A 56,630-nucleotide genomic window follows, 5' to 3' on the forward strand; every position below is an offset into this window, starting at 1 on the left:
CAGGCAAGCCAGCCGCCCAGAACAGCCAAGCTGCTCATCTCCGTGCTCCTGCTCTTGCTGTCCCCGTAGGGAGGGAGGCATCCATTACATCTCCTGATTGCGCAAGGGGCGCAGGCCGCGGCGTGCAGCCGACGATGCCTACCCTATCCGCGCGCGCGGGCCCTGTGTGCTTCTTGGCAGCCGGGCGCAGATCCAGCAGGAATTGACCTGAGTATGCGCTGTCTGCCGGCCGCGGCGAACTATTCGGAGCGTCATGGGCCCCTGGTCATCGCCGAACCGTCCGCCGAAATCCGCTACCTGCTGGATTGCACCAACGGCCTCGTCGGGATGCTGGCGCTGCCGCTGCGCACCGTGCTCGAGGTGCTGGCCCGCGGCGGACGTGGAACTGGCCTACGCCCGCCGGAACGATGGCCCGCTGCTAGAGGCGCGCAGAAAACTCGATGCGGAGGTCACGCCCCGGGCCGAAAGCCGAACTCGCGCACGCTCGCAATCAGCGAGGCAACGGCTGCTTCTAGCCGACTGCGGCCGGCTGCGGCCGGCTGGCCGGCATGCCATAGCCGAGCATCGGGAATCGCCGCGTGCACCGCGCGTCAGGAATTTTGACTAACGCGCGTACTTGCGCCAATACTGGAACTCTTCTTCGTGGACCTCGATGTCCAGCTCCGAGACTCTTGCCTGCAGCCGCTCCTGTGCCTCGGCCACCGCCCGGTTGTAGATCAAGGGTCCGACCTCCTCCACGAAGAAGGCAAGGAGCGCACCTGCGGCCAGGTTGCCGATGGGCTCTTCCATGTTCTCCCGGAAGTACCTTTCGATGGAGGCAATGGCTTCCTTCCGGGCTTCCTTGCTCAATTCAATAGTCATGCCATTCGTCCTCGACGTGTTCCTTCATGGAACTGCTCATTGCGGGCCGCATGGCGACCTCCGGTGCACAATGCAAGTCTATGGCCAATATCGCTACAGTCCTCAAGTCCGAGATTTCGCGCATTGCCCGCAAGGAAGTCCGCTCCGAAATCGAGTCTCTCAAGAAGGCAAACGCGCAGCACCGCAGCGCCATCGCCCATCTGAAGCGCCAGGTGTCGGAACTTCAGGGGCAACTGAAGAAGGCCGGGCGCAATGCAATGGCCGATGCACGCGCCAGCGCGAAGGCCGACGAAGGGACATCGCGTCGCTTCAGCGCAGACAGGCTTGCGGCGCATCGCACCAAGCTCGGACTCTCGGCCGCCTCCTATGGAAAACTGGTCGGCATGAGCGGCGCGACGATCTATCTGTGGGAGCAAGGCAAGTCGCGCCCCAACGCCGAGCAGCTTCAACGACTGGCCGCCCTGCGCTCCCTGAGCCGTCGAACGGTGCAGGAACAACTCTCCTCGACATAGGCGCCCCGGAGCCTCGCTGCGAGAAGCGACTACACTCGCGTCCCGCCCACGGCCTTGTGCCAGTGGGCGTTTCCATGTCCTTAGGAGAAATTTTGAACCGCATTGAATTCATCGAGAAGATCGTCGCCGCCCATGGCGTTTCCAAGGCCGAGGCAGGCCGCATCCTCGAAACCGTGACCGGCACCATCGTGAATGCCGTCAAGAAGGGCGACACCGTCTCGCTGGTGGGCTTCGGCAGCTTCAAGCAGGTGGCGCGCGCGGCACGCACCGGATTCAATCCGCAAGCCGGCGAGAAGATCAAGATCGCAGCGCAAAAGGTGCCCAAGTTCACGCCTGGCGCCGCATTCAAGGCAGCCGTCGACCCCAAGGCCGCCAAGCGCAAGGCTGACAAGGCCGCTGCCAAGCCGGCCAAGAAGGCTGCCGCCAAGGGCGCGAAGAAGAAGTAAGCACGGCCAACCGCCGTGACTTTCTGGATGGCCCTTCGGGGCCATCATCGTTTCTGCGGTCTCGTGGTCTTCCGCTTCAGGGCCTGAACAGGCGGTAGATCCGGTCGTTGAAATCCGAAGGAAAGCGCCAGTAGCGCGCACCACCCGAGGTGCGCTGCTCGTCGAGCCCGCGCCGCGTCGGCGGTGCGTTGAGCACGAACTGCGCGAGCATGTCGCCGCTGACCCAGGGGTCGTCGTACCAGAAGGCGTGCGAGTTCTCCGGCAGGTTCGGGATGTCCTTGGGGTCCACCCGGATCAGGTCGAAGCGCAGCTTGCTCGATCCGTCCACTAGGAACTGCGTCTGCTCTTCGTTGAGTTCGCCCACGTCGGGGCGCCCCGCGCGCGAGGCCCGCCCGACGATGGCTGCAATGCGCAGCGCGGAATCGTTGAGGTTGGCCGCGACGCTCACGCGCTCCACGACGCCGAGGTAGGCACCCAGCTCGTCGATGAAGCGGCGCGTGTCGATGTCCGGCGCGGCGAAATAGATCTGGCCCAGCCGCAGGCGCTTTTGCAGTTGCCCGGGCGACTCGCCGGCGCGCGGCTTGGCAAGGCGCACCAGCGCCGGGCTCAGCACCTGCGCGCCCGCGCTGTAGGCCAGCACGTCGATCTTCGACGCAGCCGTGTTCTGCGCCAGCAGCTCGACCATGCGCGCGAAGGGCTCCACCGAGGCCTGCGCGTTGTTCACATCCGTGAGGTATCGCAGGATCGAGCCGGCCGAGGGCCACATGAAGACGAGCACCACCATGCGCCGGCCGGTGAAGTGCCGGAACTGCGCCGCCTGCGCGGAGCCGCGCGGCACCGTGTTGTTGGAGCCGTGCAGGTAGATCAGCAACTCGCTGTTGGCGCTGGCGGTCAGGGCCTGGTTCACCCTGGAGAAGAAGGCCTGGGCCTCGGGAGAATCCTGCACCTGCTCGCCGGCGCGCAGCTTCGCCATCTGCTCGAGCGAATCGAGCTCCACGATCGGCCGCTCGTCCGGATCGGCGCTGGTGGACAGCCGGTGCAGCGTGTCCCAGTCCAGCGTCTCGTCGCCGATGCGAACATGCGCCACGCCCATGCGCAGGGTATCGGCCGGCACGATGGTGAGCACCGGCTCGGGGTGTTCGACCAGGGCCGCGCGATTGGTGGCGTAGAACACCGGCACTTCGGTGGTGCGCAGCTGCATGCCGACCTTCTCGAAGGGATCGACCTCGCCACTGCTGAAGCTCACGGGCGTGGGCATCAGCCGCACCGGCGACTGGCAGGCGCACAGCAGGCCCGCGAGCAGCAAGGCGCAAGCCACCCTTGCGCAGCCACCCATGCGATGGATGAATCGTTCGGATCCGACCGGATCAAAGATGAGCCTGCGGGGCATTCTCTGGCGGGAAGTGGAATCGAGCCGGCAATGTATCAGCCGACGGCATCCGCCGGTACCTTCGGCGCTGGCAGGGCTGGCCCTCTTGCGCTGCCTTCTGCCCGCCTTGCCGCCCGTCACCGGCGGAAATGGGGCACCATGCTCCCGTTCCAACTTTCCATCCGATTGCCATGCGTCCACAACTTCGCCTTCTCGGGATGGTTGCTGCACTGTCCTGCGCATCGACGCCTTCCATGGCGCAAACCAAGCCGGATCCCCTGACGGTGAAGGAATGCGAAACGCAACAGGTCCAGCTGCAGCGCGACATGCGCGATGCGCGGTCCAGGGGCCAGATGCTGCGCCGCCGCAACCTGGAAGAGACCCTGATCACGCTGCAGGCCCGATGCGAAGAGGTCACGGCCCAGGACACGCATGAAGCGCGCGTGCTGCGCCAGAAGTACGTGGTCATGCAGCGGCAGGTGGACCTGGACCGCGCGCAGGACGAACTTCGGCGCCTGCAGGCGGAAAAGCCCTAGGCACCGGGACGCAAGTCCCTCGGTCGCAAGCCCCCGGCGCGTCTTGCACAGCCTGCAGTGCCAATGGTTCAATGGGGGCCACGGCCTGCGCCGATCGTTCGAGAACCCAAACAGAGGGATGGATGGACAGCACCATCGTCCGGACAGCGCCCGTCTCCGATGCACCCCTCGATACGCCTGGATACCGGGTGTATGAAGCCCTGGGCCGGACCTCGACCCATGCCACCTGGCGCGCGCGGCGCGGGCACGACAGCCGGCCGGTGGTGCTGAAGCTGCCCCTCGCGCCCCAACCCACGCCGCTGGACATTGCCCGGCTGCACCACGAGGTGGAGATCTCGCAGGCGCTGCCTGCGGATGCGGTCGTGCGTGCCCTGGGCGTGGAGTGCTGGGACGACGAGCGCCATGCACTCGTGCTGGAGGACATCGGCGGCGAGTCGATGGCTTCGAAGATCGCCCCCCAGATGCCCTTGCGCTCGGTGCTGCGACTGGGATGCGGCCTGGCCGAGGCCCTGGCCGCCGTGCACGCCGCGGGCGTGATCCACAAGGACATCAAGCCCGCCAACGTGATCGTTGTCGACGGCCAGAAAGTGCGTCTGACCGATTTCGGCTTCGCGGTGCGCATCGCGCGCGAGTCTGCGCGCGAGCTCGCACCGCGTGAACTCGAAGGCACCCTCGCCTACATGGCGCCCGAGCAGACCGGCCGCATGAACCGGCCGATCGACCGGCGCTCGGACCTCTACGCGCTGGGCACCACCCTGTACGAGCTCGCCACCGGGCTGCTGCCCTTCCGCAGCCAGGACCCGCTGGACCTGGTGCACCAGCACATTGCCCGCATTCCACCCTCGCCACGCGAGCACCGCCCCGAGCTGCCCCGGGTGCTCGCGGACCTGATCCTGAAGCTGATGGCCAAGGACGCCGAGGCGCGCTACCAGAGCGCGGCCGGCGTGCTGGCCGATCTCAGGCGCTGCCTGGACGCGCTCGACGGCGACACGGTGCCGCCCTTCGCCATCGGCCAGCACGATGCCTACGACGAGTTCCGCATCCCCCAGAGCCTGATCGGCCGGGCCAGGGAAGTGGGCGAGCTGAACGATGCACTCTCGCGCAGTTGCGCCGGTGCGGTCCAGCTGGTGGTCGTCGAAGGCCCCTCGGGCATAGGCAAGAGCGTGCTGGTCGGCGAGATCGCGCGGCTTGCGTCGGCGGCGCGCGCCCTGCAGGTTGGCGGCAAGTTCGACCAGTTCAGGCGCGACCTGCCCTACTCGGCCATCATCCAGGCCTTCGGGCAGGTGGCGCGCCGCCTGCTCACCGAGCCGGACGAGCGCCTGGCCGCATGGCGGGTGAAACTGGTCGGTGCACTGGCGCCCAACGGCCAGGTGCTGCTGGACCTGGTGCCCGAACTGGCACCGGTGCTCGGCCCCCAGCCGCCGGTGCTGGCACTCGGCCTGTCGGAGGCGCGCACCCGGTTTACGCTCGTGCTGCGGGGCTTCGTGCGCGCGCTGGCCAGCGCAGAGCATCCGCTGGTGCTGTTCATCGATGACCTGCAGTGGGCCGACGGCGCATCGCTCGCCCTGCTCCAGACGCTGTTGACCGATCCGGAAACGGCGCACCTCCTTGTGGTCGTGGCCATGCGCGACTCCGAGGTGGGCTCCACGCACCCCTTCCGGCTCTTCCTCCAGGACCTGGCGCAAGGCCCCGGCACGCCGCCAGTCCATGTGGTGCTCGGACCGCTGGACCGCCCCGCGGTGGCCCGCCTGCTGGCCGAGGCGACCCGCGCCAGGGCGGACGCCGTCGCGCCGCTCGCGGAGCTGGTGACGGCCAAGACGGGCGGCAACCCCTTCTTCGTGGGCGAGTTCCTGCGCGAGATCAGCCGCGATGGCCTGCTGCAATTCGACGCGCAGCGCCGAGAGTTTCTCTGGGACCTCGAAGCCGTGCGGCAGCGCCACACCACGGACAACGTGGTGGACTTGGTCATCAAGCGCATCTCCAGGCTGCCTGCCCCGACGCGCGAGGTGCTGGAGTTTGCGGCAGTCGTCGGGCACAGCTTCAATCTCGCCACGCTGGCCCAGGTGGCCGGGCGCGGCACGCAGCAGACGCGCGCCGACCTGGCAGCGGCGCTGGAGAACGACATCCTGGTCCCGGTGGGGGACGACTACAAGTACACAGCGCTTGCCGACGACAGCCAGCGCGCTGGCCAGATCGGCTACGCCTTTCTGCACGACCGGGTGCAGCAGGCCGTCTACGGCATGCTCCCCATCGACAGACGGCCCGGCGCGCACCACCGGGTGGGGCGGCTGCTGCTGGCGTCGACACCCGGGCAGGTGGCCGAGCGCCTGTTCGACATTGCCGCCCACTTCGAGGCCGCCGGCGAAGAGGTGCGCGATGCGCAGGAGCGCACCGGGATCGCCGCCCTCTTCCTGCAGGCCGCGCAGAAGGCCAACGGCTCGATGGCCTGGGACGCGGGCCGGCGCTTTGCCGAAGCGGGCCGCGCCTTGCTGGGGCCCCAGGGCTGGCAGGCGGGCGACACGATGCAAGCGCTGTCCTTCGAGGCCTTGAAGGCAGCCTTCCTGCTATCCGACCGGGCGGGCCTGGAAGCGGTGCATGACGAGATCGTGCGGCACGCGCGCTCGGACCTGGAGCGGGCCAACGCAACGGCGGTAAAGATCCAGCTGCTGGTGAGCGCCATGGCCTACAGCGAGGCGCTGGACGTGGCCGTGCCCCTCCTGGGAACCCTAGGCGTGCGGCTCCCGCGCAAGGGGCGGCAGGCGCAGGTCGTGGCCGGCCTGGTGCGCACCAAGTGGGCCTTGCGCGGACGGCCCGTTGCCGGGCTCGCCGAACTGCCCGCAGTGCGCGACCCAACCACGCAGATGGCCATGCGCGTGCTCGTCACCGCCGGCTCGGCCGCCTACTTCAGCGAGCCCCAGCTCTTTCCGCAGATGGTGTTCGAGCTCGTGCGCCGATCGATCCGCGACGGCACGACGCCCCAATCCTCCTTCGGCTACGTCTGCTATGGCCTGGCCATGTGCGCGGTGCTGGGCGACTACGACGGCGGCCTCGCCTTCGGCCGCCTCGCCCTGACGGTGATGGACCGCACCGGCGCACGGGATTTCGAAGCCAAGGTACGCTTCCTCGGCGGGCTGTTCATCCTGCCATGGAGCCACCCGCTGCAGGACACGCTGGAGCCCTTCCGACTGGGCGCCGCCGCCGGCCTGGAGACGGGTGACCTCGAGTACTACAGCTACTGCTTCTACGGGCTGGATTCGCACGCGCTGTTCGCCGGGCAGGAGCTGGCTGCCCTCTCCCTGGCCTGCGCGGCGCACCACGAGGCCATCCTGCTCCACAACCAGCAGAAGGTCGGCGTCGTCATGCTGCTGGTGCGCGACACCGTGGCCTGGCTGCGCGACGACCCGCCGGTGATGGTCGGGGACATCGACGAAGACCAGGTGCTGCAACTGGCCACCGAGCGGGGCGATGCGACTTCGATCGCCTACGCGCATGCCTGGCGATGCTGCAGGGCCTACCTGGGCGATGCGCACGACGATGCCTTGAGGGCGGCCGCGGCCTGCCGTGCCAACGTCGCCGGCATCGACGGCCAGCTCTTCGTCCCCTTCTTCCAGTTCTACGAATCCCTGGCCTTGCTGGCCGTGGCCCGCAGCGGCAACGCGCGGCCTGGCGGCGCACGCACGATCGCGGCCAACCAGCGCCGCATGGCTGCATGGGCGAAGCGCGTGCCCTCGACCTTCCTGGCGCGCTGGGAGCTGGTCGAGGCCGAGCGAGCGCGTGGCGCCGGCACGCTGGCCAAGGCCCTGGCGGGCTACGAGCGAGCCGTTGCCGCGGCCACCTCGGCCGGCAACCCGCAGGACCAGGCGATGGCCCACCAGCTCGCCGCAGGCTGCGCGGCCGATGCCGGCATGGCCACGGCTGCCCGGGGCCACCGCCTGCAGGCCCGCCGGGCCTGGGACCGCTGGGGCGCGCGCCGGCTAGTGCGCCAGCTTGACGAGCAGGGCCGCGAGAGCCTTCCCCCGATGACGGCGGGACCGGATTCCACGTCCAGCGCGACGACCACGGGTTCCCACTCGAGTTCTCACTCGAGTACGGGCTCGGGCTCCGGCACCGGCGAGGCGCTGGACGCACGCGCCATCACCCGCGCCGCGCAGGCCGTGTCCGAGAAGCTGCGGCTGCCGGAGGTGGTGCGCGAGCTTTGCAGCCTGCTGCTGGCCAATGCCGGCGCGCGCCAGGTGGTGCTGATCGCGCGCGACGAGCAGGACTGGCGCGTGCTCGCCATGGCGCACGTCGACCGGCCCGAGGCCGACGCGCTGGTGGGCGGGGCGCTCGGGCAGGCCGAGGTCTTCCAGGCCGCGGTGCAACTGGTGCTGCGCACCCAGCGCCCGCTGCTGCTCGACGACGCGCTGCAGGACGCGACCTTCCACCTGGACCGCTACGTGGCGCGCGCACGGCCCCGCTCGGTGCTGTGCTCGCCCATGCTGCGCCACGGCGAGCTGGTGGGCGCCATCCTGCTGGAGAACGAACTGGTGGCCGGCGCCTTCACGCCCGACCGGGTGGAGTTCCTGCAGGTCATCGCCAGCCAGGCCGCCATCTCGATCGAGAACGCCGGGCTGGTGCAGGAGCTGGAGCGTTCGCTGGACGCGCAGGTAGAGCTGACCAATGCCCATGCCCGCTTCGTGCCGCACCAGTTCCTTGCCTCGCTGGGCCGCAGGAACATCCAGGACGTGCGGCTGGGCGACCACGCATCCAAGTCGCTGTCGGTGCTGTTCTCCGACATCCGCGGCTTCACTCCGCTGATCGGCAGCCTGACGCCGCGCGCCAGCATCGACTTCATCAACGCCTACATCGGGCGCATGGAGCCGGCCATCCTGGGCAACGGCGGCTTCGTCGACAGCTACATCGGCGACGCGATCATGGCCCTGTTCGACGGCCCGCCCGACGACGCGGTGGCCGCAGGCATCGGCATGCTGGGCGCCCTGCGCGAGTTCAATACCGAGCGCAGCGCTGCCGGGCAGGTCCCGCTGTCCATCGGCGTGGGCATCAACACCGGCGCGCTGATGCTGGGCACCATCGGCGGGCCCAACCGCATCAAGTGCGGCGTGATCGGCGACCCGGTCAACCTGGCGGCGCGCATCGAAGGCCTGACCAAGCAGCTGGCCGTGCCGCTGCTGGTGGGCGACGAAACCGTGGGCGGGCTGACGCGGCCGGGCGCCTTCCTGCTGCGTCCCGTGGGGCGCGTGGTGCTGGTCGGGCGCTCGGAGGCGGTCGTGGTGCACGAGGTCTTCGACGCCGATCCGCCCGCCCTGCGTGATGCCAAGGCGGCCAGCCTGGAGCGCTACCGGCAAGCGTGTGCCGCTTTCTATTCACGCGAGTGGAGCGAGGCGCGCGCCGGCTTCGAGGCGGTGCTGAAGGCCTGCCCGGACGACTCCGCCGCGCGGGCTTACCTGCAGCGCTGCGATGTGCTGCTGGCCGATCCGCCAGGCGCGGATTGGACGGGGGTGCTGCAGATGGACCGCAAGTAGGAGCGCCGCCTCAGCTCGGGCCGCCGCCCACCCACTTGCTGGTGTATTCGCAAAAGCCCGCCAGGTCGAAGTCCACCACCTTCTCCCAGCCGTCGCCGGACTTCTGCAGCAGCGAGCCGTTGAACTGGGCGGCCTGCTCGAACACGATCAGCGGGTACTTCCACAGCGTTGCGGTGCCCGTCACGCGCCAGGTCATCTCGGTCTTGTACTGGCCCGTGCTGTCGATCGCGGAGAAGCTGACCGTCTTCGGATATTTCCAGAACACACGCCAGTGCTCCCAGTCCGAGAAGCTCGATGTGAAGGACTCCTGCGGGAAGCTCAATCGAAGGTCGCCATGGCGGAAGTAGGCCACCGACTTCTGGAAGGCCGCATGCAGGCCCACGTCGAAGGAGATCTGCCGCGCCGGGTCGGAGAAGGCGGCCCAGGCCCAGTCGTTGCCCGGCAGGAACCACATGCCCCAGTCGTGGTCGTGGTAGCCGGTGGCATCGACCAGATCGATGCGCTGGCCATCGACGACGACCCAGCCGTTCACCCGCGCCGAGGGCATGTAGGCCAGCCAGGAGCTGACCTCCCATGGCGTCGATGCGTGCACGTTGTTGGCCAAAATCTCCGGCGCATCGGCCTGCTTGTAGACCAGCGCCATCGAGACGCTGCCGTCGTCGGAGGTGGCCTTGATCTCGTAGGTGTCCGCGTCGATCGCGCGCAGCGTGTTGCCCGCCAGCGTGACGTCGGCCTTCTCGGGCGAGGCCCAGAACTGCGAGATGCCGTGGTAGTCCATGACCACCGTGGCGTCGGTGCTCTTCGGGTCGAAGACGGCGGCATTGAGGTTGACCACGCCCGCCAGGTCGATGTCGGTCGGGTTGAAGCAGGAGAAGGTCACCATGCCCGAGCGCCCGCTCTTGCGGTCCACCCAGTTGAAGTACCACCACTCGGTGTACCAGAACAGGTGCGAGGCATCCTTGTACTGGGCGATGTGGAAGCCGTCGTCGGCGGGCGTCACCGCCCCGGGCTGCACGGGCTTGAGCGCGGCCGGCGGCGTGGCGGGGCCATCGTCGCCACGGCCGCCCTGCTTCAGCATCGCGATCGAATAGGCCGACCAGGAGCCGCCGTCCGAGGCGTTGCCGGCGAGCAAGCCGCCATCCCATGGCAGGCCTTCGCTCCAGCGGACCTGGTCATGCAGCCTGAACGGCGCGAACAACTCCGGCATGCCCATCTCCCAGATCTTGCAGCGCGGGGCGCTGGAACCGGTGCGGTCCAGGATGGCGTTGACGGCCCGTCGCCCGGCCTCGTTGGCCGAATCCATGCAGGCGAGGTCGGCGTTGGTCTGCACGTAGTCCGAGGCCAGCACCAGGTTCTCGATGGCGGTGCCCGCCTGCGGGCGCATGTCCCAACTCAAGGGCGTGTTGATGAACAGGGGCTCCAGGTTGATGTCCTGGTGCGGGCGGTCGGGCTGGGGGTCCTCGATGTCGGTGTCCAGGAACCAGCCGACCCTGTCCTCGTCGCGCAGCAGCACCTGGCCCCCCTGGTTGAGGGCAAGCTTGAGTTCCTGCCAGACCTCGTCCGCGATCTGGTCGGGGTTGAGGTTCTGCGCGAACTCCTGGATGAACTGCCCCTTGGCCTGCCAGTCCGAGATGTCGACGGACAGGATCCCCTTGACCGTTCCGTCGCCATAGTTGCTCAGGTCGATGCCCTTCCAGAACTGCGCCTCGGAGATGGAGGTGATGGCCCAGGGCGAATCCACGTAGAGCACGTGACCGTGGACGACCGGCACGTCGGTGCGCAGGAAGAACTGGATGCCGTTCATCCACCGCACCTGCGGATCGAGCACGCGGATGTTCGCAAGCGAGGGGTCGGCCGCCACCATCGCGTCGCTGATCATCGGCCCCATTACTTCCACCGGCATGGCGCACACGTAGTAGTCCGCCCTCACCGTCTCGATCGCGGTGGTGGCTATTCCGCCGATGTTCACGCCGGTGATGCGCCCGCCGGCGCAATCGAAGGACAGCACCCTCTGCTGCGTAAGGTAACGGCCGCCCAGTTCCCGTATGCAGGCGATCCAGGGCTCCAGCAGTTGCGGGCTGGTCGGGCCATCGAGCACGCGATCGGTGCTGCCCGCGGCCAGGTCGAACTGGCCGAACAGCAGGTGCACCTGCACCTGGCCGATGGTGCGGGCACTGCCCTGCCTGGCGTTCGCCGCCACCAGGGAGCGCGACAGGCCCTCGGCAAGAAAGCGCTGGTAGGCCGGCGAACGGCTCTGGGCGCCGACGAAGTCCCACCAGGAGATCGCCTCCAGCTCATGCAGCCTGCGTTCGTCGCAGGAGGTCATCACCTGCCAGATGCGGTCGGCGAAGTATTCGATCTCGCCTGGCTGCAACCCGATCTTGGTGTCGAAGATGTCCTTGAGCACCACCAGCACGTCGGCCAGCGACTGCGGGAAGCGCGAAGGCACCACCACGGGCGGCCCGTTGAACTGCGCGATCTCGATGCGGCTGGTGGGCGTGAGGTTGCCGTAGCAGTTGCCCGACCCGAAAGGGATGCGCTTCATCGAATCGGGCAGGTGCCGGTAGAAGGCCGGGATGAAGCGAAAGCCGTGCTCGCCCGGCAGGTCGGGCCGGCCGCCGACGCCGGAGCCCTTGTCAGGCAAGGTGCGCGACTTGCCTCCGGGGATGGTCTTGAGTTCGTACACCGTGACCTCGAACCCGCGTTCGAGCAGCTCGTGCGCCGCCGTCAGACCGCCGATTCCCCCACCCAGCACTGCCACCGACTTGCCCATGAAGACTCCTCGATCCCATTGTTCTGAGAGCCGCGATAGTAGAACCTTTGGATGAATTGGCAAGGAAAGCCGACGGGTGGGGCCGGCGCGTCGCTCAGGGCTGGGCGAAGAACGCCTTGACGGCCGTGATGGTGGCGGCGGGCGCTTCTTCCATCAGCCAGTGGCCGGAGCCGGGAACCACCACCTCGGTCACGTTCGTGGCCGCGGCCCGCATCACCACGGCCTCCATGGCGCCGAAGGACTTCTCGCCGCCGATGGCAAGGACCGGCATGGTCAGCTTGGTCTTCGAGATCTCGGCGTTTTCTTCCGCGTCCTTGCGGATGGACTGGAACTGCGAGAAGGAGGCCTGCATCGCGCCGGGCGCGGCATAGAGCCGGGCGTAGTGCACGCGCGTTCCCTCGTCGATCTTCCTCGGGTCGGCCGCGAATTCGTTCCAGAAGCGGTCCAGGTAGATGCGCTCGCGCCCCTTCACCAGACGCAGCGCGTCCTTGCCGCCGAAGTCGAAGTGCCACAGCGCCGGCCAGCGCACGACCTGGTCCCAGGGCCCGACGCCGGGCACCGGCGCATCCATCACGACGAGGCGCGTGGTCTTGTCCGGGTAGCGGGCCGCATAGGCGTAGGCCACCATGGTGCCGATGTCGTGGCCCACGATGTCGGCCTTGTCGATGCCCAGCTTGTCCAGGATGGCGCGGATGTCGGCGGCCTGGTTCTTTTTCTCGTAGCCGCCGGCGGGCTTGGACGACAGGCCCATGCCGCGCAGGTCCGGAACCACCACCCGGTGGTCCTTGGCCAGCGCCGCGGCCAGCGGCGCCCACATGTCGCCCGTGTCGCCGAAGCCGTGGATCAGCACCACGGCCGGCCCGCTGCCGCCCACGCGCACATGCATGGAGACGTCCTCGAGCTGGATCTGCTGCTGCCGGAAGCCGGCGGGGAAAGGCTTGGGTTGCGCCAGGGCGGGCAGTGCCGTCGCCAGGGCGAGCAGGCCGATGCCGAGTGCGTTCTTGAAACTGCCGAGCATGTAGCTTCCTTTCGTTGTGGCTCAGGTGCGGGTAATCGAGGCGCCACCGTCCACCAGCGATGCCGTGCCGGTCACGAAGGCCGAATCGTCCGAGGCGAGGTAGAGCACGGAGCGCGCCAGCTCCTCCGGCCGTGCCACCCGTTTGAGGGCATGCAGGTTGGTCACGAAGCTGCGCGCCTCGGGCGTGTCGTTCATGTCGCGGTACATGTCGGTGTCGACTGCGCCGGGCAGCACCGCGTTGACGCGCACGCCCTGCGGGCCGAACTCTGCGGCCAGGGCCTGGGTCAGCCCGATCAGGCCCGACTTGCTGGCGGCATAGGCGGCCACGCCGGGGAAGGCGAAGGTGTGGCCCACGAAGGTCGAGGTGAAGATGACCGAGCCGCCACCGTTCTCCAGCATCTGCGCGATCTGGTGCTTGGCGCCGAGGAAGGCGCCGGTGAGGTTGATGGCGAGCGTGTCGGCCCAGCCGGCTTCCGACACGCCGGTGCTGGGCCCGCCTTCGCCCAGCGTGCCTGCATTGTTGAAGGCGATGTCCAGCCGTCCGAAGTGCTGCACCGCTTGGCCGACCAGGGCCTTGGCGTAGTCCTCCGAACGCACGTCGCCCGCCAGCGCCACCGCGCGCCCGCCGGCCGCGCTGATCTCGCCCACGAGTTCGTCCAGTTCCGCCTGTCGCCGCGCGCCGACGACGACCTTGGCCCCTTCTGCCGCAAACAGCAGGGCAGTTGCGCGGCCGATGCCGGCGCTGGCCCCGGTGATCAAGGCGACCTTGCCTTCGAGACGCTTGCTCATGATGCGGAATCTCCAGTTGGGTTGAACGAATCCCGGATTCTGGAGACTGGCCCCGTTTTCAAGAAGCCAGCAATCAAAGGATCTGGCGTCCGGTTTTGTCGAACAATGGTGTTCTGCACGACTCCGCAAGAACACCATGGTCAAGCTGGATGGCATCACGAGCTTCGTTGCAATCGCCGAGGCCGGCTCGATCAGCGCGGCAGCCAGGCGCCTGAGTCTTTCCAAATCCGTCGTCAGCGAACGCCTCGCCGACCTGGAACGCGACCTGGGCGCGCAGCTGTTTCATCGCAGCACGCGCAAACTCAGCCTGACCGAGGACGGCATGGCCTTTCTCGAGCGTGCGAACCGCATCGTGCGCGAGGTCGACGAAGCGGCCGCCGAACTGGCCGAGCGGAGAAGCCAGCTGACGGGGCCCATGCGGCTTTCGGCGCCCGTGACTTTCGGGCGCATGCACCTGGGTCCGGCGCTCTACCCCTTCCTGGCCGAGCACCCTGGCATCTCGCTGACCCTCGAACTGGATGACCGGCGCGTGGACGCCTCGGCCGACGGCTTCGACGCCGTCGTCAGGCACGGCGTGCTGGAGGACTCCCGGCTCGTGGCCTGGCAGCTTGCGCCAAGCCAGCGCCTGATGGTGGCCTCGCCCGACTACCTTGCCCGGCACGGCGAGCCGCGATCACTCGAGGATCTGGCAAGCCATCGTGCCATCTACTACCTGAACCGGGGCGTCGCGGACTGGCGCTTCCGCAGCGCGGACAGCGGCTTCACGCGTCCCGCCGCCGCATTGCGTGTCAACAATGGCGACGTGATGCGCGACGCCGCCCTCGCCGGGCTCGGGCTCGCACTGCTGCCCAGCTTCATCGTCGGTCAGGACATCGCGGCGGGCTCGCTGGCGGTGCTGAACGTGGGAAACATGGTCGAGCCCGAATCCATCTACGTGGCCCATCCGGAAGGTCGGCGTGCTTCGGCAAAGCTGCGGGCATTGGTGGCCAGCGTTCGCCAGGCGTTGGGCGACCCACCCTATTGGGACCTGGCGCATGAGCCCCGCGCTTCGAAGCGTCCTGCACCCGCAGAACCCTGATCACCCTATGGCAGGATCTCCGCCGCCCTCAGGGGCGCAGGCTTTGCGCCGGAGTGCCACAGCACGCGCGCGACGATGTTCGGTGCAAAGAGCCTGGGAGGTGCCGCCACCAGGTGCGCGACCTCGGTGAACGCCAGGGCCACCGCCGCGTCGCACGTGGCCGCCCGCATCAGCCGCGACAGGTAGGCGTTGACGAAGCGGATCGCGCGCGTGCGCTCGCCTTGCACGCAAGGCAGCGCCAGGTCGGCACCGACGGCGGTCTGCCAGGGCACGTCGATGGTCCTGGCCGCCGCCGGAAAGAAGCGCTGGGCGACGCCTTCCACACCGCGCTCCATCGCGGTACGCAAGGCGAGTGCCTCGCAGGCCGCGACCGTCATTCCCTGGCCGTACACCGGGTTGAAGCTGGCAAGCGCGTCCCCCATCACGAGGAAGTTTTGCGGGAAGCGCGACAGCCGCTCGAAGCGCCGTCGCTGGCTGTGCGGAAAGGCGAAGCCGGTGACCGTGCCCAGCAACTCGGCCTCGTCAAGTATGCGCACCAGCGCGGCATCGCCCATGGCGCGCGCCCGCCGGCGCATGCCTTCGATGGTGGGCTCGGGCTGGTCCTGCCCATAGCCGGCCAGCGTGACCACCCAGCGCGCAGGCCCCTCGCCATCGGGCTCCTGGGCCAGCAGCACGCCGCCGCGCGGTTGCCCGGGTAAGGCGGCGAAGATCAGCGCGGCGATGTCCGGCGCATGCCAGTCCTCGCGACGCAGGTAGGCCGTCGCATAACCGATGTCCACCCTCACCCGCTCCTCCTCGGGCGCGTCGTAGCCCCAGGCCTGCAGCCAGGCGGGCGCATGGGAACCGCGTCCGGTGCAATCGACGACCAGCCCCGAAGCCAGAACCTCGTCGCGGCCGTCCGCCCGGTGCAGAACCCTGACTGCCGCGACCCGCCCCTCTTCGACGATGGGCCGGACCACATCGACGTTCTCCACAATCCGCACGCGCGGCAGCGCGCGCACGCGCCGGCGCAGTTCCGCCTCGATCGCCGGCCGGCTGGCCGCCAGGCCCGCGCGGCCGCATGGCCGGCAGGCGAAGCGCCGGCCGCCCGCCACGAAGGGTGCGTTGGCCTGCATGTCGCGCACCATCCCACCCTGCGCTGCCAGTGCTTCGGTGAAGCCGGGGAACAGCGCCTCGATGACCTCCCGGCCGCGGGCCAGCAGCCCGTGCGCGTGGAGCACCTGCGGTGTTCCCTTGCGCGGCAGCGCTTCGGCAGGCAGCAGGTCGCGCTCCAGCACCAGCACTTCCTCGAAGCGCTCCTGCAGGACGCGGGCGGCCAGCAGTCCGGCCATGCTGGCGCCGAGGACGATGGCCCGTCCGGGGAGCAATGCGGTGAATCTTGGTGTTGGCATCTGGCATCTCCTCGTGAAGGGATGCCGGAGGATCGGCCGCTCCGGTGTCGAATTGCCAGCCGAAAACGCTGTCGAAAATGAGCGCAGCGGCGCGTACCGCCTCAGCCTGTCTCGCGCTCCCAGAGTGCGGCAACGAGCCGATCGATGCCGGTGGCCAGCTGGTAGCGGTAGGTGCCGAAGGGCACGCCCAGCCGCTCGGCCGCCAGCTCCTGCGATCCTGCGGGCCGCACGAAGGTCAGCTCGAGCGCGCGGCTGAACTTGGCGTCCCTGGGGCGCCGGCCCAGTGCCTCGACGGCCTCGACCAGAAGCTGCTGCAGCGTCTCGCCGGGCGGCCGCGATCCGTCCGAGGCGGCGTTCACCAGCGTCGACGCGGTCAAGGGACTGGACGCCAGCGCGCTGCGGTTGTCGAGCACGCGCAGCGCCTCGCGCACCGCCCGGTCGAAGGCGTGGCGTGCCAGCCGCGCGGCCGCCGGCGAGGCGAAGGGGTCGGCCATCGGCCGCTCTTCGCCCAGTTCACGGTCGACCATCACGTCCAGCCAGCGCTCGATGGGCACGGCGTGCCAGTCGTGCAGGTAGCAGCCCATGGGCACGCCGTCGATGGTCCGGTTGCAGGACGGCATCCGTTCGAAGTCGATGTGCCGCATCATCGGCGACCAGTGTTCGGGGTGGTCGGTGCAGATCACGAAGGCGCCAAGGCGGGGCACCGTGAGCCACTGGTGGAACTGCGACATCTGCAGCCCGTTCATCGCCGCGGAAGGCTGCTGCGTGCCCCCCGACGCGAAGTTCCAGCGGGCCAGCAGCTGACGCCCGCCTGGGTGAGGCGGCGCCATCTGCTGCAGGCCGCGCCACACCGCGGCCATCATGGGATCGCTCTCGCGCTCTTCATCGCTCAAGGCGGCCAGGTCGATGGACAGCGTCGCGGCCACCAGCTGGCCCGCGGCCGGCCGCACCACCCAGGCAGTGCAGGCGGGATGAGACCACCAGCGTGAGATAGCCTCGTGCTGGGGCGCCGGCACCTCGCCTTGCAGCGAGGCGAGCATCAGCGGCAGGTCGCCGGCCGCACCGCGCTCGAAATACACGCTGCCCAAGGCCCGGAAGTCGACGAAGGGCCGCATCGCCTGCGCATGCCGATGCAGGAAGAGGATGTCGAAGCTGCGCTGCGCCCCATGCACGGCGTCACGCGCCCGGCGGATCAGGTGATCGCGGATGGCGACGTGGATCTCGCGGTGGCGCTCGGGATGCCGCCACTGCAGCTCGTCGTCGATCGCCTCGCGAACCAGGTCGTGCGGGAAGAGCCCGGCCGGCCCGGACTCGATGACGCTCAGCGAGGCCAGCCAGTCGAACAATTCGTGCGCCTGCCCGGCATCGACCGTGTCGGTAAGCAGCGCCTCGGTGGTGACGCGCGCATGCGCGCACACCTCCAGCGCGCGCCGGTGCAGTTCGGTGGGCGACTGCGCGGTGAAGCGCTCGGCGAGCTGGCGCACCACGTCCAGCCCCAGTTGCTGCGGCACTTCGCCGGAAGAAGCCACCACGTCGGCCACGAGCGTCAGGGCCAGCGGATGGCCATGCGTGACCTGGGCAATGGCCTGCACCTCGGTCGCATCGATGCCGCGCGCGGCGAGGTAGCAGGCGCATTCGCCGGTGTCGAGGTTGCGCAGGCCGAGCACCCGGGCGGCCTCGCGCCACATGGGGTGGGTGCGCCATGCGGCATCGGGGGCGCCGCGACCGGCGATCAGCACGCGCATGGCACCGGGCAACTGCGCCAGGAAGTTCTCGCGCAGCCAGCCATCGAGATATTCGAGGTGCTCGTAGGAATCGATCACCAGCAGCCGCCGCGGCATGCGGGCGCAATGGGCCAGCACGGAAGGCAGGTCTACCCCCTGCGCCGGATCACCAAGGGCATCGGCCAGCGCGCGCGTCAGGCCGTGCAGCGAGGCCTCGATGTCGCGCGCATCGATCCGCACCGAATCGATGCCGTGGGCCGCCGCGAGGGCGCGGGCGCGTTCAAGAAGGCAGGTCTTGCCGATGCCGCCCGGGCCATGGATGAAGAAGATCGGCACCGCCGGCGGGTCTTCGGCCAGCGAGTCCGAGAACAGCGCCAGCTCCGGCTCGCGGCCGACGAAGGTCCGCGCAATGCGCGAGCGCATCCTGTCGGCGAGGCGGTCCATGCGGCCATGATAGGCCTGCCCGTCCGCCTGGAAACCCCGTCCGCTTACAGGTACTTGAACAAGGCCAGGCCGCTCAGGCTGACGAAGGTCTGCTGCGCCGCCTGCAGCGAGGTCTGGCGCTGGGTGAACTCCGACAGTGCGGAGTAGTAGTCCAGGTCCTCGATCTCCGACAGGTAGCTCTTGTCGATCAGCTTGCGTGCCTCGCCGTCGCTGTCGAGCTGGTCCAGCTCGTTCATGCGCGAGCCTACCGACGAACGCACGGTCAGCACGTTGTCGTGCGCGTTCGTGATCTTCACATTGGCTGTGCTCAGCGCATTGAGCAGGTCGGCCCTGGCCTTGTCGCCGCCGCCTTCCAGCGGCTGCCTGAGCGCGGTGACCAGCTGCTCCATGGCAGCGAAGACATCGGTGCCGGCGTTGCGGGCGGTGGAGACATCGAAGCTGTCGCCGTCGGCCGGCGCACCTGTGACGCTGATCTGCACCCCGCCGAAGGAAATGGGGCTGCCAGCCGTGTAGGCGCCGGTGGCGACCGTCGTCGGCGGCGTCTCCTTGGTCTGCACGGTGTAGTTGCCGCCGGCGAAGCTGATGCTGAAGTCCTTGCCATAGTCGGCCGCGGTGGCATCGGTCACGCCCACCGCGCTGAAGACGCCGGTGCCGGTGTTGCTCGAAGGGGCCGATGTCACGTAGCCTGCCCCGCCCTGCACCGACAGGAAGATGCTGCGGCCGTCGTCGGTGGCCGGCATCTGCCGGGCCACGTCCACCTGCATCAGGCGCTGGCCCTGGTCGCCCAGGTACTGGTAGCCGCCGCCGGCCTGCGCCGCGAAGGGCGCGTTGGTGCTCTTGAAGCCGGCAAACAGGAACTGGCCGTTGCCGTCGTCGGTGTTGGCCATGCCAACGAGCTGATCGAGCTGGCTCTGGATGGTGGTGGCCAGCGAAGCGCGGTCGGCGTCCGACATGGTGCCGTTGCCGGCCGCCACGATCTGCGCCTTCACGTTCTGCAGCACCGTGGCGACGCTCTGCAGCGTGTCGTCCTCGCGCGAGAGCAGGCCCATGGCCTGCGTGCGGCTGGCCGCGTACTGCGAGCCTTCGGACAGCGACTGGCTCACGTTGAGCGCGCGGGCCGCACCCACCGGGTCGTCCGAGGGCGAGAGGATGTTGCGGCCGGTGGCCACCTTCTGCTGGATGCGGAAGAGTGCGAGCTGCTGCGAGCCCATGGCCGACTGGCCCTGGTCATAGAAGGTCTGGGTGCTGATGCGCATCACGGCTCCTTGGAGTTCCTGTGGGTTGGGCCAGGTCTTCAGCTGATGCTGAGGATGGCGTCGAACATGGCCTGGGCGCTCTGGATGACCTTGGCGTTGGCCTGGTACATCTGCTGGAACATCAGCAGGTTGCCGGTTTCCTCGTCCTGGTTCACGCCCGAGACGGACTGCTGGGCCGAGCGGATCTGCGTGGCCAGGCTGTCTTGCGTGGCGCCGGCCACCTTCACGCCCATGGCGCGGTTGCCCACCTCGCTGACCAGCTGCGCATAGGCGCTGTTGAGCGTGGAGGTGCCGTTGCCCACCAGCGCCTTGCGCTGCAGGCCGCCCAGCAGCAGCGCGTTGCTGCCGTCCGACACGCCCGAGCTGTTCTTGCCGATGGTGAAGGTGTCGCCGTTGGCCGGCGCCCCCTTGAAGGTGACGCTGATGCCGTCGAAGCTGATGGCAGAGCCGGCGGCAAAGGGCACGCTGCTGCCCGCCGGATAGTTGCTGACCGTGCCGTCGGCCGCGGTCACGGTGATGGCCGAGCCCGCCGGGAAGCCCGACAGCGAGCCGGTGGCCGAGTCGTAGTTCAGCGTGACCTTGGCCGCCAGCGGCGTGGCCGCGTAGCCCGCGCCGATCGTGGCCGAGCCGATGGCGCCCGTGCCCACGTTGCCGGCGGTGTTGCCGGTGATGACCGGCGAGGCCGCCGCCACCTTGGCCGGGTCCAGCACCAGCACGTCCATGTCGCGGGCGCCGGTGCGGGTGGGCTGCACCAGGAAGGAGTCGCCTCCGGCGGCCGTGCCGCTGCTGGCAGCCAGGCTCACGCCGTCGAAGTCGATGGGGAAGGTGGTGGAGTTGGCCACCACCTGGTTGTCCGACAGGCGGGTCACCGAGTAGGTGAGCGTGCCCGCCACGTCCTTGACCTGCACCTTGTAGTCGCTGGTGGTCAGGGCGCCGCTGTCGGTCAGGCTCGCGCCCAGCACCAGGCTGCCGGAGTTGTGGGTGTTGGAGAACACGCCCGGCTGGGCCACGGAGAAGAAGTCCTTGCCCAGCGTGCCGCTCAGGTCCACGCCCAGGCCATGCTGCTCGTTGAAGGCGTCGCCCAGGGCGATGGCCAGGCGGCCGATAGCGTTCTGGGACGGCGTCAGCGTCTCGGCGCGGAAGGCCATCAGGCCGCCCAGCGAACCGCCGGTGAACACGCTGTCGGCCACTTCCACCATGTTGCCCGCGGGGCCGCTGAGGGCGATGGACTTGCGCGTCGGGTCCGAAGCCGACGTCACGGCCTTCACCTGGGCCGCGCGGTCGCCCATCACCAGCGACTGGCCGTTGCCGATGAAGACGTTGTACTTGCCCGAGTCGGTCTCCAGCACCTTCACGTCGGCGATCTTCGAGAGCTCGCTCACCAGCTGGTCACGCTGGTCCAGCAGGTCGTTGGGCGGCTGGCCGCCGGCCATGGCGCTGAGCTGGGTGATCTGCTGGTTCAGGCTGGCGATCTGTGTCGCGTAGGTGTTGATCTGGTCCGCGCTGCTGGTGATCTGGTCGTTCACCGAGCTGTTCATGTCGGTGAGGTACTGGTCGGTGGAGCGGAACTTGTTGGCCAGCGCCTGCGCCGAGCTGATGAGCTGCTGGCGCGCCGCCGGGTCGGCCGGCGTGTTGGCCACGCCCTGCACGCTGGTGAAGAAGGTCTGCAGCAGCGGCTGCAGGCCCGAGGTGCGGTCGGCCAGCAGGGTGTCGATGCGGTTGATCTGCGAGCCGTAGGTCGACAGGGCCGCGGCCGAGGAATCGGCGGCCGCCAGCTGCGCCGTCAGGTAGCGGTCGTAGCTGCGCGTGACCGAGGTCACGTCGGCGCCGTTGCCGAAGAAGCCGGAGCCGGTGGCGTTGGGCGTGGCGGTCGAGATCTGGGCCACCTGGCGGCTGTAGCCGGGGGTGTAGACGTTGGCCGTGTTGTGGGCCGTGGTCACCAGCGCGGCGCGGGCTGCGTTCAGACCGCTCAGGCCGGTGAGGAACAGGTTTCCGGACATGGTGCTCCTGGGTAGGGGGTACGTTGGGTACGGTGTCTTGGCGGGGCGTCATGCGGACGCCCCGGCTTGTCAGTGAAGTTATCGGCAGGGCGGCGCAAAGCTGAAGGGCTGCGCTGGCGGCTGCGACAACTTCTTTTCACTCTTCAGGCGGGCTGCAGCCGGAACACGCTCACGGCGTGGACCAGGCCGCCCGCCTGCTCCTGCAGGGAGGCGGCCGCGGCGGCGGCCTCTTCGACCAGGGCGGCGTTCTGCTGCGTCACCTGGTCCATCTGCGAGATGGCCTGGTTGATCTGCTCGATGCCCTGCGTCTGCTCGTGGCTGGCAGCGGTGATCTCGCCCATGATGTCGGTCACGCGCTTCACGCTGCCCACGATCTCCTGCATGGTCTGGCCGGCTTCGCCGACCAGCTGGCTGCCGGCGCGCACCTTGCCCACCGAGTCGTTGATGAGGCCCTTGATTTCCTTGGCCGCTGCGGCCGAGCGCTGCGCCAGGTTGCGCACTTCGGAAGCGACGACCGCGAAGCCCCTGCCCTGCTCGCCAGCTCGCGCGGCTTCCACCGCCGCGTTGAGCGCGAGGATGTTGGTCTGGAAGGCGATGCCGTCGATCACGCCGATGATGTCGACGATCTTCTTGGAGGATGCGTCGATCGAAGCCATCGTATCGACCACCTGTCCGACCACGGTGCCGCCCTTCACGGCGACTTCGGATGCCGAGACGGCCAGCTGATTGGCCTGGCGCGCGTTGTCGGCGTTCTGCTTGACGGTGCTGGTCAGCTCCTCCATGGAAGCCGCCGTCTGTTCGAGCGAGCTGGCCTGCTGTTCCGTACGGGAAGACAGGTCCTGGTTGCCCGAGGCGATCTGCCCCGAAGCGGTGGCAATGGTCTCGGTGCCGCTGCGCACCTCGCCCACCACCTGCGCCAGGCTGTCGCGCATGGCCTTGAGCGAATGCATCAGGCTTGCGTCGTCGTCCTTGCGCAGCGCGATGGGCACCGACAGGTCGCCCTGGGCGATGCGCAGCGTGATGTCGGCCGCCTGCGCCGGCTCGCCGCCCAATTGCCTGCGCAGCCCGCGCGAAATGGTCCAGCCCAGCGCCAGCAGCACGGCCGCCAGCACCAGCGCGCACAGCGACATGCTGAGCAGGCGCTGCCAGAGCATGGTGTCCACCGTATCCACGTAGACGCCGGAGCCGATGATCCAGCCCCAGGGCGCGAAGCCCTTGACGTAGGACACCTTGGGCACCGGCTTGTCGCTGCCCGGCTTGGGCCACAGGTAGGCGACGAAGCCCGCGTCGTTGGCCTTCACCGTGTTCACGAACTCGACGAAGAGCTGCTTGCCCGTGGGGTCCTTGTTGGCTGACAGGTCGGTGTTGTCCAGCTTCGGGTTGATCGGATGCATCAGCATGCGCGGCTGCATGTCGTTGATCCAGAAATACTCGCTGCCGCTGTAGCGCAGGCCGCGGACGGCCTGCATGGCCGCCTTCTTGGCCTGCTCCTCGGTCAGCGTGCCATTGGCCGCCAGCCCGTGGTAGTGGGCGAGCAGGCCGTGCACGCTTTCCACCGCCTGGCGGACGCTGCTCTGCCGCTCGTCCATGAGGAGCTTGCGCTCGGATGCCAGGAACAGGGCCGTGAGCACGGCCACGCCCACGATGGCGCTGAAGGTGAGCAAGGCCAGCTTGCAGGCGATGCTCATGCTGCGAAGGTTCGTCGGGTTGAGCATGGTCTGCTCCGAAAAATATGTCTCTCGTTCTTCCGTGCCGGGCTCAGGCGCGTGCAAGCCGGAACACGCTCACGGCATGCACCAGGCTGCCCGCCTGCTCCTGCATCGACTGCGCGGCGGCGGCGGCTTCTTCAACCAGGGCGGCGTTCTGCTGGGTCACCTGGTCCATCTGCGTGATGGCCTGGTTGATCTGCTCGATGCCCTGGGTCTGCTCGTGGCTGGCCGCGGTGATCTCTCCGATGATGTCGGACACCCGCTTCACGCTGCTCACGATCTCCTGCATGGTCTGGCCGGCTTCGCCCACCAGCTCGCTGCCGGCCTGCACCTTGCCCACCGAATCGTCGATGAGGCCCTTGATCTCCTTGGCCGCTGCGGCCGAGCGCTGGGCCAGGCTGCGCACTTCGGAAGCAACGACCGCGAAACCCCTGCCCTGTTCGCCGGCACGTGCCGCTTCCACGGCGGCATTGAGCGCCAGGATGTTGGTCTGGAACGCGATGCCGTCGATCACGCCGATGATGTCCACGATCTTCTTGGACGAAGCGTTGATCGAGGCCATCGTGTGCACCACCTGCCCCACGACCTCACCACCCTTGACTGCCACTTCCGAAGCGGATTCGGCGAGCTGGTTGGCCTGGCGTGCGTTGTCCGCGTTCTGCTTGACGGTGCTGGTCAACTGCTCCATCGAGGCAGCGGTTTCCTGCAGGGAGCTGGCCTGCTCTTCGGTGCGCGAAGACAGGTCCTGGTTGCCCGAGGCGATCTGGCCCGAGGCCGTTGCGATGGTGTCGGTGCCGCTGCGCACCTCGCTCACGATGCGCACCAGGCTGGTGTTCATCTCGCGCAGGGCGCCCAGCAGCTGGCCGGTCTCGTCCTTCGAGTTCGATTCGATGCGGCTGCCCAGGTCGCCGCCGGCCACCGCCTTGGCCACGCCCACCGCCTCGCGCAGCGGACGGGTGATGCTGCGGGAAATCAGCAGCGAAGCCAGGACGCCCGCGATCAGCGCGACTGCGGCCAGCAGCATCAGCATCTGGAAGCGTTCCGTGGCCGCCTCGCGGCCGACGCGCACCGCCTCGTCGATGGTGCCGCGCTCGTGCGACAGCAGTTCCAGCACGCGCTTCTCGTAGGCCTTGGCCGCCGGCATGAACACTTCGTTGAACTGGCGCTCGGCCAGGGCGGCGTCGCCGGCGGTCTTGGCATTCATCACCAGCTCCTTGGCGCCCTGGTACTTCACGCGCAGTTCGCCGATGTGCTTGAAGATGGCGCGCTCCTCGTCGGTGTCCAGCAAGGGCGCGACCTTGGCCATGGTCTCGCTGCCCTTCTTGGAGCTGGCGGCGATCACCTCGGCGAAGGTGTTGGACAGCTGCGCGTCGCTGCTGCGCGCAATCAGCTCGGTGCGCGCGATGGCCGAGTAGGTCAGCACGTACCAGTCCGACACCAGGCGTTCCTTGGCCAGCGGGCCCAGCACGGTGCGCTGCGTGGTCTGCGCGCTGGAGCGCAGGCTGACCAGGGTGAAGGCCGTGGAGGCCAGCGAAAGGATCAGCACCAGGCCGAAGCCCACCGCCAGGCGGCGGCCGATCCGCATGTTTTCCAGAAATTCCATCACTGTGTCCTTAGAACTCGGTCCAATCACCCGCGCCGGCGGACGCCGTCACGACTTTCGGGGCCGCGGGCGGGGTGGCGCGCGGCACTGTTGCTGCCTTGGGGGAGCGCGGTTTCACGGCCGTGCGCGCCTTGGCGGGCTCGATCGCTCCCACGCGGGCTTGGATGCGCCCGGCCGGACGGGCGTTGCCGCCGTCAATTCGGAACGCGCTCACGGCCTGCACCAGGCTGCCGGCCTGCTCCTGCAGCGATTGCGCTGCGGCAGCGGCTTCTTCCACCAGCGCAGCGTTCTGCTGCGTCACCTGGTCCATCTGCGAGATGGCCTGGTTGATCTGGTCGATGCCCTGGGTCTGTTCCAGGCTCGCGGCCGTGATCTCGCCCATGATGTCGGTCACGCGCTTCACGCTGCTCACGATTTCCTGCATGGTGTGGCCGGCTTCGCCCACCAGCTCGCTGCCGGCCTGTACCTTGCCCACCGAATCGTCGATCAGGCCCTTGATTTCCTTGGCGGCCGCGGCAGAGCGCTGCGCCAGGTTGCGAACCTCCGAGGCAACCACTGCGAAGCCCCTGCCCTGCTCGCCTGCGCGGGCGGCTTCCACCGCAGCATTGAGCGCCAGGATGTTGGTCTGGAACGCGATGCCGTCGATGACGCCGATGATGTCCACGATCTTCCTGGACGACTCGTTGATCGAGGCCATGGTGTCCACCACCTGGCCCACCGCAGTGCCGCCCTTGACGGCGACCTGCGAGGCCGACAACGCCAGCTGGTTGGCCTGGCGGGCGTTGTCCGCGTTCTGCTTGACGGTGCTGGTCAGCTGCTCCATGGAGGCGGCGGTCTCTTCCAGCGAACTGGCCTGCTCTTCGGTGCGCGAAGACAGATTCTGGTTGCCGGCGGAGATCTGGCCCGAGGCCGTCGCAACTGCATCGGTGCCTTCGCGGACACCGCTGACCACGCGAACCAGGCCGTCGCGCATCGACTCGACGGCCCGGGTGATGACGCCCATCTCGTCGCGGCGCTGCGACACCAGCCGGCGCGACAGGTCGCCGCTGCCCATGGCCTGGACATGCTCGCTCAGGTCACGCAGGGGGCGCACCGTGCGGCGGATGAACAGCACCAGTGCGATGCCCAGCACCACCGCCGCCAGCGCGATGGCGCCGGCAAGCCAGGCCATCTGGCGGTACAGCTCGGCCATCACCTGCGAAGCCGGAACCTCGGCCACCGCCAGCCATCCATTGGCTTCACTGCGTGCAACGGAGGCGTAGTGATCGCCGTGCGCAGCCTGGCCCAGAACGGCCTGCGCGCCGTCGATCCACTCACTGTCCTTGCCACCGATGCGGGCGAGCCACGACGCGGCATCGCCACGGGGGCCCAGCACTTCAGCCAGCTTCTTGCCGGCAGACGTCGGATGGAAGACCAGCGTCGCGGCTTCCGCGCCGCCACTCGGATTGACGACGTAGAGCCCGCCCGTGTCGAACAGACGCGTCTTGTTCACCGCCTCTCCAAAGGCCGTTTGCTGCCGCGAAATGTCCAGGCCGATGTAGAGCACACCGACGACCTGTCCGGCTGCATCGCGCACCGGGTCGTACACCGTCATGTAAGGGCGACCGAACAGCACGGTGCGCCCCACGAACTTCTGGCCCGCGCGCAGCACCGGGTAGGCGGCGCTCTTGCGGTCCAGCAGCGTGCCGATGGCACGCTCGCCGTTCTCCTTCTTGACCGACGTGGTGACCCGGCGGAAGTCATCGCCCTGCGCCACGAACACCGTGGCATTCGCCCCGGGGAAGTCGCGGGCGAAGGCATCCACCTCCGCGGTCGAGTTGCCGTCCAAGGCCAGGCCCTGGCTCAGCAGCCGGCCCTGCGCCCCACCTTCGAGGACGAAGGTCTGCGCGAACTGGCGCCGGAAAACGCCGTAGGTGTTCTCGGCGTTCTGCTGCATGGTCTGGTCGAAGATGTCGAGCGACCTGGCGATGGCTTCGGCCTTGGCATTGGCGAAACGGGCGGCGCTGCGCTGCTGCTGCGAAGAGGCCAAAGCGTAGAAAACCGCCAGGATCAGCATCGTGAGAGCCAGCATGGCCAGGCCCGCCCGGATCGTGAGCGTGCGCACCAGCGAGACGGTGCGGGGCGCGCTTTCCGAAGAAACTGCTTCGTTCATCGAACTACCCCGAGCCTAGAACTCGGTCCAGTCACCGGCGCTGCCGGCCGCGGCCACCGTCGGTTCGGTCCGCGCGCCGCGGGGTGCCTTGTCGACGCGCCTGGTCTGCTGGGGCTTGGCGACCGCTGCCACCGGCACGGCCTTGCTGACCGTGACAGCCGGCCGCACCGCGCCATCGAGGCGGAACACGCTCACGGCCTGCACCAGGCTGCCGGCCTGTTCCTGCAGCGATTGCGCTGCGGCGGCGGCTTCTTCCACCAGCGCGGCGTTCTGCTGGGTCACCTGGTCCATCTGCGTGATGGCCTGGTTGATCTGCTCGATGCCTTGCGTCTGCTCGTGGCTGGCCGCAGTGATCTCGCCCATGATGTCGGTCACGCGTTGCACGCTGCTGACGATCTCCTGCATGGTGTCGCCTGCCTCGCCCACCAGCTCGCTGCCGGTGCGGACCTTGCCGACCGAGTCATCGATGAGGCCCTTGATTTCCTTGGCCGCCGCGGCCGAGCGCTGCGCCAGGTTGCGCACTTCCGAGGCCACCACCGCGAAGCCCCTGCCCTGCTCGCCGGCACGCGCCGCTTCCACGGCGGCGTTCAGCGCCAGGATGTTGGTCTGGAACGCGATGCCGTCGATGACACCGATGATGTCCACGATCTTCCTGGACGACTCGTTGATCGAGGCCATGGTGTCCACCACCTGGCCCACCACCGTGCCGCCCTTGACGGCGACCTGCGAGGCCGACAACGCCAGCTGGTTGGCCTGCCGCGCGTTGTCCGCGTTCTGCTTGACGGTGCTGGTCAGCTCTTCCATCGAGGCAGCGGTCTCTTCCAGCGAACTGGCCTGCTGCTCGGTGCGCGAGGACAGGTCCTGGTTGCCCGAGGCGATCTGGCCCGAGGCCGTGGCGATGGTGTCCGTGCCGGTACGGACCTCGCCCACGATGCGGACCAGGTTCGCGTTCATGTTCTTCAAGGCGTTCAGCAGCTGGCCGGTCTCGTCCTGGCGGTCGACTTCGATGCGCGAGCCCAGGTCGCCGGCGGCCACGGTCTCGGCCACCTTCACGGCGTCGTTGAGAGGGCGCACGATGCTGGCCGTCAGGCGCCAGGCGCACAGCGCAGCCGCGGCCAGCGCAATCAGCGACAGCACGATCAGCATGCTGCGGCCTGCCGCATGTTCCTTGGCGATGGCGGCTGCGGCGGCCTCGATCTGCGTGCGCTGCTGGTCGCCCAGGGCCACCAGGCTGGCCTCGTAGGCAGCCAGCGCCTTGCCCAGCTTGTCGTCCGCGAGGCTGGCGGCGGCATCCCATTCCTTCTGCGCCTTGAGCTTGCCGGCCTCGTCCACCAGGGCCAGCACGACCTTGCGCACTTCGCCCATCTGGGCGTAGAGCTTCTTCTCCTCGGGCGAGTCGAGCATGCTTTCCAGCTGCTTCTGGATCGGCGCGATGCGCGCCGATCCTTCGCCGATGCCTTTCTTGTAGAAGGCCTCGGCACCGCTGTCCGTGGTCTTGACCATGGCGTAGGTGCGCACGATATTGGCCTTCACCTCGCTGGCCCACTGGGCCACCAGGCGCTCCTTGACTTGGGGGCCGGCCACCATGGCCTCGGTGGCATTGCCCACGTTCTCCAGGCGCAGCAGGCCGGTGGCGGCGATGAAAGCCATGAGCAGCAGCACGATGGCAAAGCCCAGGCCCATGCGGGCGCCGATCTTCAGGTTCTTCAGGGTCATGACGATTCCTTGTATTTCTTCTTCTTAGAACTCGGTCCAGTCGCCCGAGCCGCCGGCCGAAGCCAGGACGGGCTCGGCGCGGGCCGGCTCACGGGCGGCGGGCGGCTTGCCCTTGGCTGCCACCGTGCCCTTGGCCCTGGCGGCCACCGTTGCCACCTTCGCGGCCACGGCCGGCCTGGGTGCAGCGGCAAGCGTTCGCGCAGCGCCTTCGATGCGGAACACGCTCACGGCCTGCACCAGGCTGCCGGCCTGCTCCTGCAGCGATTGCGCTGCGGCAGCGGCTTCTTCCACCAGCGCAGCGTTCTGCTGCGTCACCTGGTCCATCTGCGAGATGGCCTGGTTGATCTGGTCGATGCCCTGGGTCTGTTCCAGGCTCGCGGCCGTGATCTCGCCCATGATGTCGGTCACGCGCTTCACGCTGCCGACGATCTCCTGCATCGTGTGGCCGGCTTCGCCGACCAATTCGCTGCCGGCCTGCACCTTGCCCACCGAGTCGTCGATCAGGCCCTTGATTTCCTTGGCCGCGGCCGCCGAGCGCTGCGCCAGGTTGCGCACTTCCGACGCCACCACCGCGAAGCCCCTGCCCTGCTCGCCCGCACGGGCCGCTTCCACGGCGGCGTTCAGCGCCAGGATGTTGGTCTGGAAGGCGATGCCGTCGATCACGCCGATGATGTCGACGATCTTCTTCGACGAAGCATTGATCGAGGCCATGGTGTCCACCACCTGGCCGACCACCGTGCCACCCTTCACGGCCACTTCGGAGGCCGACACGGCCAGCTGGTTGGCCTGGCGCGCGTTGTCCGCGTTCTGCTTGACGGTGCTGGTGAGTTGCTCCATGGAGGCAGCCGTCTGCTCCAGCGAGCTGGCCTGCTCCTCGGTGCGGGAAGACAGGTCCTGGTTGCCCGAGGCAATCTGGCCCGAGGCGGTCGCGATGGTGTCGGTGCCGGTGCGCACCTCGCTCACGATGCGCACCAGGCTGGTGTTCATCTCGCGCAGGGCGCCCAGCAGCTGGCCGGTCTCGTCCCGGGTGTTCACCTCGATGCGGCTGCCCAGGTCGCCGCCGGCGACGGCCTGCGCCACGCGCACGGCCTCGGTCAGCGGCTTGGCGACGATGCGCGCGATGGTGAGGGCCAGCAGCATGCCCAGCACCACGCAGACCAGCAGGATGCCCAGGATCAGGTTGCGGCTGTTCGCATAGACGCGGCTGGCGGTGTCGGAGGCGGCTTCTCCACCGTCGACGTTCAGCTGCACCATCTTGTCCAACAGGCTCATCATCTCGCGGTAGATGCGCAGCGATTCACCGCGCGACAGCGAGTCGGCCTGGCCTTCGCGCTGCGCACGGGTGGCCACCACGATCTTCTTGTGCTCCTGCGCGTAGGCATCCATGTTCTTCAGGTACTCGGCGAAGATGGACTTTTCCTCGGGCGAGCTGACCAGCTTCTCGTAGGCCGAGCGGAACTTCATCCAGCGCTCCCAGCCCTCGGCCATGCCCTTCTCGTAGTACGTGAAATCGTCCTCGGTCAGGGCACCAACGAACTGCACTTCCTGCTGGCGAAAGCGCGCCATCGAGGCCTTCATCTCCAGCAGCGAGCGGGTGGACGGCATCCAGTTGTCGGCGATGTCCGTCGAGAGGTCGTTGACCTTGGACAGCTGCGCGACCGAGAACAGGCCGACGAACACCGTCAGCACGAGCACGGCGCCGAATGCCACCATCAGCTTGGTGGCAATCTTGAGGTTGTAGAACGCTTTCATTTCAGTCGAATCTCTTTTCTTCCCCGGCGCGCTCAGGCGGCGGCCCGCTCGATCAGGCCCATCTCTTCGCTGGACATGAGGCGGTCGATGTCCATCAGGATCAGCATGCGTTCGCCCACGGTGCCCAGGCCGATCAGGTAGTCGGTGTCCAGCAGCGAGCCCATCTGCGGCGCTTCCTTGATCTGCGCCGGCTCCAGCGTGATCACGTCCGACACGCTGTCCACCACCATGCCCACCACGCGACCGCCGATGTTCAGCACGATCACCACGGTGAACTGGTCGTAGCTGGGGTCGCCCAGGTTGAGCTTCACCCGCATGTCGATGATCGGCACGATGATTCCGCGCAGGTTGACCACGCCCTTGATGAATGCGGGTGCGTTGGCGATGCGGGTGACGGCGTCGTAGCCGCGCAGTTCCTGCACCTTCTGGATGTCGATGCCGTATTCCTCTTCGCCCAGGGTGAAGGAGAGGAACTCGAGCGGCTTGTCGCCGTGCGAGGCGATGGCGGCGGGCATGCCGGCGTGCGCCGGCTCGTTGGAGGTCTTGGTTTTCGTCAGCATGGTGTTGATCCTGTTTCGTTAGAACGATGTCCATTCCTGCGCGCCGGCGGAGGCCGTGGCGGCAGGCGTGTGCTTCTTGCTCTTGTGCGTTGTGGCCGGACGGCCACTGGCCCCCGGCCCGGCGTCGCGAAACAGGCCCACGGCCTGTGCCAGCCCGCCGGCTTGTTCCTGCAGCGAGGTGGCCGCGGCGTTGGCCTGCTCCACCAGCGCCGCGTTCTGCTGCGTCACCTGGTCCATCTGCGTGATGGCCTGGTTGATCTGCTCGATGCCCGCCGTCTGCTCCTGGCTCGCGGAGGTGATCTCGCCCATGATGTCGGTCACGCGCTTGACGCTGCCGACGATGTCCTGCATGGTGCGGCCGGCTTCGCCGACCAGTTCGCCGCCCGCCTCGACCTTGCCGACGGAATCGTCGATCAGGCCCTTGATTTCCTTGGCGGCCGCGGCCGATCGCTGCGCCAGGTTGCGCACTTCCGACGCCACCACCGCGAAGCCCCTGCCCTGCTCGCCCGCACGGGCCGCTTCCACCGCGGCATTGAGCGCGAGGATGTTGGTCTGGAAGGCGATGCCATCGATCACGCCGATGATGTCCACGATCTTGCGGGACGAGGCATTGATCGAGGCCATGGTGTCCACCACCTGGCCCACCACCGCGCCGCCCTTGACGGCGACCTCGGAAGCCGAGACGGCCAGCTGGTTGGCCTGCAGCGCGTTGTCCGCGTTCTGCTTGACGGTGCTGGTCAGCTCCTCCATCGAGGCGGCGGTCTGTTCCAGCGCACTGGCCTGCGCCTCGGTGCGCGAGGACAGGTCCTGGTTGCCGCTGGCGATCTGCGCCGAGGTGGCGCTGACGCCGGCCACGTTGGCGCCCACGTCCGACACCACGGCCATCAGGTTGGCGCTCATCTGGTTCAAGGCCAGCAGCAGGCTGCGGGTCTCGTCCTCGGGGCGGACCTCGAAGCGCTCCAGCTCGCCGCCAGCAATGGCGCGGGCCACCCGCAGCGCACGCTCCAGCGGCTGGAACACGGTGCGGTCCAAAAACAGGCCCATCGCCAGCCAGACCAGCGCCGAGCCGAGGCCGAAGGCGCCCAGCCAGCCGCTCCAGGGCGCCGGCGCCATGAAAGCGGCCGCGGCGCCTGCCAGGCTCACGAGGCTCGACAGGCCCGCCACGGCCAGCACGCGCTGGCGTGCCGGAATGCGCCGCAGGCGCGCCACCGGGTCGGCCCAGCCGCGCTTGACCACCTCGCCGCGCCAGATCGCGAGCTGGCCGGCGCGGCCTTCCTTGAAGCGGCTGTAGATGGCCTCGGCCTGCTCGACGGCCGCGCGCGCGGGCTTGGCGCGCACCGACATGTAGCCGTCGATGCGGCCGTGGCGGCGGATGGGCGTGACGTTGGCCAGCACCCAGTAGAAGTCGCCGTTCTTGCGGCGGTTCTTCACCAGGCCGGTCCAGGGGTAGCCGCCGCCCAGCGATTCCCACAGGTCGCTGAAGGCCTCGGCGGGCATGTCCGGGTGGCGCACGATGTTGTGCGCCTTGCCGACCAGTTCCTCCAGCGTGAAGCCGCTGGCTTCCACGAAGGCGGGGTTGGCGTAGGTGATGCGACCCTTCAGGTCGGTGCGGGAGACCAGCGCCGCATCGGGCGCCAGCTCGTATTCGTTGGCAGTGATTGGAAGATTGACGCGCATGGATGTAGAAGACCTTGTCTTGCTTATCGGCACGCGCGGGCAAACCTGAAGGGCCGCACGGCGTGCTCGACAAAGGCAATGCGGTCCGTCATGGTTCAGGCGGCGCGCGCCATCAGCGCACCTTCTTCCAGCTTGAAGATGCCCACGGCTTTCGTGAGCCCGCCGGCCTGCTCCTGCAGCGACTGCGCTGCGGCGGCGGCTTCTTCCACCAGCGCGGCGTTCTGCTGCGTCACCTGGTCCATCTGCGAGATGGCCTGGTTGATCTGGTCGATGCCTTGCGTCTGTTCCTGGCTGGCGGCGGTGATCTCGCCGATGATGTCGGTCACGCGCTTCACGCTGCCGACGATCTCCTGCATCGTGTGGCCCGCCTCGCCGACCAGCTCGCTGCCGGCACGCACCTTGCCGACCGAGTCGTCGATCAGGCCCTTGATTTCCTTGGCGGCTGCGGCCGAGCGTTGCGCCAGGTTGCGCACTTCCGACGCCACCACCGCGAAGCCCCTGCCCTGCTCGCCCGCACGGGCCGCTTCCACGGCGGCGTTCAGCGCCAGGATGTTGGTCTGGAACGCGATGCCGTCGATCACGCCGATGATGTCGACGATCTTCTTCGACGAAGCATTGATCGAAGCCATGGTGTCCACCACCTGGCCCACCACCGTGCCACCCTTCACGGCTACTTCGGAGGCCGACACGGCCAGCTGGTTGGCCTGGCGCGCGTTGTCGGCATTCTGCTTGACGGTGCTGGTCAGCTCTTCCATCGACGCCGCGGTCTCCTGCAGCGAACTGGCCTGCTCTTCGGTGCGCGAGGACAGGTCCTGGTTGCCGGTGGCAATCTGGCCCGAGGCGGTCGCGATGGTGTCGGTCCCGTTGCGGACCTCGCCCACGATATGCACCAGGGCGGCGTTCATGTCGCGCAGCGCTTCCAGCAGCTGGCCGGTCTCGTCGCGCGAGGGCACCTCGATGCGCGAACTCAGGTCGCCGTCCGCGACGGTGCGGGCCACCTTCACGGCCTGGCCCAGCGGGCGCACGATGCCCACCGTGAGGCGCCAGGCGCACAGCGCGCCCACCACCAGGGCGGCGAAGGCCCAGGTGAGGATGGCCGCGCGGCCCACGTCATGGTCGTTGGCCACACCCTTGGCGGCGGCGGAGATCAGCCCGCGCTCGTGCTCGGCCAGGGCGACGATGTCCTTCTCGTACTGGGCCAGCGCGGGGGCGAACTTCGAGTCGGCCAGTTGGCTCGCGCCTTCGAAATCCTTGTCGGCCTTGAGCTTGTTGATGGCGGCCAGCAACTCCAGCACGCCCTTGCGCGTCTGCGCCACCGCTTCGTAGAGCTTGCGTTCCTCGGGCGAGGTCAGCGCCTTGTCCAGGCGCTCCTGCAGCGGGTTGATGAGCGCCTGGCCGGCGGTGAGTTCCTTGCGGAAGTAGCCCTCCACCGCCGGATCGGTTGCCTTCACGATGGCAAAGGTGCGCACGATGTTGGCGCCCAGCAGGCGCGCCCACTCGGCCACCATGCGCTCCTTGGCGAGAGGGCCGTCCACCATGTCCTCGGTGGCATTGCCCACCTTGTCCAGGCGCAGCACGCCGGTCGTGGCGATCATCGCCACCAGCACCAGCATGGCGGCGAAACCCGCGCCCAGGCGCGTGCCGATCTTCCAATTCTTGAAGCTCATTGCTCTTGTTCCTTCGGTTCAACAACCCGGTCGATGGGCACGCGCAACCCTTTGGCGTGCCTCGCCCTGGTTATCGGCCGGATCAGGCGGGAATTGAGGCCCGCACGTCCGGTTCGCCGGCTTCCAGCCTGAACATGCCGACGACCTTGGACAGGCCACCCGCCTGCTCCTGCAGGGCCGCAGCAGCCGCCGCCGCCTCTTCCACCAGCGCGGCGTTCTGCTGCGTGACCTGGTCCATCTGCGAGATGGCCTGGTTGATCTGCTCGATGCCCTGGGTCTGCTCGTGGCTGGCCGCGGTGATCTCGCCCATGATGTCGGTCACGCGCTGAACGCTGCCCACGATCTCCTGCATGGTGTGGCCGGCTTCGCCCACCAGTTCGCTGCCGGCCTTCACCTTGCCGACGGAATCGTCGATCAGGCTCTTGATTTCCTTGGCGGCCGCCGCCGAGCGCTGTGCCAGGTTGCGCACTTCCGATGCGACCACTGCGAAGCCCCGACCCTGCTCGCCCGCACGTGCGGCCTCCACCGCCGCGTTCAGCGCCAGAATGTTCGTCTGGAAGGCGATGCCGTCGATGACGCCGATGATGTCCACGATCTTCTTGGACGAGGCGTTGATCGAAGCCATGGTGTCCACCACCTGGCCTACCACGGTGCCGCCCTTGACGGCGACCTGCGAAGCCGACATCGCCAGCTGGTTGGCCTGCCGTGCGTTGTCCGCGTTCTGCTTGACGGTGCTGGTCAGCTCCTCCATCGAGGCAGCCGTCTGCTCGAGCGAGCTGGCCTGCTCTTCGGTACGGGAAGACAGGTCCTGGTTGCCCGAGGCGATCTGCCCCGACGCCACCAGGATCGAATCCGTCGAGGCCTTGATGCGCCCCACCACGTCGGTGAGCGTGTCTTCCATCTCGCCCATGCCGCGCAGCAGGCGGCCGAAGTCGCCGCCGCGGTTGGTCTCGAAGTCCTGGCTGAGGTCGCCCGACGCCACCGTGTCGGCAATGAGCAGCGCCTCGTTGATCGGCTCGACCACGCTGCGCGTGAGCAGCCAGGCCAGCACGGCGCCCAGCGCCACCGCCAGGGCCGCCAACGCCATCACCACGGTGCGGCCGGAGCGGTAGGTGCCGTCGATGGCAACGGCCTTGGCGTCGATCTGCGCCTGCTGGTACTCCAGCATGGCGCGGATGCTGCCGTCGTAGTTCTCCAGCGTGGGCAGCAGGCGGCTGGCCATGACCGTGTTGGCCTCGGCCTGCTTGCCTTCGGCCTTGAGCTTGAGGATGCCGGTGCGCAGCGCGATGTAGTCGGCGCGCTTCTTCTTGATGTCCTCGGCCAGCGCGAGTTCTTCAGGCGAATTGAGCAGCGCTTCGATGCTCTTCTGCGTCTCCGAGATCTGCGCGCTGGTCTTGCTCATGTTCTTCTGCAGGAACTCCTGCACCTCGGCGTCGTTGCTCTTGAGCAGCGCGAAGGTGCGGACGCTGTTGACGTTGGTGTTCTGCAGCCAGGTCGCGGCCAGCCGCTCCTTGACCAGCGCCTGCCTGACCATCTCGTTGGTGGCGTCGCCCACGTCCTGCAGGCGCAGCACGCCCACGCAGGCCACGGCCACCACCAGGGCCAGCATGAGCGCAAAGCCTGCGCCCAGGCGGGTTCCGATCTTCCAATCCTTCATGCTTATCTCCTCGTGCTCTTCCAAGCGGTTTGTGTGCGTGCGGTGGACCGCATGTCAGCTGAACTTCTGCATGATCCGAACGAGCTTGTGCCCGTACTGCGGATCGGTGGCATAGCCTGCACGCTGCAGGCCGTGCGCGGCCTGCGCCGGGTCGTCGGTCGCCACCACGTCGGCATAGCGCGGGTTGCGGCTGATGAACTGCGCGTAGTCGGTGAAGGCCTCGTCGTAGGAGCCGTAGGCGCGGAACTTCGCGCGCACCTTCTGCGGCTCGCCGTCGATGTACTCGGTGGTGGTGATCTCCACCGTGGGGCCCTTCCAGCTGCGGTCGGCCTTGATGCCGAAGAGGTTGTGGCTCTGCGTGCCGTCCTCGCCGCGGATCTCGCGCTTGCCCCAGCCCGACTCCAGCGCGGCCTGCGCCAGGATGAGGGGGGCCGGCACGCCGCTGGCGGCGCTGGCCGTCTGGGCCGCGGGGCCCATGCGCGCGACGAACTGGTCGACGTGGCCCTGCAGCGAGGCCACCGCGCCGGCCGAAGGCTGGCCGCCGTTGGACTGGTAGATGCTCAGGTCCGCCGGCGCGGCCTGGCGCGGCACCGGCATCACCGGGATGCCGGAGGCCTGCGAGGTGCGCATGCGCGCCTGCTGCTGCTGCATGGCCACGGCCTGCTGCGGATCATCCGGCAGGTCCGCAGAGCCGGTGGTGGCCATGGTGCGCTGCAGCTGCGCCATCATGGCCTCGGCCAGGCCCAGGCCGCGGCCCGAGAGGTTCTGCGTCAGCTGCTGGTCGAACATCGACAGGTAGGTCTTCTCGCTCTGGCTTTCCAGCAGGCCGCTGGACATGGTGGCGGAGGCCTCGCGCATGCTCTTGAGCACCATGTTCATGAACAGGGACTCGAACTGCCGCGAGACCTGCTTCAGGCCCTCTTCCGGCGTGCCGCGCACCGTGCGGCGCAGGGCATCCACGCCCTGCACGTCCAGGGCGAAGCGCGAGTCCAGCGCGCCGCTTCGGCCGGCTGCGTCGGCGCCGTTCCAGGCGGTGGCTGCAGAAACTGCCATGGCTGCGTCCTCAGATGATCTCGAGCTCGGCGCGCAGGGCGCCGGCCGATTTCATGGCCTGCAGGATGGAGACCAGGTCCTGCGGGTTGGCGCCCAGGGTGTTCAGGCCCTTGACCACGTCGGCCAGCGAGGCGCCGCCGCGCACCACCTGCAGTGCACCGCCGCCCTGGTTGACCGAGATCTGCGAGGTGGGCACGGCCACCGTGGTGCCGTTGGAGAAGGGCGCAGGCTGGCTGATGACCGGCTCGGTGTTGATCACCACCGACAGGTTGCCGTGCGCCACGGCGCAGTCGTTCACCCGCACTGCCTGGTTCATCACCACCGAGCCGGTGCGTGCGTTGATCACCACGCGGGCCGGGGCCTGCGTGGGCGTGATCTCCAGGCTCTCGAGGCGGGCCAGGAAGGACACGCGCTCCGAGGCCGAATCGGGTGCGCGCACGCGGATCACGCGGCCGTCCAGCGCGTCGGCGCTGCCGGCGCCGAACTGCCGGTTGATGGCTTCCACTGCGCGCTGCGCGGTGCCGAAGTCGGAGCGGTTCAGTTCCAGCGAGAACACGCCGTCGCCGCCCACCGGGGCTTCGACCGCGCGCTCCACCAGCGCGCCGTTGGGAATGCGGCCCGAGCTGAGCTGGTTGATCTGCACCTTGCTGCCGTTGGCCGAAGCGCCGGCGCCGCCCACCACCATGTTGCCCTGGGCGATGGCGTAGACCTGGCCGTCGGCGCCCTTGAGCGGCGTCATCAGCAGCGTGCCGCCGCGCAGGCTCTTGGCATTGCCCATGGAGGACACGGTGACGTCGATGCTCTGGCCCGGCCGCACGAAGGGCGGCAGCGTGGCGGTGACCATCACGGCCGCCACGTTCTTGAGCTGCATGTTCTTGCCCTCGGGGATGGTCACGCCCAGTTGCGCCAGCATGTTCGACAGGCTCTGCGTGGTGAAGGGCGTCTGCATGGTCTGGTCGCCGGTGCCGTCCAGGCCGACCATGAGGCCGTAGCCGATGATCGGGTTGTCCCGCACGCCCTGCACCGAGGCCAGTTCGCGCAGGCGCTCGGCGTAGGCAAGGCTGGGCGCGGCCGTGGCCAGCACCGCCGCCAGCAGCAGCAGCGCGCGAACCTGGGTTCCGAAGGAAGTTTTGCTCATGGGGTCGCCTCAGTAGGGCATGACGTTGAGGAAGATGCGCTGCAGCCAGCCCATGGTCTGCGCCTCGTCGATGAAGCCCTTGCCGCTGTACTCGATGCGGGCGTCGGCCACCTGGGTCGACAGCACGGTGTTGCTGCCGCTCACCTGGCGCGGGTTGACCACGCCGGAGAAACGGATGAACTCGGTGCCCTGGTTGATCAGCATCTGCTTCTCGCCGCTGACCAGCAGGTTGCCGTTGGGCATCAGGTCCACCACGGTGACGGTGATGTTGCCGGTGAAGGTGTTGCCGGCACTCGCCCCGCCCTTGCCGGTGAAGCCGGTCTTGCCGCTCAGGTCGGCGCTCTGGTTGTTGAGCAGGCCGCCGATGACCTTGGGAACCACGGTGAACTCGGCTGCCGTGCTGCCGTCGCGGCTTGCATTGGCACCCGAGGTCTTGGTGGCGTTCATCCTCTCGGCGATGACGATGGTGAGGATGTCGCCGACGTTGCGCGGCCGGTTGTCCTCGAACAGGCCGTTGCCGCGGCCGTAGGCCTGGTAGACGCCGCCTGTGTTGCCGCGGTTGCGGGCCGCCGCCATCGGATCGGGGCGTGCCGTCATGGGTTGCTGCGTGAGAGGCTCGCGCGGGAACTGCGCGCAGCCGGTGGCCAGCAGCATGCCCGCCAGCGCCACGGCCAGGCGAAGACCATCGGCCAGGCCGATGCGCCGCGGGCGGGCCGCGGACGGGACCTGACCCGCCTGCGGGGCGGGCGGCCACACGAGAAGGGCAAGTCCGGAATAGCTCACAGCTGTGCCAGTCGCGCCAGCATCTGGTCCGAGGTCTGGACCGCCTTGCTGTTGATCTCGTAGGAACGCTGGGTGGCGATCATGTTGACCAGCTCTTCCACCACGTTCACGTTCGAGGCTTCGACGTAGCCCTGCGTCAGGATGCCGGCACCGTCCACGCCCGGGTTGACCTGGTTGGCCGTGCCGGAGGCATCGGTCTCGGCGTACAGGTTCTCGCCCTTGCTCTGCAGGCCGGCCGGGTTGAGGAAGGTGGCCAGTTGCAGCTGGCCGACCTGCACGGTGTTGCTGCTGCCGGCCTGCGTGACCGACACCATGCCGTCGCGGGCGACGGTGATGCTGGTGACGTTCTGCGGCAGCGTGATGGCCGGCTGGATCTGGAAGCCGCTGGCCGTGACCAGCTGGCCGTCGGCGTCGGTCTGGAAGGAGCCGTCGCGGGTGTAGGCGGTGCTGCCGTCGGGCATCTGCACCTGGAAGAAACCGGCGCCGTTGATTGCGACGTCCTTCGGGTTGTCGGTCTTGGTCAGGTTGCCCTGCGAGTGGATGCGCTCGGTGGCCACCACGCGCACGCCGGTGCCCACCTGCAGGCCCGATGGCAGGCGCGTCTGGTCGGAGGTCTGGCCGCCCACCTGGCGCAGGTTCTGGTACATGAGGTCTTCGAAGACCGCGCGGCTGCGCTTGAAGCCGGTGGTGCCGACGTTGGCCAGGTTGTTGGACACCACGTCCAGCTGCGTCTGCTGCGCGTCCAGGCCGGTCTTGGCGATGTTGAGGGAACGGATCATGGGAAAGGGTTCTCCTTGAGGGGCAGGAAATGTGGTGCGGCTGCGGGTCAGCCGCCGTAGGCCAGCAGGCGGTTGGCCGACTGCGCGCCTTCGTTGGCGGTCTGGATGGACTTCATCTGGAGCTCGAAGCGGCGGGCGTTGGAAATCATGTCCACCATCGCTTCGACGGGGTTCACGTTGCTGCCCTCGATGACGCCGCTGACCAGGCGGACCGCCGGGTCGGCGTCGGCGGGCTGCAGGCCCTCGCGCATGCGGAACAGGCCGTCGTCGCCGCGCACCAGGTCGGCGGTGGGCGGGTTGACCAGCTTCAGGCGGCCCACGTCGGCCACGCCGGTCAGCGGGTCGCCCGCGCCGCGCGCAGTGACCACGCCGTCGGAGCCCACCAGCGCCTCGGCGCCCGGCGGCACGGCCATGGGGCCGCCATCGCCCAGCACCGGGCGTCCGCCCATGGTGAGCAGCTGGCCGTCGGCGCCCACCTGCAGGTTGCCCACGCGGGTGTAGGCCTCGCTGCCGTCGGGTGCTTCCACCACCAGCCAGCCGTCGCCCTGCACCGCCACGTCAAGCGAGCGGCCAGTCTCGGCGAGCGGGCCGTGGCTGAAGTCGGCGCCGGGCGTGGTGGCGACCACGAAGGCACGGGTGCGCGCCTCCTCGCCCACCACCGGCACGGCGCGGAAGCTGTTGATCTGCGCCCGGAAGCCGGGCGTCGACACGTTCGCCATGTTGTGGGCGACCGAGGCCTGTTGCTCCATGGCCTGTTTGGCGCCGCTCATGGCGACATACAGCATGCGATCCATTGCGCTCTACTCCTGGTGGTGGTTGCGACCGCCGCGATCAGCGGATGTTCATCAAGGTCTGCATGACCTGGTCCTGCGTCTTCACCGTCTGCGCGTTGGCCTGGTAGCTGCGCTGGGCGACGATCAGGTTGACCAGCTCGGAGGTCAGGTCGACGTTGGAGGACTCCAGCTTTCCCGAGGCGAGCGAGCCCTGCTTGGTGCCGGCGCCCGGCGTACCCGTGAGCGGCTGGCCGGAGGCGAGCGTCTCGGCCCACACGTTGTCGCCCTTGGGCTCCAGGCCGTTGGGGTTGGCGAAGGAGCTGAGCACCACCTGGCCGAGCAGCTTGGTCTGCTCGTTGGAGTACTTGCCGGTGATGGTGCCGTCGTCGTTGATCGAGAACGAGGTCAGCGTGCCGGAGGTGAAGCCGTCCTGGTTCAGGCGGTTCACGGCGTTCTTGTTGCCGAACTGCGTGGTGCCGCTCAGGTCCACCGACATGTTCATCGCGGCCGAGCCGTTCGGGAAGGTCAGGCCGGCGATGTTGAAGCCGCCGCTGGCCGGCGCGGTCATGTTGCCGTTGGCATCGAAGGTCAGCGTGGTCATGGGCGCGCCGGCGTTCAGGGCCGTGCCGTCGGAGGTGCCGTACACGTCCCAGGTGTTGGCGCCGGTCTTCACGAAGAAGGCGCCCAGCTCGTGCGGGTTGCCCAGCGAGTCGTAGACCGGGCCCAGGGCGTTGGAGTAGTTGTAGGTGGCCGAGTCGGCCGCATCGAAGGGCGTGGAGGTGGGCGTGACGCTGCGCGAATCCAGGTTGAACTCGGCCTTGACGGCCGTGGTCGCGTTGGGGTTCATCGACGAGGTCTGGATCTGCAGCGGGCCGGGCGCACCGCCGTTGATGGTGCCGTTGGCCGACACGCCGAAGCCCGTCAGGCGCAGGCCGCTGCCGTTGACCAGGTAGCCTTCCTTGTCACGGTCGAACTGGCCGTTGCGCGAGTAGAAGACCTCGCCGCTGGCGCTGCTCAGCCGGAAGAAGCCGTCGCCGTTCAGGATGGCGACGTCCAGCGGCCGGCTGCTGGTCTGCGTCGCGCCCTGCGCGAAGTTCTGAGACACGCCCGACACCGCCACGCCCAGGCCGACGCGCGAGCCCGCGTACACGTCCTTGAAGGTGGCAGCGGCCGACTTGAAGCCGATGGTGCCGGAGTTGGCGATGTTGTTGCCGATCACATCGAGGTTCGCGGCGGCAGCCGACAGGCCGCTGATGCCCTGGGAGAAAGCCATGGGTGAGTCCTTGGGGGTTGTACGAAGGGAAATGCGTTGGGGAATGCGCTGCGCGTCAGAGGAACATGCGCACGTCCGACAGGCTGATGCTCCGGCCCGCGGTCAGCTCCAGCGAGACGCCGTCGGCGCTCTGCTTGACGGCCGCCACCTGCGAGAAGCTCAGGGCAGTCGACTTCACCACGGTGCTGCCGTTGTTGGCGACCACGCTGTAGGTGTAGGCGCCTGCGGCCACGGCATCGCCGGCGTCGTTCTTGCCGTCCCAGGTCGCGCCGTTGACGCCCGCGGCCATGGCGCCCATTTCCATCGTGCGCACGGTCTTGCCGTCGGCGTCGGAAATGACCACCTTCACGTCGGCGGCCGAGCCCGCGAGCTCGACGGCGAAGCCCGAAGTGGCCTGGTCCTTGGTAATCGCCAGCTCGTTGCCCGGCGAGAGCACGGCGTAGCCGATCATCGAAGCGGCCTGCAGAACCTGGCTGGCGCCGCTCTGGCTCAGCAGGCCCGACATGGTGCTGTTGAGCTTCTCGATGCCGCTCACGGTGCTCATCTGCGCCAGCTGCGAGGTGAGCTCGGAGTTCTGCATCGGGTTGAGCGGGTCCTGGTTGTTCAGCTGCGTGACCAGCAGCTTCAGGAAGCGCTGCTCGATGTCGGCGCTGGAGGTGGCGCTGGCTGCGGCCGCTGCCGCGTTGGCGGAAGCGGAAGATGCTGCGGTGGTGTCGCTGACGGCCATGGCGAAAAGATCTCCTCGCCTGCGCTCGGGGGCAGGCGTTCAAGTGGGTTGGAATGCGAGAAAAGGCGGCGGCGCTGGCTTTACTGCCCGACGCTGAGCGTCTTGACCATCAGGGTCTTGGCGGTGTTGAGCACCTCGACGTTGGCCTGGTAGCTGCGCGAGGCGGAGATCATGTTGGTCATCTCCTCCACAACGTTCACGTTGGGCAGGTTCACGTAGCCCTCGGAATTGGCATGCGGGTTCTTGGGGTCGTACACCGTCTTGAGCGGCGAGCTGTCCTCGACCACCGAGGCCACGCGCACGCCGCCGATGTCGCCCTGCGAATCCGCATCGACCTGGAAGACCACCTGCTTGGCGCGGTAGGGCAGTCCGTCGGGGCCGGCCACGCTGTCGGCGTTGGCCATGTTGCTGGCCGTGACGTTCATGCGCTGCGACTGGGCGGCCATGGCCGAGCCGGCCACGTGGAAGATGTTCATGGGCATTTGCTCGAATCCTTCCGGCTTACTGCTGCGCCGCGGCCAGCAGCGTCTTGATCTTGGCGCCCAGCACTGTCAGGTTGGACTCGTAGCGCAGCGCGTTGTCGGCGAAGTTGACGCGCTCGGCGTCCATTTCCACCGTGTTGCCGTCGATGCTCGACTGCGAGGGCGTGCGGAACAGCAGGTCCTGGTCGGGCATGCTGCTGGCCTGGCCGGCCAGGTGGCGGGCCGAGGTGGTCGAGAGCGAGAAGGAGTTGTCCTGGCGCCCCTTCTCCACGGCCTGCGTGAGGCGGCTGCTGAAGTCGAAGTCACGCGCCTTGTAGTTGGGCGTGTCGGCGTGGGCGATGTTGGCCGCCAGCACTTCCTGGCGCTGCACACGCAGGTTGAGCGCTTCGCGTTGAAAGCCCAGCGCCGCATCCAGCTTGTCGATCATGTTGCTCCATCCTTTGACGAGGCCGCACCCCGGTTGGGCGTGGCTTGAGATGGAAACGAAGTCTATGCACGGCCCGCGCCGGCAATGGGCCGAGCAACGGGGGGTTTGGCCTTCACTTCGGGAGTTCCGGAGCATGGGTGCCTGCCTAGAATTTGCGCACCAACCCCGCGCACGCATGCTCCATACACCCCGCCTTCGCACCCCTCTCCTGGCCCTGGCCATGCTGGCCCTGGCCGGCTCCTGCGCCGCTGCCGGCCCGGCCGCGCCCGCCGTGCCCGACGCGGCGCGGCTGGCCGTCGAGCGCCTGGTACAGACGCAGTCCAAGGGCCTGCCGGGCGAGATCTCGGTCCGCATAGTGGGCAATGCCGCCAACCTGCCGGCCTGCGACGCGCCCGAGGCCTTCCTGGCGCCGGGCAGCGAGCTGCGCGGGCGCCTGTCCATCGGCCTGCGCTGCGCCTCGCCGGCCGCCTGGACCCGCTTCGTGCAAGCCTACGTCAGCGTGCAGGGCCGTTACTACGTGGCCGCCGAGGCCATCGAGGCCGGCCAGGCGCTGGACGGCGATCGGATCAGCGAGCGCCAGGGCGACCTGGCCGCCCTGCCCCGCTCGGTGGTCACCGAGCCCGCCACGCTGCACGGCGTGGTGGCCGCCAACCGCATCGCGGCCGGCGCGCCGCTGCGCAAGGAACTGCTGCGCGGCACGGTGGTCATCCAGCAGGGCCAGACGGTCAAGGTGGTGGCCAGCGGCACGGGCTTCTCGGTCAGCACCGAGGCGCGGGCCATGACCCGGGCAGAAATCGGCGCGAACGTGCAGGCCAAGACCCGCGACGGCCGCCTCGTGAGCGGCATTGCCGACGAAGAGGGGCAGATCCGGCTCGCCCAGTAGGGCGCGCCCGAATTCCACTAAAGTTTTTCCGGAGGCTGCCGATAAAGAGGGCAGCCCTTTGAGGAACCATCTTGAAAATCGATCCACCTGCCCCGCCGGCCGTCCCCTTCACCCGCTCCAGCAAGAGCGGCAGCGCCACCACGGCCTCGACCGGCGCCACCTCCGCCCCGAAGGAAAACGCAGCCTCCGGCCAGGTGCACCTGATGCCCAGCGTGCCCGGTGGCGATTTCGACGCCGCCCGCGTGGCCGCCATCCGCGAGGACATCCGCGCCGGTCGCTACCAGGTCAACCCCGAAGGCATCGCCGACGGCCTGCTGGACAGCGTGCGCGACCTGCTGGGCGCCAAGAAGGATTGATTCCATGAACGCCCTGCTCAAGCACCTGCGCGCCGAGAGCGCCGCCATCGCCGACTTCATCGCCCTGCTGGGCGAGGAAGAACAGGCCATGGTCGGTGGCAGCTTCAGCGACCTGCCCGCCCTCACCCACCGCAAGTCGGAACTGCAGAGGCGCATGGGCGAGCTGGACCAGCAGCGCGAGGCATTGCAGAAGGCCATGGGCTTTCCCACCGGCCGCGCCGGCGCCGATGCCGCGGCGGCCTCGCAGGGCGAAGAAACCCACGCCGCCTGGGCCCACCTGCTGGCGCTGGCCGGCCAGGCCCAGGCCGGCAACAGCCACAACGCCTCGATCGTCTTCACGCACCTGGACTTCACGCAGAACGCGCTTCGCTTCCTGCGTGCCAGCGGCCAGATGTTCTACGGGCCGGACGGCGCCCGCCGCAGCGCGGCCGGCACCGGCAACCGCCTGGCGCTGGGCTGAAACCAGATCTATTGATGCCATGCCCAGATTGCTCGAATCCATTGCCGGCCTGTCCCTGCGACTGGGCCGTCCCCGGCAGGCGCCCCGCCCGCTGCTGATCGCCCGCGACGACCCGCTGGGCCTGACCATCGAGTCGCGCCGCGGCACCTTCGAGGTGGACCACCGGCACCGCACCCTGTCGCGCAACGGCCGCGTGCTGGCCCGATTCGTGGACATCAAGTCGGTGCAGGTGCGCGAGGAAGCCACCGACGGCCTGAGCGGCCACTGGTCCATCTGGGCGCTGCTGGGCCCGATGAACCGGGTGAAGATCGGCGACACGGACGACGACGTCCATGCCTCGACTGTCGCGGCCCGCTTGTCGGCCAGCGTGGTCAGCCAGTCCAGGCCGCGCCAGCGCATGCTCATGTCGGGCTCCTGACAGTGCGTTGTCAGGAGGGCGCAACGATGATGCGCGCACTTCCCGGCAACGAGACGACAGGAGCATCCGAATGAAGAAGACCTACCACGGCAGCTGCCACTGCGGCGCCGTCCGCTACGAAGCCGACATCGACCTCGCGGCCGGCACCGGCAAGTGCAACTGCAGCATCTGCACGAAGACCCGCAACTGGGGCGTCAACATCAAGCCGGCGGACTTCCGCCTGCTGGCCGGCGAGGATGCGCTGGGCGACTACCAGTTCGGCACGCTCTCGGGCCACCACCACTTCTGCAAGCACTGCGGCGTACGCCCCTTCGGCCGCGGCTATGTCGAGCAGATCGGCGGCGACTACGTCTCGGTGCAGGTGGCCACGCTGGACGATGTGGATCCGCAGGAGCTCATCGATGCACCGGTGCACTACGCGGATGGGCGCAACAACGCCTGGTGGAATCCGCCTGGCGAGACGCGGCATCTTTGATTTGTTCGTGTAACAGCACTCAAGCTCTGCGCGGGCCTGCCGATATCGAGGGTGTAATGAAAAAGCCTCATCCACCCCCAGCCGAATTCCCCTACCAGCCGAACCTCGGCGACCGGATCGTCCAGGACGATGGCGAGTACCTGCTCGTTTCGCTGGCGGGTGTGCCCGGCAGCAAAGCCAAGGGCCTGCTCCTGCGCCGCGGGCCCCGCAGCACCAAGGCCCCCTACGGGCTGGAGAGCCTGGGCTACCACCTGCTTCTTGCGGACGGGCAGTGGTATGCCTCGCGCGTGGCGGGCGGCGACGGCGCGCATGCAGGCAGGACGACAACGGGAATCTTCCTGTCGGAGCTCGACGCCCTGGTCAACCTGTGGGCCAGTCGGCGTTCGCCGGTGCTTGCGTTGATGATGTGAGAGCGCCTTCAGCTGCCGGCCCATGGGTCCAGGCCTGTGGCGCCCTGTGATCAAAGCTCGTATGCTCGGCGCCATTGCACACATTTTGTAGACAATGACGAACAGAGCCAAGGCTGCCACCAAGTCCGGTCCCACTCGCAAGCCGGTGCGGACGCCGGCCGCCAAGCGCACCGCGCCGCAGAAGGCGGAAGCCGCCTCGACCCAAGACAGCAGCAACCTCACGGACCGCGCCTACCTGGTGGTGCGACGCCTCATCCTCGAGCGTGAACTCCTCGGCGGTGAAGTCCTGGTGGAGGGCCGACTGGCCGAGCGCCTGGGCATGTCACGCACGCCTTTGCGCGAAGCGCTGCTTCGGCTGGAAGGCGAAGGGCTCCTGGTTCGTGCCAACGCACGTTCCTATGCGGTGCGCCGGATCACGGCATCGCACTACTTCCAATGCCTGCAAGTACGCGAACGGCTCGAATCGCAGGCGGTCGCGCTGGCCATCGGCCGCATCCCGCCCGATGAAGTACAACACCTGCGCCAGGCGATCCTCGCGCTCGATTCGACCAAGCAGGGTTCCAGCCATTGGCAGGCCGACGACCAGATCCATGGCATGTTCGCCCGGGCCTCCGGCAACGAGATGTTGGCGGAAACCATCGCCCACCTTCGAGTGATGTGCCGACTGTTCGAGGTCGTGGATCCGTTCAAGCGCATCGAGGACGACCGCAGCGAGCATGTCGCCATCCTGGATGCCTATGTGGCCGGTGATGCCAAGGCAGCCGAGGAAGCCGTCGTATCTCACCTGCGCCACCTGGCGCGCTACACGCTCTCGCGCCTGAGCCACGGGCTGGTCAGCGACCTGGCCCATTGAGCGTGCGCCAGCCCGGCAAGGGCCCGCGTGTCGCTCAGTGCCGGAGGATCTTGCCGACGAACTCGCGCGTGCGGGCCTGGGTCGGCGCATCGAAGATCTGCTTCGCATTGCCCATTTCCACCACGTGTCCGCCGTCCATGAAGACCACCTTGCTCGACACCTCGCGCACGAACCCCATCTCGTGCGAGACGATGAACATGGTCATGCCGTCGGCCGCGAGCATTCGCACGGTGTCGAGCACTTCATTGACGAGCTCCGGGTCGAGCGCAGCCGTGACTTCGTCGAGGAGCACGATTCCTGGCTGCAGCGCGAGCGCGCGCGCGATGGCCACGCGCTGCTGCTGTCCGCCCGAGAGTTGATCGGGGTAGGACCTGAGCTTGCCGCCCATGCCGACCTTCTCGAGTAGTCGGATCGCGTAGTCCTCGACTTCCTTGCGGGGGCGGCCCTTCACCTTGATGGGTGCAACCGTCACGTTCTCCAGCACGGTCATGTTCTGGAACAGGTTGTACTGCTGGAAGACGATGGCCATCTGCGAACGGATGGCGCGCAGTTGCTCGCGGTTGTCGTAGTCGAGCTTCTGGCCATCGATCCGCACTTCTCCGGCGATGGGCGGCAGCAGTCCCATCAGCACGCGCAGCAAGGTGCTCTTGCCCGAGCCGGACGGCCCGATCAGGCTGACGATCTCGCCCTTCTCGACATTCAGGTTGATGCTTTCCAGCACGGTGTGCGCGCCGTAGTTGGCCTTGAGGTCAACGATTTCGAGTTGGGGCAAGACGAATCTCCAGGTATTTGCCGAAACGTGCCAGGGGGTAGGACAGCGCGAAATAGAGCACCAGCACCGTGCCGTAGACCAGGGCCGCGGAGAATCCCTTGTTGCTCATGGTCTTGCCGGCGAATGCCAGTTCGATCACGCCGATCTGCGACGCCAGCGCCGTGTCCTTGATGAACAGGACGAAGAATCCGAACACCGGCGGCAGGATGATCTTCCAGGCCTGCGGGATGATGACCAGCCGAAGCGTCTGCCAGTAGCTGAAGTTCAGGGTGGCGGCCGCGTCCCACTGGTTGTGGTGCACCGACTCCAGCCCGCTGCGAACGATCTCCGCGATGAACGCGGTGGCGATCACGCACACGCTGAGCAGGGCCACGGTGAACATGCTCAGGTCGGCATTGAGCGCCTGGAAGATGAAGAACATCAGCATCAGCGTGACCAGGAAGGGAATGCGCCGGAACAGCTCGACGAACAGCGCCACGGCGAATCGGATGGGCGCGGCCGCGGGGCGCGTGGTCAGTCGAATCGCAGCGAGCGCGAACCCCAGCGTGAAACCCACCACGCAGCCGATGGCTGAAAGCGCGAAGGTCACGCCCAGCGCCTTGGCGAAGAACAGCAGGTTGTAGTAGCTGAAGAAGCGAGGCAGTTCCTCGATGATCTGCTCGAGCATCAGAACCACCTCATCTTGGCGCGGAAGAAACGCTTGCCGACAAATGCCAGCGACAGCGTGGCCACGAGGGTAATGATCACGTAGAGCACCGCAGCCACCGAGAACACTTCGATGGAGCGGAAGGTCTCGGAGTTGATGTTGTAGGCGCGGCCGGTGAGCTCTTCCACGCCGAAGACGGCGGCCATGGACGTGCCCAGGGTCATCAGGATGTACTGGTTGGACAAAGGCGGGAACAGCACGCGGATGATGTGCGGAAGGATCACGAAGCGGATCGTCTGCAGCCGCGAGAAGCCCAGTGTCTCGGCCGCCTCCAGTTCCGGGCGGCGCACCGTTTCGAAGCCTGCGCGCTGGATCTCGGTGAGATATGCACCGGCATTGAGCGTCATGCCGATCAGCACCGCCTGGTAGGGCGAGAGCAGGATACCTGCATCGGGCAGCGCGAAGAAGATGAAGAAGATCTGGACCAGTTGCGGCGTGTTGGTGAAGAACGCCACGTAGACGCCGACCAGCCGCCGCGCCCACCCCGGCCCGTAGGCGCGAACGGACGCGCCGGCAAGACCGATGAGCATGCCCATGGCGAACGCCAGGAAGGCGATCTGGAGGCTGAGCCAGGCGCCTGCTGCCAGGTAGGGCAGGCGCTCCAGGACCGGAGTGAAATCAAGTTGCATGGATGGAAGAGCCCGCGTGCACCGCGCAGCCCGCACCAGGAAAGCGGGCCGGCGGCGCCACAGGCCGGAGGGCGTGGCTTACTTGTAGCTGGGCGCGGTGCGCGGGTCGTGCAGCATGGGGCCGCCGAACCACTTCTTCCAGCGCTCGTCGACGAAGCCGTTGGCATGCAGTTGCTTGATCGCGCCGTTGAGCTTCTCGCGCAAGGCATCGTTGCCCTTCTGCACGCCGATCCCGCAGAAGTAGACCTCGATGGGCGCATCGACGATTCGCCAGTCGATCTTGTGCTTGCGCGTGTGCTCGGTCATGAAGTCCATCACGTCGATCATCGCGTCCGCACGACCCTGGGCGATGGCGCGCACCGCGTCCGGGTAGTTGTCCAGCAGCAGCAACTGCGCCTTGGGCAGCTTCTCCTGCACCAGCTTCACCGGCGTGGCACCGCGAACCTCGACCAGCCTGACGGAAGGGTCGTTCAACTCCATCCAGTCCTTGTAGGGCTTGCTCTTGGTGGTCAGGACGCCCAGCACCTCGGTGTGTACGGGGACGGTGAAGTCGATCACCTTCTGGCGCTCGGGCGTGATGGTCATCGCGCCCAGCACGGCATCGATCTTGCCGCTGCTGACGAAGGGAATCCGGTCGGGCGAACCCACCTGCACGATCTCGGTCTTCACGCCCAGCAGTTCGCCGATCTTGTTGGCGACTTCCACGTCGAAACCGTCTATCTCGTTCTTGTCATTGAAGATGCCCAGTGGCGGCAGGGTCGGATTGACGCCGAACACGATCTTCTTGCTGGCGACGATCTCGTCGAGCGTGCGCGCCCACGCCGGCCGGCCCAGCAGCGCGGCCCCGAAAGCCGCCGAGGCGGCAAGGAGGACGCTGCGGCGGTTGGCATTCCTGATTAGCTTCATGAGGGTTGGACTCCTAGTTGTTGAAGAAGGTGGAGCGGCCTTCGGGCCGCCCGCTCACTCAGGGAACGAACGCAAGACAAGTGCCAGATCGACCCATTGCCTGCAAAAAATATAACATCAATATATGGAATGTATACATTAAACTTGCGAAGGTCCAGTCAGGCTTTCCCTCGATGACCCGTTCGTGAAAGAAGCATTGATACGCATGTCTCCACAATCTCCTCACGCCCTCGCGTCACTGCGCCGCGACGCAGCCGTGCGGCGCGGTGCGGCGCTTCACTTCCTGATGAACGACCAGCAGATTCCCGCCTTCGCCGGGGAAAGCGTGGCTGCGGCCTTGCTGGCCTCCGGGTGGCGTGAACTCAGGCACAGCCCTCGCAACGAGGAGCCCCGCGGCGCGTTCTGCTTCATGGGCTCCTGCCAGGAATGTCTTGTGTGGGTGGACAACCGCAAGCTCCCTTCCTGTCAGGTGGCCGTGAGGGAGGGCCTGGCGGTGGAATCGCTCGACTGGCGCGAGGCACACCGTTGAACCACTCGGAAATGCTCGATCTGATCGTCATCGGGGCCGGCCCCGCCGGAGCGAGAGCCGCCCTGCGCGCCAGCGCGTGTGGCCTTTCGGTGTTGCTGGTCGATGAGAACCCCGACGCAGGCGGCCAGGTCTGGCGCCCGCTTCCGGAGGGTTTCTCGCGGCGGGACGACGCGGCCCTCTCGGCCGAAGCCCGCGATGGCGATGCCCTGCGCCGCGAACTTCGGCGCGCTGGCATCGAATGCCTGTTCGGGCACAAGGTATGGAACATCGGTTCGGACCTGCGCACCGACGTCATCGGTCCGTCCGGTTCGCAGAGCCTGAAGCCGCGTGCGCTCCTGGTGGCAACAGGCACCACCGAGCGCGTGGTGCCCTTTGCGGGTTGGACCCTGCCCGGCGTGATCGGACTGGCGGCTGCAACGATCCTGCTGAAGTCGCAGAACATCCTGCCCGGCAGGCGTACGGTCGTCGCGGGAAGCGGCCCGCTGCTGCTGGCGGTGGCTGCCGGCATCCTCAAGGCGGGCGGCGAAGTCGCCGCGGTGGTCGATCTTGCAAGCCGCGGCGAATGGCTGCGCGCCCTGCCCTCGCTGCTCGGCCGCCCCGACCTGATCCGTCAAGGCATCGCGTGGCAATGGCAGTTGCGCGCGGCGCGCGTGCCGATCCATTACCGTCACGCCGTTCGATCTGCCACCCGTTCGGGGGAAGGCTTCTCCATCCGCATTGGCGCCGTGGACGCAAATGGCAGCGCCGTCTCGGCCAATGTGCCGGAAGTGGACCTGCATGCCGACGCCCTGGCTGTCGGCCACGGCCTGGTGCCCGGCACCGACGTGACCCGGCTGCTGCGCGCCCGCCATCGGTTCGACCGCAACCGAGGTGGCTGGATCGCACAGGCGGATCCAGACGGACGCACCAGCGTCAAGGGCCTCTACATTGCCGGCGACGGCGCCGGAATCGCGGGTGCCGCTGCCGCAGGCGCGCACGGTGAAATGGCGGCGCTCGCGTGCGCGCTCGACCTGGGTGCCATCGACGATGCAACGCATGCGCGCGAGCGCGCGCCGCTTTCTGCGCAATGGGCACGCAGCGCGCGCTTCGGTCACGCGATGGCCCGGCTGATGGCGCTGCGCGACGGGGCCGTCGAATCCATGCCGTCCGAGGTGGTGGTCTGCCGCTGCGAGGACGTCACCCGCGGCGAGATCGACGCCGCCGTGCGCGAAGGCGCGCGGGACCTGAACCAGCTCAAGGCCTGGACCCGCTGCGGCATGGGTCCCTGCCAAGGCCGTACCTGCGGCGATGTCGCGGGTGCGCTGGTGGCGGCGCACGTCGGAAGCCGGGAGGCGGCGGGCTGCTTCACCGGTCGCGCGCCCCTGCGACCGGTCTCGCTGGCCGAGGTGGCGGGCGACTACAACTACGCCGACATCCCGATCCCCAAGGCGGCGCCGCTATGAGTACCGCTCCTGGCTTCGCCCAACCCTGGGACGCCGTCGTGATCGGCGGCGGCGTCATGGGCTGCTCTACCGCCCTGCACCTCGCGCAAGGTGGCATGCGTGTCGCGCTGGTCGATCGAGGACAGCTTTGCCGCGAGGCCTCCGGCGTCAACGCAGGCACGCTCACCCTGCACATGACGCGCGCCGCGCTCGTTCCCTACGCCATGCGGGCCTGGCAGATGTGGATGGACGCCCAGCGCTGGCTCGGCATGGGCGTGCTGGCCACCCATGTGCCGGGCCTCACGCTGGCCTTCACCGAGGCCGAGTGCGAACTGATCGAGCTCCGCGCCAAGGCGCGCCGGGAATACGGCGCTCCCATCGAGGTGATCTCGCCTCAGCGCGCCAGAGAGATCGAGCCGGGGCTGCATCCCTCGCTGCTCAAGGCGGGCTTCTGCGAAATCGACGGCTTTGCCAGCGCCTACCTTACCGGTCGCGCATTTCGCCACGCGCTGACGCAGGCCGGCGTCAGCCTCTTCGAGAACGCACCGGTGGAGGCCATCCAATCCGGCGATGGTGGCCACGAGATACGGCTGGCCAGCAGCACAGGTCTGGACCCCCTGCACGCGCGGCGCGTGGTCCTCGCCGGGGGCGTCTGGATCGAGGACATGCTGGCCATGCTCGGGGTCCGGATCCCGATCAAGGTCCTCATCAACCAGCTGGTCATCACCGAGCGCATCCGCCCGGTCATGCGCACCGTGCTCAGCGTGGCCAACGGGCTGCTGTCGCTCAAGCAGTTCGCCAATGGAACCGTGCTGATCGGCGGCGGCTGGCAGGGCGACGGCGATCGCGAGCGCGGCGGCGTCGAGGCGCGCCCTCAGAACCTGGTGGGCAACATGCGCCTGGCGGCCTACGCGGTGCCGGCCTTGGCCGAGGCGCGTGTGGCGCGCATCTGGCTCGGCCTGGAGGCCGAGACGGCCGACGCGATGCCAATCATCGGCGACGTACCGGGCGTTGCGCAGGCCTGGGTCGTCGGGAGCGCCCACTCGGGCTACACCAGCGGGCCTTTCATGGGGCGCATCCTGGCCCAGCACATCCTCGGGCAGGTGCCCGACCTTCCCTTGTTCGATCCCACGCGCCTCCTGGGCATGCCCATGCCTGGCGCCTGACCTTCACTTGCCCACCATGATTCCGAATCGACCCAACGCTTTTCACGGCATCTACGCTGCGACCCTCTGCCCTCTGCACCCCGACGGCCGCATCGACGAACCCACGCTTGCCCGTCACCTCGAGGCCACGGCCTTCGTCCCCGGCATGGCGGGACTGCTCATCAACGGGCACGCGGGCGAGAACTTCACCCTGTCGCGCGAAGAGAAGCTGCGCGTCACACAGATCGCGGCCGAGGTCTGCGGCCATCACGCCATCCTGGTTTGCGGCATCAACGCAGAAGACAGTCACGAGGCACAGCGCCACACGGACGACGCCAAGGCGGCCGGCGCCGACGCGGCATTGCTGTTTCCGCCCTTCTCCTGGGCGCTGTCGCAGGACGCGCAGATGGCCATCACCCATCACAAGGTGGCCAACGCCAATGCGCAGATGCCGCTCATGCTCTACCAGGCCGGCGTGAACGCCGGCACCATGGCCTACAAGCCGGAGGTGCTGGCCGCGCTGGCGCAACTGCCGCACGTGGTGGGCGTGAAGGAAGGCAGCTGGGAAGCCGCGGCCTACGAGGCCAACCTGCGCCTGGTCAAGCAGGTCGCGCCGCACGTGGCGATGATGGCCTCGGGGGACGAGCACCTGTTCACCTGCTTCGCCGTGGGCTCCGAGGGCAGCCTGGTCAGCCTGGCGGCCGTGATGCCGGAGTTGGTGATCGAACTGGACGCCGCAGTGCGGGAGAAGAACCTCGACAAGGCGCGCGCGCTCAACGATCGGATCTATCCACTGGCCAAGGCGATCTACGGCACGGCCCCCGGCGGCTGGGCCACGGCGCGCCTGAAGACCTGCCTGAAGCTTCTGGGACGCATTCCAAACGACACCATGCGCCTGCCCATCGGTCCGCTGCCTGCGGCCGAAGTGGCCCGCCTCGAACGCGCGCTGGCCGACGCCGGCGCCACGGCCTGAACAACCAGCACAGCCATCGATCCAGGAGCTTCCAGCCCATGTCCCGCAAGATCATCCGCAACGGCCGCATCGTCACCGCCATCGACGACTACGTGGCAGACATCCTGGTCGAGGATGGCCAGATCCAGGCCATCGGCCGCAAGCTTGCGTGCGGCAGCGACACGGAGTCGATCGACGCGACCGGCCTCATGGTGCTGCCCGGCGGGGTGGACTGCCACACGCACATGGACAACACCTTCGGCGATTCCACCACCTGCGACAGCTTCGAATCGGGCACGCGCTCGGCCGCCTTCGGCGGCACCACCACCATCGTGGACTTCGCCTTCCAGCGCCAGGGCGTCAGCGTGCTCGAGGCCATCGAACGCGCGCAGGCCAAGGGGCGCGAGGGCGCCTGCATCGACTACGGCTTTCACGTGATCGTGACTTCGGTCAACCAGCAGACGCTGGCCGACATGCAGCACGCCATTCGCCACGAAGGCGTCTCGAGCTTCAAGATGTTCATGGCCTACCCTGGATCGGTCATGGTGGACGATGCGGCCATCTTCCAGGCCATGCGCATGGTCGGCCAGCACGGCGGGATGATCGCGCTGCATGCCGAGAACGGGACCATCATCGAGCTGCTGATCCAGGAGGCATTGGCCCAGGGCCACACCGCGCCCAAGTACCACGCACTCACCCGCCCCGCCATCATGGAAGGCGAAGCCACGCATCGGGGCATCAAGCTGGCCGAGCTCGCCCAGGCCCCGGTGTATTTCGTGCATCTCTCCGCCAAGGAGGCGCTCAAGCACGTCGTCGAGGCGCGCGACATGGGCGTGCCGGTGTTTGCCGAGACCTGCCCGCACTACCTTTTCTTCGACGAGAGCGTGTACGACAGCGAGGACTTCGACCTGGCGCGGTACGTGATGAGCCCGCCGCTGCGCTCCAAGGAGGCCCAGAACGCGCTCTGGACCGCACTGCGCACGGACGATCTGCAGCTGGTCTCCACCGACCACTGCCCCTTCTGCATGAAGGAGGGGCACCTCGGACGCGTCAACCAGAAGCCCTACGGCCGCAACGACTTCTCCAGGATTCCCAACGGCATTCCGGGTGTGGAAACGCGCCTGACCACCATTCACGACGGCGGAGTCCGCGCCGGGCGCATCTCGCTCAACCGCATGGTGGAGCTCACGGCGACCGCGCCAGCCAAGCTCTTCGGCCTCTATCCACGCAAAGGGACCATCGCGGTGGGCAGCGACGCCGATCTCGTGCTCTTCGATGCCGGCCAGTCACACGTGATCAGTGCCGCCACCCAGCACGGCAATTGCGACTTCACGCTGTTCGAGGGTCGGGAGGTGACGGGCACGGTGCGCAAGGTCTTCCTGCGCGGTGAACTGCTCGTCGACGGCGAGCAATGGCTGGGCCGCGCCGGCGCCGGCCAGTACGTGGCGCGCGGCGAGTCCGGTGGCTGGTGACGGAGCCCGACGATGCCGCTGTACGACTACGCGTGCGCAGGCTGCGGGCGATTCAGCGCGACCCGGCCGCTGCAGCAGTTCGATCAGCCCGCCCCATGTCCTGCCTGCGGCGACATGGCGCCGCGTGCCTTGACGGTCCCAGCGCTTCTTGGACGCGCAGCGCACCGCAACGACGCGCAGCGCGATGATGGCCAGGTACGGCTGCGGCACGTCGCGTCGTCAGGCTGTTCCTGCTGCCCAAGGTGATGCGGCCGCCGCAGGAGATGGCCAGATGTCGTGGTCGGTCCCCTGATGCCGCTCAGGGGCGCAGGTCGCACCACATGTGCACCTTGCCGTGGAAGCGCCCCTCGACGAACACCGCCATCGGCTCGACCCCGAAGCTGGAGAAGCCGCAACGCTCGTAAAGGCCCTGCGCCGCGTCGTTGCCCTGCGTCACGGTGAGCTGAACGACCCGCAGGCCGGCCCGCGCCCGGGCCGTCGCCAGGATCGCATCCACCAGTTGCCGGCCCAGGCCCAGCGAGCGTGCCGCCGGCGCCACGTACATGCCGAACAGCGTAGCCTTGTGCCGCGACTTGATGCGGCCCTCGACGTTCAGG

General features: G+C 68.0%; 50 protein-coding genes (1 of these 50 running past the window's edge). 18 read left to right on the forward strand and 32 right to left on the reverse strand.

Going from position 1 to position 56,630, the window contains the following annotated elements; all coding sequences use genetic code 11:
* Positions 1-603 precede the first annotated feature (603 nt).
* Entirely contained in the window at positions 604-861 is a 258-nt protein-coding gene (locus tag BM345_RS22990; protein ID WP_093384200.1) for a DUF2164 domain-containing protein, read from the reverse strand.
* Positions 862-887: 26 nt separating this feature from the next.
* Here BM345_RS22990 and BM345_RS22995 point away from each other — a divergent pair, with 26 nt between their 5' ends.
* Both BM345_RS22995 and BM345_RS23000 read left to right on the forward strand, forming a co-directional pair.
* A complete protein-coding gene (locus BM345_RS22995; protein ID WP_368086496.1) occupies positions 888-1,373 on the forward strand; it encodes a helix-turn-helix domain-containing protein in 486 nt (161 codons plus the stop codon).
* A gap of 92 nt (positions 1,374-1,465) precedes the next feature.
* Entirely contained in the window at positions 1,466-1,819 is a 354-nt protein-coding gene (locus BM345_RS23000) for an HU family DNA-binding protein (RefSeq protein ID WP_093384205.1), read from the forward strand.
* A 76-nt stretch (positions 1,820-1,895) separates the two neighbouring features.
* Here the strand turns inward: BM345_RS23000 and BM345_RS23005 are convergent, their stop codons facing one another.
* Positions 1,896-3,155 carry an alpha/beta hydrolase gene (locus BM345_RS23005; RefSeq protein WP_175545122.1) on the reverse strand — a complete coding sequence of 420 codons (1,260 nt, stop codon included), beginning with the start codon at positions 3,153-3,155 and terminating at the stop codon, positions 1,896-1,898.
* Positions 3,156-3,442: 287 nt separating this feature from the next.
* Between BM345_RS23005 and BM345_RS23010 the strand changes: the two genes are divergently transcribed.
* Both BM345_RS23010 and BM345_RS30805 read left to right on the forward strand, forming a co-directional pair.
* Entirely contained in the window at positions 3,443-3,724 is a 282-nt protein-coding gene (locus tag BM345_RS23010; protein ID WP_175545123.1) for a DUF1090 family protein, read from the forward strand.
* Between the two features lie 122 nt (positions 3,725-3,846).
* A complete protein-coding gene (locus BM345_RS30805) occupies positions 3,847-9,246 on the forward strand; it encodes an AAA family ATPase (protein WP_175545124.1) in 5,400 nt (1,799 codons plus the stop codon).
* A gap of 10 nt (positions 9,247-9,256) precedes the next feature.
* Here BM345_RS30805 and BM345_RS23020 read toward each other — a convergent pair whose 3' ends face one another.
* From BM345_RS23020 to BM345_RS23030, 3 genes are all read right to left on the reverse strand, one after another.
* Positions 9,257-12,019, reverse strand: a complete 2,763-nt coding sequence (locus tag BM345_RS23020) for an FAD-dependent oxidoreductase (RefSeq protein ID WP_093384211.1) — start codon at positions 12,017-12,019, stop codon at positions 9,257-9,259.
* Positions 12,020-12,113: 94 nt separating this feature from the next.
* Complete coding sequence (locus tag BM345_RS23025; RefSeq protein ID WP_093384214.1) at positions 12,114-13,037, reverse strand: alpha/beta fold hydrolase; 924 nt, start codon at positions 13,035-13,037, stop codon at positions 12,114-12,116.
* A gap of 21 nt (positions 13,038-13,058) precedes the next feature.
* The gene (locus BM345_RS23030) at positions 13,059-13,826 is read right to left on the reverse strand and encodes an SDR family oxidoreductase (RefSeq protein WP_093384217.1); all 768 of its coding nucleotides are present in this window, start codon (positions 13,824-13,826) and stop codon (positions 13,059-13,061) included.
* Between the two features lie 136 nt (positions 13,827-13,962).
* Between BM345_RS23030 and BM345_RS23035 the strand changes: the two genes are divergently transcribed.
* A complete protein-coding gene (locus BM345_RS23035) occupies positions 13,963-14,904 on the forward strand; it encodes a LysR family transcriptional regulator (protein ID WP_093384219.1) in 942 nt (313 codons plus the stop codon).
* Between the two features lie 5 nt (positions 14,905-14,909).
* On the opposite strand, the gene BM345_RS23040 is transcribed toward BM345_RS23035, so the two are convergent.
* The 22 genes from BM345_RS23040 to flgB form a co-directional block, all read right to left on the reverse strand.
* Entirely contained in the window at positions 14,910-16,295 is a 1,386-nt protein-coding gene (locus BM345_RS23040) for an FAD-dependent oxidoreductase (protein ID WP_139237596.1), read from the reverse strand.
* Positions 16,296-16,396: 101 nt separating this feature from the next.
* Entirely contained in the window at positions 16,397-18,463 is a 2,067-nt protein-coding gene (locus tag BM345_RS23045; protein WP_093384224.1) for a hypothetical protein, read from the reverse strand.
* Between the two features lie 44 nt (positions 18,464-18,507).
* Complete coding sequence (flgL, locus tag BM345_RS23050) at positions 18,508-19,719, reverse strand: flagellar hook-associated protein FlgL (RefSeq protein WP_093384227.1); 1,212 nt, start codon at positions 19,717-19,719, stop codon at positions 18,508-18,510.
* 38 nt (positions 19,720-19,757) lie between these two features.
* Complete coding sequence (gene flgK, locus BM345_RS23055) at positions 19,758-21,719, reverse strand: flagellar hook-associated protein FlgK (protein ID WP_093384229.1); 1,962 nt, start codon at positions 21,717-21,719, stop codon at positions 19,758-19,760.
* A gap of 143 nt (positions 21,720-21,862) precedes the next feature.
* Positions 21,863-23,434, reverse strand: coding sequence for a methyl-accepting chemotaxis protein (locus BM345_RS23060; RefSeq protein ID WP_093384232.1), 1,572 nt, complete (start codon positions 23,432-23,434; stop codon positions 21,863-21,865).
* Positions 23,435-23,477: 43 nt separating this feature from the next.
* Positions 23,478-25,031 carry a methyl-accepting chemotaxis protein gene (locus BM345_RS23065; protein WP_093384234.1) on the reverse strand — a complete coding sequence of 518 codons (1,554 nt, stop codon included), beginning with the start codon at positions 25,029-25,031 and terminating at the stop codon, positions 23,478-23,480.
* Between the two features lie 10 nt (positions 25,032-25,041).
* Positions 25,042-27,183, reverse strand: coding sequence for a methyl-accepting chemotaxis protein (locus BM345_RS23070; protein WP_093384237.1), 2,142 nt, complete (start codon positions 27,181-27,183; stop codon positions 25,042-25,044).
* Between the two features lie 15 nt (positions 27,184-27,198).
* The gene (locus BM345_RS23075) at positions 27,199-28,899 is read right to left on the reverse strand and encodes a methyl-accepting chemotaxis protein (RefSeq protein ID WP_093384239.1); all 1,701 of its coding nucleotides are present in this window, start codon (positions 28,897-28,899) and stop codon (positions 27,199-27,201) included.
* A 24-nt stretch (positions 28,900-28,923) separates the two neighbouring features.
* A complete protein-coding gene (locus BM345_RS23080) occupies positions 28,924-30,651 on the reverse strand; it encodes a methyl-accepting chemotaxis protein (protein ID WP_093384242.1) in 1,728 nt (575 codons plus the stop codon).
* Between the two features lie 32 nt (positions 30,652-30,683).
* Entirely contained in the window at positions 30,684-31,166 is a 483-nt protein-coding gene (locus tag BM345_RS23085) for a chemotaxis protein CheW (RefSeq protein WP_093384514.1), read from the reverse strand.
* 63 nt (positions 31,167-31,229) lie between these two features.
* Positions 31,230-32,888 (reverse strand): methyl-accepting chemotaxis protein, encoded by a 1,659-nt coding sequence (locus BM345_RS23090; RefSeq protein ID WP_093384244.1) that lies wholly within the window; start codon positions 32,886-32,888, stop codon positions 31,230-31,232.
* Positions 32,889-32,983: 95 nt separating this feature from the next.
* On the reverse strand, positions 32,984-34,555 hold the full coding sequence (locus BM345_RS23095) for a methyl-accepting chemotaxis protein (protein WP_093384247.1): 1,572 nt from the start codon (positions 34,553-34,555) through the stop codon (positions 32,984-32,986).
* A gap of 82 nt (positions 34,556-34,637) precedes the next feature.
* Complete coding sequence (locus tag BM345_RS23100; RefSeq protein ID WP_093384249.1) at positions 34,638-36,212, reverse strand: methyl-accepting chemotaxis protein; 1,575 nt, start codon at positions 36,210-36,212, stop codon at positions 34,638-34,640.
* Positions 36,213-36,266: 54 nt separating this feature from the next.
* Positions 36,267-37,265, reverse strand: coding sequence for a flagellar assembly peptidoglycan hydrolase FlgJ (flgJ, locus tag BM345_RS23105; protein ID WP_093384252.1), 999 nt, complete (start codon positions 37,263-37,265; stop codon positions 36,267-36,269).
* A gap of 10 nt (positions 37,266-37,275) precedes the next feature.
* Positions 37,276-38,403 (reverse strand): flagellar basal body P-ring protein FlgI, encoded by a 1,128-nt coding sequence (locus tag BM345_RS23110; RefSeq protein WP_093384255.1) that lies wholly within the window; start codon positions 38,401-38,403, stop codon positions 37,276-37,278.
* 9 nt (positions 38,404-38,412) lie between these two features.
* On the reverse strand, positions 38,413-39,057 hold the full coding sequence (locus tag BM345_RS23115; protein ID WP_093384516.1) for a flagellar basal body L-ring protein FlgH: 645 nt from the start codon (positions 39,055-39,057) through the stop codon (positions 38,413-38,415).
* 125 nt (positions 39,058-39,182) lie between these two features.
* Positions 39,183-39,965 carry a flagellar basal-body rod protein FlgG gene (gene flgG / locus BM345_RS23120; RefSeq protein ID WP_093384257.1) on the reverse strand — a complete coding sequence of 261 codons (783 nt, stop codon included), beginning with the start codon at positions 39,963-39,965 and terminating at the stop codon, positions 39,183-39,185.
* A 47-nt stretch (positions 39,966-40,012) separates the two neighbouring features.
* Positions 40,013-40,759, reverse strand: a complete 747-nt coding sequence (gene flgF, locus BM345_RS23125; RefSeq protein WP_093384260.1) for a flagellar basal-body rod protein FlgF — start codon at positions 40,757-40,759, stop codon at positions 40,013-40,015.
* Positions 40,760-40,796: 37 nt separating this feature from the next.
* Positions 40,797-42,011: a flagellar hook protein FlgE gene (gene flgE, locus BM345_RS23130; protein ID WP_093384262.1), complete on the reverse strand. Its 1,215-nt coding sequence runs from the start codon at positions 42,009-42,011 to the stop codon at positions 40,797-40,799.
* Positions 42,012-42,066: 55 nt separating this feature from the next.
* The gene (locus tag BM345_RS23135) at positions 42,067-42,738 is read right to left on the reverse strand and encodes a flagellar hook assembly protein FlgD (RefSeq protein ID WP_093384265.1); all 672 of its coding nucleotides are present in this window, start codon (positions 42,736-42,738) and stop codon (positions 42,067-42,069) included.
* A gap of 80 nt (positions 42,739-42,818) precedes the next feature.
* The gene (gene flgC, locus BM345_RS23140) at positions 42,819-43,220 is read right to left on the reverse strand and encodes a flagellar basal body rod protein FlgC (RefSeq protein WP_093384268.1); all 402 of its coding nucleotides are present in this window, start codon (positions 43,218-43,220) and stop codon (positions 42,819-42,821) included.
* Between the two features lie 19 nt (positions 43,221-43,239).
* Positions 43,240-43,647: a flagellar basal body rod protein FlgB gene (flgB, locus tag BM345_RS23145; RefSeq protein WP_093384270.1), complete on the reverse strand. Its 408-nt coding sequence runs from the start codon at positions 43,645-43,647 to the stop codon at positions 43,240-43,242.
* 175 nt (positions 43,648-43,822) lie between these two features.
* Between flgB and flgA the strand changes: the two genes are divergently transcribed.
* The 7 genes from flgA (at position 43,823) to BM345_RS23180 (ending at position 47,502) form a co-directional block, all read left to right on the forward strand.
* Positions 43,823-44,530 (forward strand): flagellar basal body P-ring formation chaperone FlgA, encoded by a 708-nt coding sequence (gene flgA, locus BM345_RS23150; RefSeq protein ID WP_093384273.1) that lies wholly within the window; start codon positions 43,823-43,825, stop codon positions 44,528-44,530.
* A 71-nt stretch (positions 44,531-44,601) separates the two neighbouring features.
* Positions 44,602-44,886, forward strand: coding sequence for a flagellar biosynthesis anti-sigma factor FlgM (flgM, locus tag BM345_RS23155; protein ID WP_093384275.1), 285 nt, complete (start codon positions 44,602-44,604; stop codon positions 44,884-44,886).
* Between the two features lie 4 nt (positions 44,887-44,890).
* Positions 44,891-45,346, forward strand: a complete 456-nt coding sequence (locus BM345_RS23160; protein ID WP_254789938.1) for a flagella synthesis protein FlgN — start codon at positions 44,891-44,893, stop codon at positions 45,344-45,346.
* 19 nt (positions 45,347-45,365) lie between these two features.
* Positions 45,366-45,764 carry a hypothetical protein gene (locus tag BM345_RS23165; protein ID WP_139237597.1) on the forward strand — a complete coding sequence of 133 codons (399 nt, stop codon included), beginning with the start codon at positions 45,366-45,368 and terminating at the stop codon, positions 45,762-45,764.
* Between the two features lie 70 nt (positions 45,765-45,834).
* Positions 45,835-46,239 (forward strand): GFA family protein, encoded by a 405-nt coding sequence (locus BM345_RS23170; RefSeq protein ID WP_093384281.1) that lies wholly within the window; start codon positions 45,835-45,837, stop codon positions 46,237-46,239.
* Positions 46,240-46,295: 56 nt separating this feature from the next.
* A complete protein-coding gene (locus BM345_RS23175) occupies positions 46,296-46,649 on the forward strand; it encodes a hypothetical protein (protein WP_093384282.1) in 354 nt (117 codons plus the stop codon).
* A 94-nt stretch (positions 46,650-46,743) separates the two neighbouring features.
* Complete coding sequence (locus BM345_RS23180; protein WP_093384284.1) at positions 46,744-47,502, forward strand: GntR family transcriptional regulator; 759 nt, start codon at positions 46,744-46,746, stop codon at positions 47,500-47,502.
* A gap of 34 nt (positions 47,503-47,536) precedes the next feature.
* Here BM345_RS23180 and BM345_RS23185 read toward each other — a convergent pair whose 3' ends face one another.
* The 4 genes from BM345_RS23185 to BM345_RS23200 form a co-directional block, all read right to left on the reverse strand.
* Positions 47,537-48,274: an amino acid ABC transporter ATP-binding protein gene (locus BM345_RS23185; protein ID WP_093384286.1), complete on the reverse strand. Its 738-nt coding sequence runs from the start codon at positions 48,272-48,274 to the stop codon at positions 47,537-47,539.
* Positions 48,252-48,941, reverse strand: coding sequence for an amino acid ABC transporter permease (locus BM345_RS23190; protein WP_093384289.1), 690 nt, complete (start codon positions 48,939-48,941; stop codon positions 48,252-48,254). The genes BM345_RS23185 and BM345_RS23190 overlap by 23 nt, the downstream gene beginning before the upstream one ends.
* Positions 48,941-49,609 carry an amino acid ABC transporter permease gene (locus BM345_RS23195; protein ID WP_093384291.1) on the reverse strand — a complete coding sequence of 223 codons (669 nt, stop codon included), beginning with the start codon at positions 49,607-49,609 and terminating at the stop codon, positions 48,941-48,943. Before BM345_RS23195 ends, BM345_RS23190 begins: the two co-directional genes overlap by 1 nt.
* 78 nt (positions 49,610-49,687) lie before the next feature.
* On the reverse strand, positions 49,688-50,515 hold the full coding sequence (locus tag BM345_RS23200; RefSeq protein WP_093384294.1) for a transporter substrate-binding domain-containing protein: 828 nt from the start codon (positions 50,513-50,515) through the stop codon (positions 49,688-49,690).
* A 184-nt stretch (positions 50,516-50,699) separates the two neighbouring features.
* Here BM345_RS23200 and BM345_RS23205 point away from each other — a divergent pair, with 184 nt between their 5' ends.
* The 6 genes from BM345_RS23205 to BM345_RS23230 are packed head-to-tail and all read left to right on the forward strand — an operon-like array spanning position 50,700 to position 56,280.
* The gene (locus BM345_RS23205; protein WP_254789940.1) at positions 50,700-51,044 is read left to right on the forward strand and encodes a (2Fe-2S)-binding protein; all 345 of its coding nucleotides are present in this window, start codon (positions 50,700-50,702) and stop codon (positions 51,042-51,044) included.
* An 11-nt stretch (positions 51,045-51,055) separates the two neighbouring features.
* Complete coding sequence (locus BM345_RS23210) at positions 51,056-52,486, forward strand: FAD/NAD(P)-dependent oxidoreductase (RefSeq protein ID WP_093384300.1); 1,431 nt, start codon at positions 51,056-51,058, stop codon at positions 52,484-52,486.
* Entirely contained in the window at positions 52,483-53,631 is a 1,149-nt protein-coding gene (locus tag BM345_RS23215; protein WP_093384302.1) for an NAD(P)/FAD-dependent oxidoreductase, read from the forward strand. The genes BM345_RS23210 and BM345_RS23215 overlap by 4 nt, the downstream gene beginning before the upstream one ends.
* A gap of 16 nt (positions 53,632-53,647) precedes the next feature.
* The gene (locus BM345_RS23220; RefSeq protein ID WP_093384522.1) at positions 53,648-54,583 is read left to right on the forward strand and encodes a dihydrodipicolinate synthase family protein; all 936 of its coding nucleotides are present in this window, start codon (positions 53,648-53,650) and stop codon (positions 54,581-54,583) included.
* Between the two features lie 38 nt (positions 54,584-54,621).
* Complete coding sequence (gene hydA, locus BM345_RS23225) at positions 54,622-56,034, forward strand: dihydropyrimidinase (protein WP_093384305.1); 1,413 nt, start codon at positions 54,622-54,624, stop codon at positions 56,032-56,034.
* 12 nt (positions 56,035-56,046) lie between these two features.
* Entirely contained in the window at positions 56,047-56,280 is a 234-nt protein-coding gene (locus tag BM345_RS23230; RefSeq protein WP_093384307.1) for an FmdB family zinc ribbon protein, read from the forward strand.
* A 52-nt stretch (positions 56,281-56,332) separates the two neighbouring features.
* On the opposite strand, the gene BM345_RS23235 is transcribed toward BM345_RS23230, so the two are convergent.
* Positions 56,333-56,630, reverse strand: partial view of a GNAT family N-acetyltransferase gene (locus BM345_RS23235; protein ID WP_093384310.1) — the 3' portion only. It continues 224 nt past the right edge of the window; the window shows 298 of its 522 coding nt (coding positions 225-522); the start codon falls outside the window, past its right edge; the stop codon is at positions 56,333-56,335.

Source organism: Variovorax sp. OV329, from assembly GCF_900114785.1.
Classification (GTDB): domain Bacteria; phylum Pseudomonadota; class Gammaproteobacteria; order Burkholderiales; family Burkholderiaceae_C; genus Variovorax.

What these genes read in the sequence shown, in the direction of transcription:
- BM345_RS23025 (WP_093384214.1), bottom strand. Translation starts at nt 13,037, where the DNA reads ATGCTCGGCAGTTTCAAGAACGCACTCGGCATCGGCCTGCTCGCCCTG.
- flgA (WP_093384273.1), top strand. Translation starts at nt 43,823, where the DNA reads ATGCTCCATACACCCCGCCTTCGCACCCCTCTCCTGGCCCTGGCCATG.
- BM345_RS23045 (WP_093384224.1), bottom strand. Translation starts at nt 18,463, where the DNA reads ATGGACCGCCTCGCCGACAGGATGCGCTCGCGCATTGCGCGGACCTTC.
- BM345_RS23090 (WP_093384244.1), bottom strand. Translation starts at nt 32,888, where the DNA reads ATGCGCGTCAATCTTCCAATCACTGCCAACGAATACGAGCTGGCGCCC.
- BM345_RS23020 (WP_093384211.1), bottom strand. Translation starts at nt 12,019, where the DNA reads ATGGGCAAGTCGGTGGCAGTGCTGGGTGGGGGAATCGGCGGTCTGACG.
- flgK (WP_093384229.1), bottom strand. Translation starts at nt 21,719, where the DNA reads ATGTCCGGAAACCTGTTCCTCACCGGCCTGAGCGGTCTGAACGCAGCC.
- BM345_RS23175 (WP_093384282.1), top strand. Translation starts at nt 46,296, where the DNA reads ATGAAAAAGCCTCATCCACCCCCAGCCGAATTCCCCTACCAGCCGAAC.
- BM345_RS23135 (WP_093384265.1), bottom strand. Translation starts at nt 42,738, where the DNA reads ATGGCCGTCAGCGACACCACCGCAGCATCTTCCGCTTCCGCCAACGCG.
- BM345_RS23165 (WP_139237597.1), top strand. Translation starts at nt 45,366, where the DNA reads ATGCCCAGATTGCTCGAATCCATTGCCGGCCTGTCCCTGCGACTGGGC.
- BM345_RS22990 (WP_093384200.1), bottom strand. Translation starts at nt 861, where the DNA reads ATGACTATTGAATTGAGCAAGGAAGCCCGGAAGGAAGCCATTGCCTCC.
- flgL (WP_093384227.1), bottom strand. Translation starts at nt 19,719, where the DNA reads ATGCGCATCAGCACCCAGACCTTCTATGACCAGGGCCAGTCGGCCATG.
- flgF (WP_093384260.1), bottom strand. Translation starts at nt 40,759, where the DNA reads ATGGATCGCATGCTGTATGTCGCCATGAGCGGCGCCAAACAGGCCATG.
- BM345_RS23085 (WP_093384514.1), bottom strand. Translation starts at nt 31,166, where the DNA reads ATGCCCGCCGCCATCGCCTCGCACGGCGACAAGCCGCTCGAGTTCCTC.
- BM345_RS23005 (WP_175545122.1), bottom strand. Translation starts at nt 3,155, where the DNA reads ATGGGTGGCTGCGCAAGGGTGGCTTGCGCCTTGCTGCTCGCGGGCCTG.
- BM345_RS23110 (WP_093384255.1), bottom strand. Translation starts at nt 38,403, where the DNA reads ATGAGCAAAACTTCCTTCGGAACCCAGGTTCGCGCGCTGCTGCTGCTG.
- flgE (WP_093384262.1), bottom strand. Translation starts at nt 42,011, where the DNA reads ATGGCTTTCTCCCAGGGCATCAGCGGCCTGTCGGCTGCCGCCGCGAAC.
- BM345_RS23035 (WP_093384219.1), top strand. Translation starts at nt 13,963, where the DNA reads ATGGTCAAGCTGGATGGCATCACGAGCTTCGTTGCAATCGCCGAGGCC.
- BM345_RS23215 (WP_093384302.1), top strand. Translation starts at nt 52,483, where the DNA reads ATGAGTACCGCTCCTGGCTTCGCCCAACCCTGGGACGCCGTCGTGATC.
- BM345_RS23010 (WP_175545123.1), top strand. Translation starts at nt 3,443, where the DNA reads ATGGCGCAAACCAAGCCGGATCCCCTGACGGTGAAGGAATGCGAAACG.
- BM345_RS23190 (WP_093384289.1), bottom strand. Translation starts at nt 48,941, where the DNA reads ATGCTCGAGCAGATCATCGAGGAACTGCCTCGCTTCTTCAGCTACTAC.
- BM345_RS23180 (WP_093384284.1), top strand. Translation starts at nt 46,744, where the DNA reads ATGACGAACAGAGCCAAGGCTGCCACCAAGTCCGGTCCCACTCGCAAG.
- BM345_RS23060 (WP_093384232.1), bottom strand. Translation starts at nt 23,434, where the DNA reads ATGCTCAACCCGACGAACCTTCGCAGCATGAGCATCGCCTGCAAGCTG.
- BM345_RS23040 (WP_139237596.1), bottom strand. Translation starts at nt 16,295, where the DNA reads ATGCCAACACCAAGATTCACCGCATTGCTCCCCGGACGGGCCATCGTC.
- flgG (WP_093384257.1), bottom strand. Translation starts at nt 39,965, where the DNA reads ATGATCCGTTCCCTCAACATCGCCAAGACCGGCCTGGACGCGCAGCAG.
- BM345_RS23230 (WP_093384307.1), top strand. Translation starts at nt 56,047, where the DNA reads ATGCCGCTGTACGACTACGCGTGCGCAGGCTGCGGGCGATTCAGCGCG.
- BM345_RS22995 (WP_368086496.1), top strand. Translation starts at nt 888, where the DNA reads ATGGAACTGCTCATTGCGGGCCGCATGGCGACCTCCGGTGCACAATGC.
- flgB (WP_093384270.1), bottom strand. Translation starts at nt 43,647, where the DNA reads ATGATCGACAAGCTGGATGCGGCGCTGGGCTTTCAACGCGAAGCGCTC.
- BM345_RS23030 (WP_093384217.1), bottom strand. Translation starts at nt 13,826, where the DNA reads ATGAGCAAGCGTCTCGAAGGCAAGGTCGCCTTGATCACCGGGGCCAGC.
- BM345_RS23170 (WP_093384281.1), top strand. Translation starts at nt 45,835, where the DNA reads ATGAAGAAGACCTACCACGGCAGCTGCCACTGCGGCGCCGTCCGCTAC.
- BM345_RS23200 (WP_093384294.1), bottom strand. Translation starts at nt 50,515, where the DNA reads ATGAAGCTAATCAGGAATGCCAACCGCCGCAGCGTCCTCCTTGCCGCC.
- BM345_RS23100 (WP_093384249.1), bottom strand. Translation starts at nt 36,212, where the DNA reads ATGAAGGATTGGAAGATCGGAACCCGCCTGGGCGCAGGCTTTGCGCTC.
- flgC (WP_093384268.1), bottom strand. Translation starts at nt 43,220, where the DNA reads ATGCCCATGAACATCTTCCACGTGGCCGGCTCGGCCATGGCCGCCCAG.
- flgJ (WP_093384252.1), bottom strand. Translation starts at nt 37,265, where the DNA reads ATGGCAGTTTCTGCAGCCACCGCCTGGAACGGCGCCGACGCAGCCGGC.
- hydA (WP_093384305.1), top strand. Translation starts at nt 54,622, where the DNA reads ATGTCCCGCAAGATCATCCGCAACGGCCGCATCGTCACCGCCATCGAC.
- BM345_RS23065 (WP_093384234.1), bottom strand. Translation starts at nt 25,031, where the DNA reads ATGGAATTTCTGGAAAACATGCGGATCGGCCGCCGCCTGGCGGTGGGC.
- BM345_RS23220 (WP_093384522.1), top strand. Translation starts at nt 53,648, where the DNA reads ATGATTCCGAATCGACCCAACGCTTTTCACGGCATCTACGCTGCGACC.
- BM345_RS23080 (WP_093384242.1), bottom strand. Translation starts at nt 30,651, where the DNA reads ATGAAAGCGTTCTACAACCTCAAGATTGCCACCAAGCTGATGGTGGCA.
- BM345_RS23095 (WP_093384247.1), bottom strand. Translation starts at nt 34,555, where the DNA reads ATGAGCTTCAAGAATTGGAAGATCGGCACGCGCCTGGGCGCGGGTTTC.
- BM345_RS23115 (WP_093384516.1), bottom strand. Translation starts at nt 39,057, where the DNA reads ATGCTGCTGGCCACCGGCTGCGCGCAGTTCCCGCGCGAGCCTCTCACG.
- BM345_RS23210 (WP_093384300.1), top strand. Translation starts at nt 51,056, where the DNA reads ATGCTCGATCTGATCGTCATCGGGGCCGGCCCCGCCGGAGCGAGAGCC.
- BM345_RS23160 (WP_254789938.1), top strand. Translation starts at nt 44,891, where the DNA reads ATGAACGCCCTGCTCAAGCACCTGCGCGCCGAGAGCGCCGCCATCGCC.
- BM345_RS23195 (WP_093384291.1), bottom strand. Translation starts at nt 49,609, where the DNA reads ATGCAACTTGATTTCACTCCGGTCCTGGAGCGCCTGCCCTACCTGGCA.
- BM345_RS30805 (WP_175545124.1), top strand. Translation starts at nt 3,847, where the DNA reads ATGGACAGCACCATCGTCCGGACAGCGCCCGTCTCCGATGCACCCCTC.
- BM345_RS23075 (WP_093384239.1), bottom strand. Translation starts at nt 28,899, where the DNA reads ATGACCCTGAAGAACCTGAAGATCGGCGCCCGCATGGGCCTGGGCTTT.
- BM345_RS23070 (WP_093384237.1), bottom strand. Translation starts at nt 27,183, where the DNA reads ATGAACGAAGCAGTTTCTTCGGAAAGCGCGCCCCGCACCGTCTCGCTG.